The sequence below is a fragment of the Eubacterium sp. AM05-23 genome, assembly GCF_003477535.1.
GTDB classification, from domain to species: domain Bacteria; phylum Bacillota; class Clostridia; order Eubacteriales; family Eubacteriaceae; genus Eubacterium; species Eubacterium maltosivorans.
This window is the reverse complement of record NZ_QUDF01000001.1, coordinates 230687-288357: the sequence shown is the minus strand read 5'-3', so window position 1 is coordinate 288357 and position 57671 is coordinate 230687. Positions and strand designations below refer to the sequence as shown.

General features: G+C 48.2%; 49 protein-coding genes, 1 pseudogene and 1 riboswitch (2 of these 51 running past the window's edge). Of the genes and pseudogenes, 6 read left to right on the top strand and 44 right to left on the bottom strand.

The window, feature by feature from the left end; translation table 11 throughout:
* The 31 genes and pseudogenes from DW091_RS01210 to DW091_RS01070 all read right to left on the bottom strand — a co-directional run.
* Positions 1 to 448, bottom strand: partial view of a D-alanine--D-alanine ligase family protein gene (locus tag DW091_RS01210; RefSeq protein WP_058696326.1) — the 5' end (the start) only. The gene continues 602 nt to the left of window position 1, outside the view; the window shows 448 of its 1050 coding nt (coding positions 1–448); the start codon lies at positions 446 to 448; its stop codon lies beyond the left edge, outside the window.
* A 48-nt stretch (positions 449 to 496) separates the two neighbouring features.
* Positions 497 to 931: pseudogene (locus DW091_RS20435) on the bottom strand (DUF523 domain-containing protein); the annotation flags it as partial.
* A gap of 78 nt (positions 932 to 1009) precedes the next feature.
* Positions 1010 to 1639, bottom strand: a complete 630-nt coding sequence (locus tag DW091_RS01205; RefSeq protein WP_118517208.1) for a hypothetical protein — start codon at positions 1637 to 1639, stop codon at positions 1010 to 1012.
* A 231-nt stretch (positions 1640 to 1870) separates the two neighbouring features.
* The gene (locus tag DW091_RS01200; protein ID WP_058693353.1) at positions 1871 to 2557 is read right to left on the bottom strand and encodes a TIGR00266 family protein; all 687 of its coding nucleotides are present in this window, start codon (positions 2555 to 2557) and stop codon (positions 1871 to 1873) included.
* A 101-nt stretch (positions 2558 to 2658) separates the two neighbouring features.
* Entirely contained in the window at positions 2659 to 4362 is a 1704-nt protein-coding gene (locus DW091_RS01195; RefSeq protein WP_118517207.1) for a phospho-sugar mutase, read from the bottom strand.
* A 255-nt stretch (positions 4363 to 4617) separates the two neighbouring features.
* Complete coding sequence (gene galU / locus DW091_RS01190) at positions 4618 to 5493, bottom strand: UTP--glucose-1-phosphate uridylyltransferase GalU (RefSeq protein WP_058693351.1); 876 nt, start codon at positions 5491 to 5493, stop codon at positions 4618 to 4620.
* 17 nt (positions 5494 to 5510) lie between these two features.
* The gene (locus DW091_RS01185) at positions 5511 to 6833 is read right to left on the bottom strand and encodes a nucleotide sugar dehydrogenase (RefSeq protein WP_158577800.1); all 1323 of its coding nucleotides are present in this window, start codon (positions 6831 to 6833) and stop codon (positions 5511 to 5513) included.
* A gap of 180 nt (positions 6834 to 7013) precedes the next feature.
* Positions 7014 to 7463: a ribose 5-phosphate isomerase B gene (gene rpiB / locus DW091_RS01180; RefSeq protein WP_058693349.1), complete on the bottom strand. Its 450-nt coding sequence runs from the start codon at positions 7461 to 7463 to the stop codon at positions 7014 to 7016.
* Positions 7464 to 7599: 136 nt separating this feature from the next.
* Positions 7600 to 8637 (bottom strand): L-threonylcarbamoyladenylate synthase, encoded by a 1038-nt coding sequence (locus DW091_RS01175; RefSeq protein WP_118517205.1) that lies wholly within the window; start codon positions 8635 to 8637, stop codon positions 7600 to 7602.
* Positions 8638 to 8653: 16 nt separating this feature from the next.
* Positions 8654 to 10087 carry a nicotinate phosphoribosyltransferase gene (locus tag DW091_RS01170; protein WP_118517204.1) on the bottom strand — a complete coding sequence of 478 codons (1434 nt, stop codon included), beginning with the start codon at positions 10085 to 10087 and terminating at the stop codon, positions 8654 to 8656.
* Between the two features lie 249 nt (positions 10088 to 10336).
* Complete coding sequence (locus tag DW091_RS01165; RefSeq protein WP_118517203.1) at positions 10337 to 12178, bottom strand: diguanylate cyclase; 1842 nt, start codon at positions 12176 to 12178, stop codon at positions 10337 to 10339.
* Between the two features lie 390 nt (positions 12179 to 12568).
* Positions 12569 to 13444: a type II secretion system protein gene (locus DW091_RS01160; protein ID WP_118517202.1), complete on the bottom strand. Its 876-nt coding sequence runs from the start codon at positions 13442 to 13444 to the stop codon at positions 12569 to 12571.
* 35 nt (positions 13445 to 13479) lie between these two features.
* Positions 13480 to 14364, bottom strand: coding sequence for a type II secretion system protein (locus DW091_RS01155; RefSeq protein ID WP_118517201.1), 885 nt, complete (start codon positions 14362 to 14364; stop codon positions 13480 to 13482).
* Between the two features lie 16 nt (positions 14365 to 14380).
* A complete protein-coding gene (locus DW091_RS01150) occupies positions 14381 to 15649 on the bottom strand; it encodes a prepilin-type N-terminal cleavage/methylation domain-containing protein (RefSeq protein WP_118517200.1) in 1269 nt (422 codons plus the stop codon).
* Positions 15649 to 16881, bottom strand: a complete 1233-nt coding sequence (locus tag DW091_RS01145; protein WP_118517199.1) for a hypothetical protein — start codon at positions 16879 to 16881, stop codon at positions 15649 to 15651. Before DW091_RS01145 ends, DW091_RS01150 begins: the two co-directional genes overlap by 1 nt.
* Before the next feature lie 33 nt (positions 16882 to 16914).
* Entirely contained in the window at positions 16915 to 17811 is an 897-nt protein-coding gene (locus DW091_RS01140; protein WP_158577799.1) for a prepilin-type N-terminal cleavage/methylation domain-containing protein, read from the bottom strand.
* Positions 17783 to 17935 carry a hypothetical protein gene (locus DW091_RS20395; RefSeq protein WP_207665233.1) on the bottom strand — a complete coding sequence of 51 codons (153 nt, stop codon included), beginning with the start codon at positions 17933 to 17935 and terminating at the stop codon, positions 17783 to 17785. Before DW091_RS20395 ends, DW091_RS01140 begins: the two co-directional genes overlap by 29 nt.
* 367 nt (positions 17936 to 18302) lie before the next feature.
* On the bottom strand, positions 18303 to 19112 hold the full coding sequence (locus DW091_RS01135; RefSeq protein WP_118517197.1) for a hypothetical protein: 810 nt from the start codon (positions 19110 to 19112) through the stop codon (positions 18303 to 18305).
* Positions 19109 to 20656 (bottom strand): pilus assembly protein PilM, encoded by a 1548-nt coding sequence (locus DW091_RS01130; protein WP_118517196.1) that lies wholly within the window; start codon positions 20654 to 20656, stop codon positions 19109 to 19111. Before DW091_RS01130 ends, DW091_RS01135 begins: the two co-directional genes overlap by 4 nt.
* A 16-nt stretch (positions 20657 to 20672) precedes the next feature.
* Positions 20673 to 21833: a type II secretion system F family protein gene (locus DW091_RS01125; RefSeq protein ID WP_224168720.1), complete on the bottom strand. Its 1161-nt coding sequence runs from the start codon at positions 21831 to 21833 to the stop codon at positions 20673 to 20675.
* A gap of 115 nt (positions 21834 to 21948) precedes the next feature.
* On the bottom strand, positions 21949 to 22302 hold the full coding sequence (locus DW091_RS01120) for a four helix bundle protein (RefSeq protein WP_118517194.1): 354 nt from the start codon (positions 22300 to 22302) through the stop codon (positions 21949 to 21951).
* Positions 22303 to 22400: 98 nt separating this feature from the next.
* On the bottom strand, positions 22401 to 23174 hold the full coding sequence (locus tag DW091_RS01115) for an A24 family peptidase (RefSeq protein WP_118517193.1): 774 nt from the start codon (positions 23172 to 23174) through the stop codon (positions 22401 to 22403).
* A 155-nt stretch (positions 23175 to 23329) separates the two neighbouring features.
* The gene (locus tag DW091_RS01110) at positions 23330 to 23788 is read right to left on the bottom strand and encodes a type II secretion system protein (RefSeq protein WP_118517192.1); all 459 of its coding nucleotides are present in this window, start codon (positions 23786 to 23788) and stop codon (positions 23330 to 23332) included.
* Between the two features lie 191 nt (positions 23789 to 23979).
* A complete protein-coding gene (locus DW091_RS01105) occupies positions 23980 to 24204 on the bottom strand; it encodes a type II secretion system protein (protein ID WP_118517191.1) in 225 nt (74 codons plus the stop codon).
* Positions 24205 to 24529: 325 nt separating this feature from the next.
* Positions 24530 to 24952, bottom strand: a complete 423-nt coding sequence (locus DW091_RS01100) for a prepilin-type N-terminal cleavage/methylation domain-containing protein (protein WP_118517190.1) — start codon at positions 24950 to 24952, stop codon at positions 24530 to 24532.
* Between the two features lie 179 nt (positions 24953 to 25131).
* Positions 25132 to 25225, bottom strand: a riboswitch (cyclic di-GMP riboswitch).
* Between the two features lie 277 nt (positions 25226 to 25502).
* The gene (locus DW091_RS01095) at positions 25503 to 26771 is read right to left on the bottom strand and encodes an O-antigen ligase family protein (RefSeq protein ID WP_158577797.1); all 1269 of its coding nucleotides are present in this window, start codon (positions 26769 to 26771) and stop codon (positions 25503 to 25505) included.
* A gap of 375 nt (positions 26772 to 27146) precedes the next feature.
* A complete protein-coding gene (locus tag DW091_RS01090) occupies positions 27147 to 30263 on the bottom strand; it encodes an EAL domain-containing protein (protein WP_118517188.1) in 3117 nt (1038 codons plus the stop codon).
* Between the two features lie 17 nt (positions 30264 to 30280).
* The gene (locus DW091_RS01085) at positions 30281 to 31330 is read right to left on the bottom strand and encodes a type IV pilus twitching motility protein PilT (protein WP_118517187.1); all 1050 of its coding nucleotides are present in this window, start codon (positions 31328 to 31330) and stop codon (positions 30281 to 30283) included.
* 19 nt (positions 31331 to 31349) lie between these two features.
* On the bottom strand, positions 31350 to 33026 hold the full coding sequence (locus DW091_RS01080; RefSeq protein WP_118517186.1) for a GspE/PulE family protein: 1677 nt from the start codon (positions 33024 to 33026) through the stop codon (positions 31350 to 31352).
* 119 nt (positions 33027 to 33145) lie between these two features.
* Positions 33146 to 33661: a type 1 glutamine amidotransferase domain-containing protein gene (locus tag DW091_RS01075; RefSeq protein ID WP_118517185.1), complete on the bottom strand. Its 516-nt coding sequence runs from the start codon at positions 33659 to 33661 to the stop codon at positions 33146 to 33148.
* A 1-nt stretch (position 33662) separates the two neighbouring features.
* The gene (locus DW091_RS01070) at positions 33663 to 35513 is read right to left on the bottom strand and encodes a diguanylate cyclase (protein ID WP_118517184.1); all 1851 of its coding nucleotides are present in this window, start codon (positions 35511 to 35513) and stop codon (positions 33663 to 33665) included.
* 335 nt (positions 35514 to 35848) lie between these two features.
* Between DW091_RS01070 and DW091_RS01065 the strand changes: the two genes are divergently transcribed.
* The gene (locus DW091_RS01065) at positions 35849 to 36271 is read left to right on the top strand and encodes an Hsp20/alpha crystallin family protein (RefSeq protein ID WP_118517183.1); all 423 of its coding nucleotides are present in this window, start codon (positions 35849 to 35851) and stop codon (positions 36269 to 36271) included.
* 184 nt (positions 36272 to 36455) lie between these two features.
* Here the strand turns inward: DW091_RS01065 and DW091_RS01060 are convergent, their stop codons facing one another.
* From DW091_RS01060 to pyrB, 6 genes are all read right to left on the bottom strand, one after another.
* Complete coding sequence (locus DW091_RS01060) at positions 36456 to 37364, bottom strand: dihydroorotate dehydrogenase (protein ID WP_074618011.1); 909 nt, start codon at positions 37362 to 37364, stop codon at positions 36456 to 36458.
* Positions 37361 to 38059: a dihydroorotate dehydrogenase electron transfer subunit gene (locus DW091_RS01055; protein ID WP_058693323.1), complete on the bottom strand. Its 699-nt coding sequence runs from the start codon at positions 38057 to 38059 to the stop codon at positions 37361 to 37363. Before DW091_RS01055 ends, DW091_RS01060 begins: the two co-directional genes overlap by 4 nt.
* Complete coding sequence (gene pyrF / locus DW091_RS01050) at positions 38050 to 38916, bottom strand: orotidine-5'-phosphate decarboxylase (RefSeq protein WP_074618010.1); 867 nt, start codon at positions 38914 to 38916, stop codon at positions 38050 to 38052. The genes DW091_RS01055 and pyrF overlap by 10 nt, the downstream gene beginning before the upstream one ends.
* Entirely contained in the window at positions 38894 to 40066 is a 1173-nt protein-coding gene (locus DW091_RS01045) for a dihydroorotase (RefSeq protein ID WP_058693321.1), read from the bottom strand. Before DW091_RS01045 ends, pyrF begins: the two co-directional genes overlap by 23 nt.
* Before the next feature lie 78 nt (positions 40067 to 40144).
* Positions 40145 to 40576, bottom strand: a complete 432-nt coding sequence (locus DW091_RS01040) for an aspartate carbamoyltransferase regulatory subunit (protein ID WP_058693320.1) — start codon at positions 40574 to 40576, stop codon at positions 40145 to 40147.
* Positions 40569 to 41495, bottom strand: a complete 927-nt coding sequence (gene pyrB, locus DW091_RS01035) for an aspartate carbamoyltransferase (RefSeq protein WP_058693319.1) — start codon at positions 41493 to 41495, stop codon at positions 40569 to 40571. The genes DW091_RS01040 and pyrB overlap by 8 nt, the downstream gene beginning before the upstream one ends.
* A gap of 286 nt (positions 41496 to 41781) precedes the next feature.
* Here pyrB and DW091_RS01030 point away from each other — a divergent pair, with 286 nt between their 5' ends.
* The 5 genes from DW091_RS01030 to DW091_RS01010 all read left to right on the top strand — a co-directional run bounded on the left by DW091_RS01030 (position 41782) and on the right by DW091_RS01010 (position 47169).
* On the top strand, positions 41782 to 42675 hold the full coding sequence (locus DW091_RS01030; protein ID WP_118517182.1) for a fumarylacetoacetate hydrolase family protein: 894 nt from the start codon (positions 41782 to 41784) through the stop codon (positions 42673 to 42675).
* Positions 42676 to 43062: 387 nt separating this feature from the next.
* Positions 43063 to 43695 carry a cobalamin-dependent protein gene (locus tag DW091_RS01025; protein WP_038352545.1) on the top strand — a complete coding sequence of 211 codons (633 nt, stop codon included), beginning with the start codon at positions 43063 to 43065 and terminating at the stop codon, positions 43693 to 43695.
* Between the two features lie 244 nt (positions 43696 to 43939).
* Positions 43940 to 44581, top strand: a complete 642-nt coding sequence (locus DW091_RS01020) for a cobalamin-dependent protein (RefSeq protein WP_058693317.1) — start codon at positions 43940 to 43942, stop codon at positions 44579 to 44581.
* A 3-nt stretch (positions 44582 to 44584) separates the two neighbouring features.
* Complete coding sequence (locus tag DW091_RS01015; RefSeq protein ID WP_013382418.1) at positions 44585 to 45289, top strand: GntR family transcriptional regulator; 705 nt, start codon at positions 44585 to 44587, stop codon at positions 45287 to 45289.
* 14 nt (positions 45290 to 45303) lie between these two features.
* Positions 45304 to 47169, top strand: coding sequence for a glycerophosphodiester phosphodiesterase (locus DW091_RS01010; RefSeq protein WP_158577796.1), 1866 nt, complete (start codon positions 45304 to 45306; stop codon positions 47167 to 47169).
* 414 nt (positions 47170 to 47583) lie between these two features.
* Here the strand turns inward: DW091_RS01010 and tuf are convergent, their stop codons facing one another.
* From tuf to DW091_RS00975, 7 genes are all read right to left on the bottom strand, one after another.
* Positions 47584 to 48777 carry an elongation factor Tu gene (gene tuf, locus DW091_RS01005; RefSeq protein ID WP_058693315.1) on the bottom strand — a complete coding sequence of 398 codons (1194 nt, stop codon included), beginning with the start codon at positions 48775 to 48777 and terminating at the stop codon, positions 47584 to 47586.
* Positions 48778 to 48951: 174 nt separating this feature from the next.
* Positions 48952 to 51027, bottom strand: coding sequence for an elongation factor G (gene fusA / locus DW091_RS01000; RefSeq protein ID WP_058693314.1), 2076 nt, complete (start codon positions 51025 to 51027; stop codon positions 48952 to 48954).
* A gap of 74 nt (positions 51028 to 51101) precedes the next feature.
* Positions 51102 to 51572, bottom strand: coding sequence for a 30S ribosomal protein S7 (rpsG, locus tag DW091_RS00995; protein WP_013382422.1), 471 nt, complete (start codon positions 51570 to 51572; stop codon positions 51102 to 51104).
* 111 nt (positions 51573 to 51683) lie between these two features.
* Complete coding sequence (gene rpsL, locus DW091_RS00990) at positions 51684 to 52058, bottom strand: 30S ribosomal protein S12 (RefSeq protein ID WP_013382423.1); 375 nt, start codon at positions 52056 to 52058, stop codon at positions 51684 to 51686.
* Positions 52059 to 52190: 132 nt separating this feature from the next.
* Complete coding sequence (locus tag DW091_RS00985) at positions 52191 to 52430, bottom strand: ribosomal L7Ae/L30e/S12e/Gadd45 family protein (RefSeq protein ID WP_118517180.1); 240 nt, start codon at positions 52428 to 52430, stop codon at positions 52191 to 52193.
* 138 nt (positions 52431 to 52568) lie between these two features.
* Complete coding sequence (rpoC, locus tag DW091_RS00980; RefSeq protein WP_074618147.1) at positions 52569 to 56321, bottom strand: DNA-directed RNA polymerase subunit beta'; 3753 nt, start codon at positions 56319 to 56321, stop codon at positions 52569 to 52571.
* Positions 56322 to 56395: 74 nt separating this feature from the next.
* Positions 56396 to 57671, bottom strand: the 3' end of a protein-coding gene (locus tag DW091_RS00975) for a DNA-directed RNA polymerase subunit beta (protein ID WP_058696323.1). Its footprint extends 2408 nt past the window's final position; only the last 1276 of its 3684 coding nucleotides appear in the window; its start codon lies beyond the right edge, outside the window — the gene reads right to left on this strand; it ends in the stop codon at positions 56396 to 56398.

The following is a 57671-nucleotide window of genomic DNA, read 5'->3' as shown; positions in this document are numbered from 1 at the left end:
TGAAGTAAACATACGGACCGACCGGGATACCAGCGCTCTCGAAGAGCATTTTGGAAGCCACCTTGTCCATGCCGGCAGCAGAAGCCAGCACGCCGCAGCCCACATAGGGCTTGTTCATCAGCTCAAAAAGGCCCTGAATGGTGCCGTCCTCGCCCATGGGTCCGTGAAGTACCGGGAAGAACACATCCACATCCTGGATAATGGGATCGTGGAAAATGGAAAAATCGGCGTGGATTTTGTCCGTATCCTGCTCCCAGGAGCCGTCTTTAATATTTTTATAGTCCCCGGTGTAGACCTTCCAGTCACCGTCTTTGGTGATGCCGATCAGGGTAATATCATATTTTTCTTTGTCAATCACTTCAATGACATTGCAGGCTGAGGCGCGTGACACCTCATGTTCACCAGACTGTCCACCAAATACAATGCCTAAATTAATTTTTTTCTCCATAATGGATTCCTCCTTAAATTTTTGCGTGAGCCACGCCTGCTCTGTCATGACTGACAGGCCATTTTGCAGGAAAAGCTCCGCTGTTATGCCGTTTCCAGGCACCAGTTTTTTATGGAAACTGCCGTCATAGACGCAGCCGCACCCGCAGGAAGGGCTCTTTGCCTTGAGCACCGCCAGCCGCGCGCCCGCCTTCCTGGCAAGGGATAACGCTTTTTGTGCCCCTTTTTCAAAGGCGTTCGTTAAATCTTCATTTTTTACATTATACACTTTCCTTTCCCCTTTGACTACCCTAATTTCACAGGGTTTTCGGGGAATTTCCAGCCCGCCCAGGCATTCCGGGCAAATGGTCACTGCTTTTCCGTCCTCCACCAGCGCTTTAAGCTCCGGCACCAGGTTATCCCGTCCGTCATACCGGCAAGGAACACCGGCGAGACAGGCACTGATGACGAGCTTAACTGCCTTTTTTTCTTTTGTTTTTTTCATAATACCATCCACAATTTCGCTGGGTGGAAAGTTGAAAACCCTCTCCCTGATGTCTCGCCTCAGTCTCTCAGCTTTCCTCTACCGCTCCCCCGGCCCATTCTCCTTATAAATCCAAGCCCCACGTTTGTAGACCATTTTCATCACCATATCTTTTACCACAATCTCACCGGTTTGAATCACCGTGCCCGCGGCAATGGTAATGCTGTCTTTAAGGGTGGCACTGTGGCCGATAAAGGTGTGGTCCTTCACCGTAACCTCACGTCCGATATTGACCCGGGCCAGCAGCTCACAGTAGGGCTCGATCCGGCTCATGGCCCCAACGATACTGCCCTCCCCGATGACGGTGTGGGTGCCGATCGACGCGCCAGCCCCCACAATGGCGCCGGCTCCGATATAGGCGCCGGGCTCCACCACCGCGTCCGCTGCCACATAGGCCGCCGGATGGATGACCGCCTGGTAGCAGAGCTCCGGAAAAGCCCTGACCACAGCCTCGCGATTCCTCAGGCTGTCTGCTGCCACGATAAAGCCCCGGCCTCGTCCGCTAAAGCGTTCCGCCTCCTCAAAGCTTCCCAGTACCGGATAGGGAAAATCCTCCGGCGGCGTGTCACCAGTATACAAAAAACCTGTCAGGCTATAATCCGGCCCGCTCAGGGCCTCGGCGATCACCCGGCCGGCAAGGCCTGTTCCGATAACAACCATTCCTCTCATTTCCGCACACTTTTCCTTTCCTTCATTTACTTCATTTTACCACACTGGCCGGATAAAAACAAAAGAATCCACCCCCGCAAAGGGATGGATTCTCAAAGTTTAAACAAATATTATCACAAAGCGGCGAAGGGTTAAAGATAGGACTTACTCAGTTGAAAGTTGATAGTGGAAAGTTCAGGTACAAATCTGCCGAGCACTCTGCATCTTTCGTAAAAATTCTATCGGATTCCTCTAGCTGCTGGTGCTGGTTGGCATATAGGGGATCAGGGCCTTGGCCAGCTTATCTACCGGCATACTCTGGAGCACGACCCTGCCAGGGCCGGTCAGTGTTGCGAAGAACAGGCCCTCGCCGCTGAACAAAATGTTTTTAGCGCCCTTTACCTGGGTGACGTCAAAATGCACCTTTTCCTGGAACACAGCGATGTGCCCCTGATCCACGTTGATGGTCTGCCCTTCCTCAAGGTTGTACTCGATGGTGCTGCCATTGAGCTCAAGGAAAACCAGTCCGGGCCCTGTGAGCTTCTGGAGAATGAAGCCCGCGCCGCCAAAAACGCCAGTCTTGACACTCTTCTTAAAGAAAATGGAAAAATCCACAGATTCCTCAGCCGCCAGAAACGCCGTCTTGGCACAGATAATGGACTGTCCCGCCTCCAGGCGCACTGCCCGGATATTGCCCGGGAAGGACGACGCAAAGGCGATCTTTCCCTTGTCGCCCGTACAGGTGTAGGTGGTCAGAAAAAGCGAGTTGCCGCTGAAGCTTCGCTTGATAGCCTTTAAAGCTCCGCCTCTGGTGGTGGTTTCCATGTCAAAGCAGGGGTCCATCCAGGACATGCCGCCGGATTCGGTATAGATCTGCTCGCCCCGGTCCAGCTCAAGCTCTACGACTGGCAGGGTATCGCCGATAATTTCATACTTCATTTTTTACTCCTCTCTTGTAAAGAGCCTCCCAAAATCCCGAAAACAGTCTTTTCGGGATTTCTCAGCTCGTTTTATCCTCAAACTTTGTACTCACCCAGGCCTTAAGCCTCAATGATTTCATTCACAGCTTTTTTCAGAATTTCCATTTTTTCCTCTGCCCGCTCACGGCTCTTGCCCGTGACCGAGTAGTAAACCTTCAGCTTCGGCTCAGTGCCCGAAGGTCTCAGGGCATACCAGGAATTTTCATTAAAGACAAATTTGAGCACGTTGGATTTAGGCAGGTCGATGGCGGATTTCTCCCCACTGGCCAGATCCAGGCTTTCTTTAGACTGGTAGTCGTTGTAGATCACCAGCTTTTCGTCCGCAAAGGCGTCAAAATGGTTGGCGCGGAATTTTTCCATGATGTTTGCAATCTGCTTCTTGCCCTCGATGCCCTCCAGCGTCATGGACTGGATACCCTCGATAAAATAGCCGAATTTCTGATACAGCCCTTCCAGAGCGTCGTACAGGGTCATGCCCTGTTTCTTATAGTAATCGGCCATCTCACAGACCAGCGCGGAAGCCAGTACCGCGTCCTTATCGCGGGCGTAGTTGCCTGCCAGGTAGCCATAGCTTTCTTCATAGCCAAAGGCAAAGCTCTTTTCGCCAGTCTTCTCATATTCGGTCATGTGTTCGCCGATGTATTTAAAGCCGGTGAGCACATCCACCACCTCAGCCCCGTTCGCTTTGGCCACAATGCCGCCCAGCTCACTGGTGACAATGGTCTTGATGACCACCTTGTTGTCCGGCAACCCGGTGCGGGTCTTGAGGAAGTAGTCCACCAGCAGCGCGCCGGTCTGGTTACCCGTAAAGACCACAAATTCACCCTCGGCGTTGCGTCCGACCACGCCCACACGGTCGCAGTCCGGGTCGGTGCCGATAATGATATCCACATCGCTGGCTTCTGGCATTTCCATGGCAATGTTAAACACCGACCGTTCCTCCGGATTCGGGTAAGAAACCGTCGGGAAATTGCCGTCCGGCTGTTCCTGCTCTGCCACCACGGTCACATTCTTATAGCCCAGGTCGTCCAGCACACGGCGCACCGGCACATTGCCGCTGCCGTGGATGGGGGTGTAGATCACCTTTAAGTCACTGCCCGGGTTGGCCTTTACCACATTTTCGACCGCAGCGGCGTAAGCGTCGTCCACTTCTTTTCCGATGATCTGGATCATGCCGTCTTCCACAGCGGTCTGCATATTGGCCAGTGGAATATCAAAATAATTGTCGATTTTTTCAATTTCAGCCACCAGTTCGTCAGCTGCCGGAGAAACCATCTGGCCGCCGTCGGGGCCATAGACCTTATAGCCGTTATACTCCTTTGGATTGTGAGAAGCGGTGATGACGATCCCGCCCGCAGCGCCCACATGGCGCACTGTGAAGGACAGCACCGGCGTCGGTCTCAGGCTCTCAAACAGGTAGGCCTGAACACCCATGGCCGCCAGCACACGCGCGGCGGTCTGAGCGAATTCAGCCGATTTATTTCTGGAGTCAAAGGCGATGGCGACACCCTTTTCAGCATTCTTAGGGTCTGTCGCCAGCAGGTATTTTCCCAGTCCATAGGTCGCCTTTGCCACAATATAAACGTTCATCCGGTTAATGCCTGCGCCGATCTTGCCGCGCATCCCGCCAGTGCCAAACTCCAGGTCCTGATAAAAACGGTCCTCGATTTCACCCTCGTCAGTCATTGCTTCAAGCTCGGCGCGTAAATCCGCGTTCAGCTCCGGATAATCTTTCCATAATTGATATACTTCTTTGTAGCCCATTGTGTTCCTCCTTATATGATTTCGATTGATTGATTTCGGTTACATGGTCTTATTATACCCGAAATTCACTGTCTGCTCAAATAAAAAATAAATTTTTACAAAACAGACTAAAAAAATGGAGAATGCAGAATGGAGAATTGAGAATTACAGGAACAAAACGGCAAAGCCCTTTTGATTTAAATCAATTTTGTCAAAGACAAAATTGGCCCGATAATTCTCCATTCCCCATTCGCAATTCTCCATTCCATTAAGTTTCTACTTTTGATCGTCAAAGTAACTTTTTAAATACTTCATAAAGCGTTCCTCAAGCCCCGGTGTGCGCAGGCCGTACTCAACCGTGGCTTCCAGAAAGCCCAGCTTGTCACCCACATCGTAGCGGCGGCCCTTAAAGTCATAGGCCAGTATGCGCTGCTTTTCGCCCAGGGTTTTCAGACCGTCAGTCAGCTGGATTTCGCCGCCAGCGCCCTTTCCGGTATTTTCCAGAATATCGAAGATGGCCGGGGTGATGATGTAGCGGCCCAGGATCGCCAAATTGGAGGGCGCGGTGCCGATGGCCGGTTTTTCAACCATATCGTCCACCTCAAAGATGTCCCCGGTCACAGGCCTGCCAGAGACAATGCCATATTTATCCACCTGGTCGTCCGGCACAGTCTGCACGCCGATCACAGAGGCCTGGTACTCGTCAAAGACCTCGATCATCTGTTTTAAGGCAGGCTTTTCCGGGTTGTATACAATATCGTCCCCCAGCACAACGGCAAAGGGCTCGTCACCCACAAATTCTTTGGCGCAGAGCACTGCGTGGCCCAGTCCCTTGGCCTCCTTCTGGCGCACCGTAAAGATATGGGCCATATTGGTAATGTCCTCAATCATCTTGAGTTCCTCGGTTTTACCCTTCATCTGCAGGTTAAACTCAAGCTCGGGCACGTTGTCGAAATGGTTGGTAATGATGTCCTTGTTTCTGCCTGTGATAATCAACACTTCATCGATGCCAGAATCCACAATCTCCTCAATAATATACTGAATTGTCGGCTTATCCACAATGGGCAGCATTTCCTTTGGCACGGATTTGGTGACAGGCAGAAAACGGGTGCCCAGGCCCGCAGCCGGAATGACCGCTTTTTTTACTTTCATAATTCCTCCTCTGATGCTTAATGCATCCCTAATCCATAGTATTTAAAGAGCTGCTTAACCTCCTTGCGCTTCACAAAAAGGTTCTGCAAATCAATGAGTATCTCACCCTTCATTTTTTCCTTCAGCAGGTTTTCGTCCGTGGCCCGGGTGTTTGGCCATTTGGTCAGCACCACCAACGCGTCGGCGCCCTCAGCCGCCTCGTAGATATCATCGCAGAAGGTAATGGCGTCCTTTTCCTTAAACAGCCGCCACTTTGCCTGCTGGTAGCCGTCGGGATTGTAAATCCGCAGACAGGCTTCCTTTTCCACAAGGCCTCTTATAATGTCCAAAGACGGTGCCTCCCGGAGGTCATCTGTGCCGAAATCCGGGGCCAGCCCCAGAATACCAATGGTTTTTCCGCCCACGCCATCCATAATGTTTTCAATTTTCGCCACACATTTCTGCTTCTGGCATTCGTTGGCTGTGATGGCGCCCTTCAGAACCTCAGCGGTTTCGTCTGCTTCCTCGGCAATGCGCACCATGGCGCGGGCCGTCTTAGGCAGAATGCTGCCGCCGTAGCCCGGCCCCGGGTCCATGAGCTGGGGTGAAATCCGGGAATCCTTGCCCATGATCCGGGTGGTCATGTCCACATCGATATCCAGCTTTTCACACAGCATGGCCAGCTCGTTGATATAAGCGGTCTTCACCGCGACCAGGCCGCTGATGGCATAATCGGCCATCTCCACCTCTGCCGGGGAGGCGTCAATGATTTTATTCATCACAATGCCCGTCTCACGGTACAGGTTCCGCACCTTTTCGCGGGCTTCCTCATTATCCGCCCCGATGGCCACAAACCGCGGACGCTCAATATCCTTCAAAAAGCTGCCGGCCTTGGCAAAGGACGGGGAGGACACCACGTCAAAATGGATATCCACCTCGCGCGCATCAAGGGCTTTCTGAATCGTCTCCTCAATGACCACTGACGAGCCCGGCGGCACACTGGATTTTAACACCACAATCTTGGGCTCCTCCATCTGGCTGCCGATGCTCTGGGCAATGGCCTTTACAAACCGCAGGCTTGGCATGTGCGCGTCATCCTCAGGAACCTCACAGGTAATGAAAATGACCTCTGCCTCCTTGATAACCTTGCGCAGATGGCCGGTAAACTCCAGATTGTCGGTGGCCTCAGCCTCAGCCACCACCCGTTCCAGTCCGGATTCATAGCCGGGAAATTCGCCTTCTTTCACGGCATTGACAATTTCTTCATCCATGTCGGTGCAGTAAACCTGATGGCCGCCGCGGGCAAAGGAAGCCGCGTACGCCAGTCCCAGAACCCCTGCGCCTATTACACTAATGATCAATTTACTCTCCTTCAAAAATAAACACCGCTCTTTTCAGCAGTATTTAGTGCTTTATAAATGATATACTTAATATCAAATTATAACATAAACACCGTTAGTTTTCCATTAGAAATTCTGATTCACAGGCATAGAAAAAGCCTCCCAAAATCCTGAAAAGGTATTTTAAGAGGCCTTATGGTTTTATTTATCGTATTTTTTCTCAATATCACTGATCATATCGATCCGGCGCTGGTGGCGGCCACCTTCAAACTCAGTGTGCAGCCAGGTCTTGACAATGTTCTTTGCCAGGTCGTCTCCCAGAACACGCCCGCCTAACACAAGCACATTGGAGTCGTTGTGGCGTCTTGTCATCTCAGCCATGTACTCGTTGGTGCAGAGCGAACCGCGGATGCCGGGAACCTTATTTACCGCAATGGAGATGCCTACGCCCGTACCGCAGATGGCAATACCCCGGTCATATTCGCCGCTGGCCACCGCCTCGGCAACCTTCTGCCCATATACCGGATAATCCACCGATTCCGCTGTTTCAGGCCCCATGTCTGTATAGTCAACACCTTCTTCACGAAGCAATGCCATGACAACCTGTTTCAGGTCAAACCCGCCGTGATCCGATCCAATTGCTAATTTCATTTGAGTTCCCTCCGATTCGTTTTTGTTTATTATATCATACTTTCTTTATTTTAACGATAGTAAGGATAGAGAAACTTTGTAAAAGTAATAGGGACAAAACCAACCCGTATCGTGGCGATACGGGTTGGCTTTAATTTCATATAAAATGGTACCCTCCGGCCTTATACAGCCGGTTGGCAAGGGCCAGGGTGTCATTGCCGACTTCGATGTCCTCGGCGTAGATTTTCTCAATACCCAGGTCGTCAAAGGTGCGGAGTCTGGCGAAAAGGTTGTGGCTCATTTCCTCCGGGTCCTCCCGGCTGCCCAGGGAGATGATAATGCCCGAATGGTAATTGCCCATGGTCTCATCCGTTGCCAGAATGCCGATTTTCATTTCCTCGTGCTTCTTGATATGGCGGTTGATTTTCTCAACCTTTTCAGCGTCTGTGCCCTTCACAATGACCAGATCACCCTTGGGGGAATAGTGGGTGTACTTCATCCCCGGGGATTTGGCCTTTTCTGGGATCACGTTTCGGATGGCGTTTGGCGATACCTGCACCCTGCCGATGACGGATTCCAGGTCCGCCACGGTCACACCGCCCGGCCGCAGCACTGTCGGCGGCTCAGTCGTGGTGTCCACCACCGTCGATTCCAGGCCGACCTCTGTATCCTCCGACACAATAATGGCCGAAACGCGGCCCATCATATCCTCGATCACATGCTCACTTTTCGTGGGGCTTGGCCGTCCCGAAATATTGGCGCTGGGCGCCGCGATGGGCACGCCAGCCGACTTGATCAGCCCCAGGGCAATGAGGTTTGAGGGAAAGCGCACCGCTACCGTGTCCAGCCCGGCAGTCACGATCTCCGGCACGCCGCTGCTCTTGTGCATGATCAGCGTGAGAGGGCCGGGCCAGAAGGCGTCCATAAGCTTTCCGGCTTTTTCAGGCACCTCGGTCACCAGCTTCTCAAGGTCGGCCCGGTCGGCGATGTGCACGATGAGCGGATTATCCGCTGGGCGTCCCTTGGCTTCAAATATTTTTTTTACGGCGTTTTCATCCAGGGCGTTGGCCCCCAGGCCGTACACCGTCTCTGTGGGAAAGACCACCGTCTCTCCCTTGGCGATCAGTTCCCCGGCTTTGGTCAAATGGACCACCCCCAGCAGGGGGCTGTCTGTCTTAAAAAGTTCTGTTTTCATAAAAATACCTTTATTTTCACTCTGCCTCGCTCAGCAGCTGCTGCTTCATGTCCCAGAGCGGCTGGGAGAGGTCTACGTGGTAAACATGAGGGTTTACCATGCGCTTGAAGGCAGGCCACAGGGTTTGTTTTTCCTGCACGAGCCTGTCGTGAATTTCGCGGATGGACGGTTTCTCATACACGCATTTCCCATCCACAAACACCGGTTCCAGCAGCTCTTTCACGTAATAATCCGTAATGGTGCGCTTTTTCCAGGTGTGCATGGGGTGGAAGATAGTGAGCGGCTGGCTTTCGTCAATGGTCTCAGATTCCAGGGTCATCAGGTCGGCCAGAGCCATGTTGTTGCTCTTTCCGTAGATCCGGTAAATTTTCTTATAGCCTGGATTCGTGATTTTCCAGGGATCGTTGGACACCTTGAGCTTGGGCTTGCCATCGATTTCTGCCAGTTTATATACCCCGCCGAGGGCCGGGCAATCATAGGCAGTGATGAGCTTGGTGCCAATACCCCACGAATCAATCTTAGCGCCCTGAAGCTTCAAATCCTTAATCAGGTATTCGTCAAGGTCCGAGGACGCGCAGATGGCCGCATCCTGAAGGCCCGCCTCATCCAGCAGCTTGCGGGCTTCCGCGGTCAGGTAAGCCAGGTCGCCGGAATCGATGCGGATACCGTATTTTCCGGTAATGCCGCCCTCTGCCAGCGCCTTTTTAAAAACCTTGATGGCGTTGGGCACCCCTTGCTCCAGAGTGTTGTAGGTATCCACCAGCAGGATGGCATTCTGCGGATTATATTTGACAAACTTCTCAAAAGCTTCCAGCTCTGTGTCATAGCTGAGGATAAAGCTGTGAGACATGGTTCCCATGGAAGGGCGGTCCAGCATGGCTTCGGTTTCCACCACCGAGGTGCCCACACAGCCCCCGATAACGGCTGCGCGCGCACCGAAATAACCCGCCTCTGTGCCATGGGCACGCCGCAGGCCAAATTCCATGACCGCGCCGCCCCGGGCTTCCTCCACAATGCGGGAGGCCTTGGTGGCGATCAGCGTCTGGTGGTTGATGATGCTCAGAATCGTCGTCTCCACCAGCTGAGCCTGTACCAGCGGCGCCTTGACCCGGATAATGGGCTCAAAGGGGAAAAAAATCGTCCCCTCCGGCAGAGCGTAAAGCTCTCCGGTAAATTTAAAATTGCGCAGATAAGCGATAAACTTATCTGAAAATTCCGGGTGGTTTTTTTTGAGAAGCTGGACATCCGCCTCTTCAAAGGCCAGCCCCTCGATATATTCTATGACCTGCTCTAAACCCGCGGCCACAGTGTAGCCGCCGCTAAAGGGGTTGTTTCTGATAAAAACATCAAAGACAGCCATCTCGTCCTGTTTGCCGTCCTCTACATAAACGTTGCCCATACTCATCTGATACAAGTCGGTCGCGAGCTGGAGTTTCCGTTCAAACTGCATAAGTCTCTCCTTTACCACACATCGGTTTATCCGTTTTTTCGATAATGCGTGTTTCATTCTCTATTGTAGCACTTTAGCCCGTTCAAATCCAATTCTTTTTCAATGGAGAATGCAGAATTGAGAATGGAGAATTATAAGAACGTTTTAGCCTTTGGCAAAAACGAGTGAAATAACGCCAATAGGCTGTCATCCACATCAAAATGCAACTGCATTTTGTTCCTTTAATTCTCCATTCTCCATTCTCAATTTTCAATTTTTCATTGTATAGACCGCGTATTGGTTTTTACCCTTGCGCTTGGCCTCGTACATGGCCTCGTCCGCGTGGCTGTACAGACGCTCAAAATCCTTTTCGCCGCTTTCAGCCACCACTACGCCCAGGCTGCAGCTCACATACCGGTCTCCAGTCACCGGAATCTGGCGGAAATCCGCGATCAGCTCCCTGGCCCGCTTCAGGATCGCCTCACGGGTGCCGGCGTTTCTCAGAAAGACGGCAAATTCGTCGCCGCCGATACGGCCCACCACGTCCGAACTCCTGAACAGGCGCAGTAGACAGGCCGCAATGTCCCGGAGCACCTGGTCGCCCACACCGTGGCCGTAGGTATCGTTGATGCCCTTAAAATCATCGATATCCAAAAGGAAAAAGCCGTGGCAATAGGTATCCCGCTGCTCATTTTTCAAAATAAAGGTGATCTGTTCCTCGGTAGCCTTTTTATTGTAAAGATTGGTCAGTGAATCCCGGCTGGCCTGGTTCATGAGCTGGACCTCCCGCTTTTTCCGGGTATCAATATCCTCGATAAGCCCCATGATACGGCGCACATTGCCCTGCTGGTCCTTAATGCCCGTCAGGCGCACACGACACCAGAAAATCGTGTTGTCCGCGCGTTTCATGCGGTATTCCTCCTCGCCGTGGCTCAGCCCGCCCCGCACACTCTCCAGAAAGCCTGTAAAGGACAGCGATTCCGGCGCGTCCACAATGCCGCCGTTCTCAATAGCATCGAGCCCCGGCGTATAGCCCAGCTGCTCCTGCCAGCCCTGGGAGCAGGCCAGGGTATTGCCTGCCAGATCCCATTCAAAAAACAGGGCGTCCATATTTTCAAGCAGCACACGGTAGCGTGCGTTATCCATGCGGGACAGCTCCTGACGCTCTTGTTCCCTGCGCTCATTTCTCCGGTGGTTCACAGCGACATAAACACCCACAAGCGCCAGTGCCAGGCCAATCTTAGCGCAGAGGATCAGCGCCATCTGGCTGATGTAATCCGCCTGCTTCATGATCACGCGGTCCGGCACCATGGTCACCACGTACCAGTCGTTGATGGTGGTAGGCACATAGCTGAAGCGCCAGGTTTCATCCCCGTTGCCAAAGGAGGCATAACCCTGCTCGCCGCGGCGCATTTTCTCCCGGATCGTCTCCTGGGAGTCGCCGTCCATTGACCATTGCTGCACCTCGATGGCGCCTCCCTCCGGCAGCAGAATATAGCTGCCGTCCGGCTGCACCACATAGGTCATGCTCTGTCCGCCGAAGACCTCCATGTTCACCACATTGCTGAAGGTTTCTGTCAGGTACGAGCCTGAGAGCACGCCGATCACAGCGCCGTCTTTGTAAACCGGCACCGCCACAGCAAAGCCCTCTTTTCCCGAATGCTTCGAAATCAGCAGATTCGAGACCGCATCCTCGCCGCCCATGGCCTTCTTAAAGTATTCACGGCCGCTCAGGTCCTGCTCGGCACCCGTGGACGTGTAAGCCATACCGTTTGACTGGATAAAGGTCATCCGGTCAAAGGAATAATTGTCCCGGCCAAGGCCCAGGTTGCGCATGATCATCTCCGGATGGTCGACAGAACCGTCCTCTACCATAATGGCCGCCAGGCTGTGTAAAAAATCAAAATCCCGCTTAATCTGTGTTTCCAGAAGCAGAGCGCCCTCCTGGTTCATCTCACGCAGGGTCTGCTCGGCATTTTCGTGGACCGATAAGCGGATGCGCTTGGTAAAATCAACAAAGGAGGCCGCAATCAGGAAAACAATCAGAGCAGCAAACAAAACGTCCAGGACAATGCGCTTGCCCGTTCGTTTGACTTTTTTCTGATCCTTCATAAAAGCAACCCCCTTTTATCTGCCAGTGCTTTCTATAATATTCTATTACATTTTATCACAATTGCTTCTCCTTTACAAACCATACTCCCCCTGAAAAACACACAGCTGGTGTGAGCTTAAGATACCGCTGCAGGCTTCAGTGTTTTCGGGATTTCGAGATGCAGTTTTGTGACAACAGAATCCTTTTTACCCAATACTGCCTTATATAAAAGCGGATTGATCCTGTAGCGCGCAGCCATTGGCCGCATCTGTGCTAATGCCAAATCTATTAAAGAAGACTACCCAGTAGATACGGAACTTGGGGAAAGCGAGGAATAAAAAACAGGAGATATGCTAAAGGAACGTATCTCCTGTTTTTGGAAACTTGATAAAAATCAAAAAGAATACTTCTTATTCTACTTTTTCAAAACCTTTTTCTAACAACCATTTATTCAATTCGTCTTCATGGTTAAATCTTGTTCCACCGGATGGGCCTGCAACACTAGTTGTTGCCGCTTGACCATTCCACGATTTTTGAGTTGAACGATAATATACACCATTCACTTCTACAATATAAGCCGCCCAATTTCCTTTGGTCCCATCATTTTTATCATTCGCAAAATTAATATAGGTTGGTTTCCCACCAACTTCTACAGTAAGAGGTCTCCAGTATAGTTCCGAAGGATTTTTATAAAGCTTTTCCTGCCAGTCCTCTCCAAAAATTGCCTTTAAGTCAATTTCATCAACTGATAATAATGCGTTATTATTTTCTTTATAAAATTCACTAATAAATTTTTCCTGCTCACTAGGTTTAAGGCCTAATGCTTCCAAAAGCTTGTCCGCCAAACTTTTTGTTTTATCCAAATTCGGCCGTGATGAATTCTTATCATGATGCACACTACATGGCACTTCTTTCAAACGATAATATCCGTTTTCAAATTCAAACCTACATTCTGCCAGATTATACTCTCCACCTGCCGGACAAACACCTTTAGCGACATTATTTTCTATTGTTGCATCACCATAGCTGTTTTGAATTGCCTTTGCTAAAATAGGAATCGCTTCTTCTCTGGTTATTGGCAATTTTTCTGTCGCCTGGGTCTGATAATAACGCAGGCAGTCGCTCCTAGCTGATTCACACAGCTTTTCTTTTGAGTTTCCGACAAAGCCTAACATGGCCGGGATCGTAAAGGCTGCAAGGATAGCGAGGATCACGAGGACGATAATGAGTTCTATGAGGGTAAAACCATTTGTTTTTTTATATACATGAATTCTTTTGTTTTTCATTCTATTCCCCCCTCAATAGATAACATAGTATTTATTCAATAACTTACTTCCGTCCATTTAGTATTAGAAACGTTAATTACATTCATTTGTACTGGTGGATTAGTGCCAGGCATTATATCCGTTCTTACTTGCGCTGTTCCATAATAGTATTTTTTTGTTCCTGTATTATATTTTAAAACTTGAAATTCTGTTTTTTCTGGTAAATCATCAATTTTTGTTTCAGTCCAAAAAATATTGAATCCCCATTCTCCATTGTTGTCAGCTTTATCGCCTAGTTTGTATATTCTCCAGCTAGATGTTTCTGTAATATCAATGCCGATTTCCGCCAACATTTTTTGAACCTCGGGAGCATAAACAGTCCCTGTTGAATCAATATGTGATGTTGGCCCTCTGTCTTTAAAATATGTATATATTTTATTTGTCTTATCTTCTAAAGCCTGTGACAAAGTGTGAATTCCAATTAAAGATACATTTTTTTCACTTTGAGAATGGTCCTTGTATGTGCAAGCAACAGAAATTTTAGTTTCCCCTTCATGGGCTCCCTTTTTAAAATATATTATATATTCGCCCCCTCTAGGACAAATTCCTTTATAATACTTTATTTTTTCAGTACCTGTTTCATCTTCATCACCAGTTATAATGTCACTTCCATCGCTGTTAACTGCACCGTAATTTTTCATTATATTATCGACAATTGTAAAGCTCTCGTATTTTTGAGGTTCTTCTATCCCTTTATCAATAACCGCATCTACATACAACCGCTCAACATCCGATATTTTACTTCGGCAGTCTTTTGTATATGAATCTTCAATAAAACCCAAAAGAGAAGGAATCGTTAAGGCTGCAAGAATGCCAATGATTGTCAGAACAACAATTAATTCAATCATTGTAAATCCATTACTACACTTTTTCCTCAACATTATCGTCCTCCTTTAGTTATTCTTCTATCCTTATCCAAGCTTCTCCATTTGGTACTTCCACCATTGTAGAAATTTCATGTTCTTCAATAAAATTCCAAACTCCTTCATATTCCTTTTCTTCTGTTGTCACTGTTCTCCATGGTTTATTTGCTATTCCCAATTGGCTACCTTTTGCTCTAAAACCATAATACCATGTATCTGTCTCAAAATTATGAACAAGACTTACATTTTGCCAACCATACTTTTCTGAAACATATACGTAACATGATCCATCATTAGGCCCTGCTCCGCCAAGACAAATAAAAGCTTGCATCTTCAACCCTTTAATTGATAAAAAATCTTCTAATGTCCTATAAGATACTCCCATTTTTTTTGAATATTCTTCTATTTTTCTATCTGTTTTTTCTATAACCTCTTTTGGAAATCCTTCAAAATCAGGAAAAGATTGTGTGCTTTGCTCATGAGTCGGATTGATTATATATGGTTCACCATGATAATAATACTGACCAACATATCCTCTTACATTATCATTTCCTTTCGAATTACTCGTTGGATAAATTTTTCTATAATTTTCAGGAAATTCATCAAGTTTATTTTTTTTAAACATATCATATGTATAGAGCATTTGTTCCCTTAATTCAATTGGCGAATAAACTGTTGATAACTTTGTCTCTGTATCAAAAGAAATAATAGGGTCCACAAATCCATCCTCTGCAATTTGGTTATTAGAACCAGTCTGTATTATTTTGCTACTATTATTAGCTAAATTTATATTTTTAATAACTTCACTTACAGAATAAAGAATATCGTTTTCGCCTGAATGTTTAACGGTTATAGTTAGGCTTAATCGCATATCATCCAGTACTTTTACATTATATGATACAATATATAAGCCATAATAATCTTGCCCAAACAAATTTGTTTCCTGATAATTTTTATCGGTATCCTCTTTCTTAGCTAACATTAAATCCCCATTATCATCTCCTGTCCCAATATACATTTTTTGATTGTATTTTGGTGTTGGCTGCGGATTTAAATTTTTGTTGATTATCTCCAATTTTGTGGCATATACAATTTTACGTTTCATATATTTAAAAGTATTATCTCCAATTGACTTTTCGGTATTTTTTACTTCCGTTTCTGTAAACATCCTGTTACCAAAAAGCAGATAATTACTAGCCACTACTAAGACAATCGAAAAGATGGCAAGAGTGACAATAATCTCCACCAAAGTAAATCCATTGCTATCACTCTGCAATTTTTTAAAAAAGCGATAAAAAGACATTAACTTCCATCCCTTTCGTATTTATAAATATCCCATTGATCAACCATCAAGCCATTTTCGGAAGGTTTTCCCATCTGTTTATAACCACTTAGTGGCAATCTTGAAGGTTCAGAACTGCTTCCATCTTTGCTATATATGATACTTTTAGGAATATAATTTTCATTATTAATATAATAGACTTCTACATCTTTCCCACTGCTATTTTTTACAATAGCAGCTTTTGTATTTCCTTCGTTGGAAGCAGCACTTGCAGCGTAAACATAAAAAGGATAAGGTGCTGTTTCAGGTTTATTAGTAGTATCTGGACTGCTTAATGCCTTTTCAAATTCTATTTCTCCTCCACCTTCTATGTAGATGAAAATATCGGGGCCATAATAATAATTCCAGTTTTCCCAATTAACCGAGTTTTTGCTGGTACGTTCTGTATTTGCCTCCATAGCTGGCAGAAAGATATAACCCTCAGGATGTTCAAACCACTTATCAGCAGCGTTCTCATTAGTATAGCTTAAATCTTCTATTGCTAATTTTGCGCCATCTTCTATATAAATAAAAATTGCTTTTTTCTCGGTATTTTCATCCTTTGCAACTTGTATAGTTCCTTTTAAATCTTGCCCTTTTTTTACTTGATAAACAGCAACATCAATATCAGGATACTTTAAACTATCATTTTTTCCTAAAATATAATATTTGCCTTTTTTCTTTTCAGGCATATCACTTGCCCAAGCCTTTGATGGCCAATTTGTTCCATTATTTCCAATTTTCCGGTATGCCCATAACGTTACCGTTTCGCTATCTTCTAGCTTTGTTTTATCATTTCCCTTATCATCTTTATATGTTACTTCATTTCCAGCTTTTGCTGTTAGCTTGGCCATTCCTTTGCTCATGGTTCCTGTCACGTTACAGGTTTTCATCGCAGGAACCTCTGAAAATATGTTTTTAAATTCAATGCTCTTCTTTCCATTCACCAAATTAGCATTTAAATATCCGTATAAAGATCCTTTTTCATCGCTGTCTTTTGGATATCCATTCAACTGAGAATAAACAGCATCAACACCAGACCGTGCTGTAAAGTATGCTTGATTAAAATTGTTATTTTTAATACTACGATTGTTCATAGATAAGGCCACCCAACCGATTGCCATGCCGAGGATGCCAAAGATTAGGCAGATTACCAAAACCCAAACAAGGGCCGAACCTTGATTATAACCTTGATTATTTATTTTATGTTTCATAGCAATACTACTCTTTCGTTTAATGTCCCATTTCTATAGCTTTCCGATGCTATCCCAAACATACTTAGGAATTTCTGGCTGATCTATCTTCTCACTAATTATTACTTCATTTGTGTTATATCTGACATTGGTAATATTCCCTTTTAAATTCACTGGTTCTTTCTTTTCAATAGTGATTTCCCCCAATGAATTTTTATTCCGACCCAACACAAAGAAGCTATAGTTTTTATCAAACTTTCCTAACTCTACCTTTGAAGTATTATTTTCTAAAATAATAAATATATTTGGTGGATACGCTGGTTCTTCTTGTTTATTCAAACTCAAAGTAGAGTTTGCTTTGACATAAATATATACATCCCCTTTTGTATTATTTTTTATTTTCAAACCATGGTTTCCAGGATTCGTTTTTCCATCTATATAGGAATAGAACGGTTTATCATCACCGCTACCAGCCTCTCCCAACTTGCCTCCGCTCTCACCATTTAAATGTATCCAATCATCAGGATTAATTGGTGGCGGCGTTGGTGTCGTCGGTTCTGGCGTTGGCACAGTTGGTGTCACAAGAGCCTCCGTATCTGGCTCAAACATCTTTAACGACATATCGATTTTATCATTTGCTTTTGCCGTCGTTGCCGTAATCAAAGTTCCTGAAATTTTATAGCCATCAAATGTCAATACTGTATTTTCATCCTTAGTGACACTGGTTATATCCTTTAATCCTTCCATCTGCTCAAAGGTCGTACCGGAAACATCCAATCCACTTGCATTCTTCTGACTCGCATCCTTGATCGCCTCACTATTCCCCATAACCTTCAGCGCCCCATTAAACCCGGTAATCAAAATCGTAGCCGCGATCGCAAAAATCGCGAAGGCCACGATCACTTCCAGCAGGGTCATGCCTTTATTGTCGAGCTTCCATTGTTTCTTCATCCATCCGCGCTCCTTTCCGGGCTTTGGCTGTGTTGCCAGTGGTGCTGGACCGGTAAATTTTACCGGCCGTCGTCTCATCGCTTCCCAGGACGTAACGTTTCGTTACCGCCCCGGACTTTTTCATTTCCTGATCACAAAACGGGAAAGCAGTTGATAGTTGGTAGTTGGTAGTTGACAGTTGAAGTACAAATTTTCCTGTGGAAAATTTGATTAAAATCAAAATGCCAAAGGCATTTTGTTCCAAAACTATCCACTATCCACTGTCAACTATCCACTAAATCCCTTCCGTTCTCTGATCAAAAAACAAAAACAATCCCAAAATCCCCTCCCGAAATCCCGAAAACTACCTGGCGCAGTAAGTTTTCGGGTTTTCGGGAGGTTTTATCAATAGAGAATACAGAATGTAAAATTGAGTATTAAAATCAAATGCGCTGGACGCATTTGTTCCGATAATTCTCCATTATCCATTCTCAATTCTCAATTAATCTTTTTTACTCTTCCACATTGGCCGCAGCGGCGCCTTTATCGACCATATACACGTTAAAAGTCACACTGACCGTGTTGGCGCCGGAGCGCAAATTGGCGATGGTATCGGCGCTCCCTGAGCCCGATGAGCTGCCTGAGCCGCTGGTGCCTGGGCTCACGTCAAAGGCGGTGATCTGCATATCGGAGCGGCCATTGACGGTGTCTAACAGGTTTTCAAACTGGCCGATGTTTCCCTGGATGGTCATGGTGACGGTTCCGATATAGATACCCTTGATGGTGGGCTCGGTGGTGGTGGTCGTGCTGTTTTCGTCGGCGGTGGTATTGCCCTCCATTTCGGCCAGATCCTTCATCGCCTGAGCCTCGGTGGTAGTATCGGAGGACTCGGTCGTTCCGGTATCCTCATTCTTAAAGGTGTCGATTGTATCGATCTTATTGGCGGTAATGGCGAGATCCTGAGCCTTAAATCCCTCGTCCACCACCAGGTTGGTGATGAGGTTATCCAGCTCGTCGTTGGTCATACGCTTTTCATAGCCTTCTTTTTTGGCCGAGAGATCTGCCGCCGCGGCCTCCTTGATCTTGCGGTTGGCAGGCAGGCTGGCAATGGCCATCTCCATTTCCTGCTGCTTAAACTCGGCCTCGCTCCGCTTCTCGGACAGGGTCTGATATTTATTGATCCCCGGAAAAAACACCAGGTACAGAGCGGCCATAATGAGCAGGGCCATGCCTAAAATATAGAGCAGTCCCTTTTCACGCTTGGTGAACTCATAGTTGATGTTCAGCTTGATATTGGGCTTTTTAAATTCTGGCTTTTTCATTGCTGGGTCACCCCCGGTTTCAGGTAAGCCACCACAGAGAAGCCGTAGCTGTCTGGCGTGGTGACGGTTTCGGTTTTGGGTGTGGTCACAGTCTGTCCATTTGGCAGCGTGGTCGTGGTGGAGCCGTTGGTCACCGTGGAGGTGCTGCCCTCATTCAGGCTGTACCCCTCATACTCGATTTTGCTGAACAGACCCGTGCCGTTCAGCTCGCTGACATAGGCCGCCGCTGCAAACTCGTTGGGGGCAGTGGCCGTAATGCTCAGCCCGCCGTTCGTCCAGTCATAGCTCAGAGCGCCCACAGTGATGTTATTGCCCAGGTTAAGAGCCTGGTAGACCTTATCGCTGTTAATCACCGGGTAGGTCTCCATGGCCTTGCGGTTAGTGTCCAGGATACTGGTCTGGCTCTGGATGATCTTCAGGGCACTGTCAAGCTGCTGCGCCTCGGTGTACTCCGACACGTTGGCAGGGTCGTTGATATATTTATCGGCCTTTTTAAGCGCCTTGTCCACGTTGTAGTTCATGATAGTAAAAAACGTAAAGCCAATGACCATGACCGCCACCACCACCAAAGGCGGAATGGCCCATTTGTTCTTGATGGAAAAGGACCGCTGGGGCTTGAGGGCTGTCTTATAGCTGGTCAGCAGGTTGACATCGTTCTTTTTCTCAAAGAAGAGAGACGCGGGATAAAAATAGTCCGACAGGAGAAAATCATCGTCAATGCTGAAATTTTCCTGAATATTCCCGGTATTCTCCACCGCATAGACCGATACCTCCGTATCGTCCACATACGCCTGCAGCCGCCGAATCTCGTCTCTGGTCAGCCCAGCGTAGTAGGCCTTGTCCAGAATATATTCGGATTTCTGGCTCTTGTTAAACTGTACCAGTGAGGACAGCTTAGAGGCCATCTCGATGGTAAAGGCCTCGGTGCCGCGCTCTGCCATGATTCTGGCCTGGCTGGAGAAAGTATACACACCATTTTCGAAAAGGGCGTACATGAGATTATTGCCGTCCAGTATGTTAATGGCAAAGGTCTGACTGTCGTATTCGCTGGTTGCCTCCACATAATTGATGGTGGCGTTCAGAGCAGTGTCGATGCGTCTGAGCTTAATGCCCGCTGTCTCAAAAAGACGGATATAGCTCTCCAGCACCTCCCGCTCCACGGCGCAGCAGAGCATGTTCGTGCCCTGTTTTCCGCGGATACCGCTGTAGTCAATGATCAGGTTCTCAAAATTGGTGGCGTCCTCAAACTCGTGGTGGGACAGCTCGGTGAGCTCCTTTGGCGTCATTTTAGGCACTGCCACATTCTTATTCACAATCAGGCTGGAATTGATGACCAGATTGGTATTGTGGAAATCAATATCGCCTTCCTCATCGGCCTGGTCGATGGCGTCAAGGAGCATATCCTCGTTGGTAATGACCCCGTTGATCATGGCCCCTGGCCCCATCTCCACGGTCAGGTGCTTTGAAATGGACAGCTTGCCGTTGCGCACATCCCCCTGGAGTATCTGAATGGCATCGCTGCCTAAATAGATGGTTGTCTGCATACTCTCTTATATCCCCCTAACCGATGCTCTGATAAAGTGTGACAATCGGTACCATAACGGACAGCATCACTGTCCCCACGATCACAGCCATGATAATAATCATTACTGGCTCGATGATCGTAACCATTCGCTGTATGGCCATCTCGGAGTCATAATCATAGGAATCCGCAATGGAATCCAGCATGGTGTCAAGATTCCCGGTCTCCTCACCGATAAAGATGGTGGAAACCAGCTTCTTATCCATGCCGTCAATGCTGCCGATGGCCTCGGACAGCGTGTTCCCGCTGCGCACCATCTGGGTGGCCGGGCCAAACTGTCCCTCGATATACTTATTGCCCACAATGCTGGCGCTGATGTCCATGGCATTGATCATGGACAGGCCGCTAGAATACAGCGAGCTCAGCGTCCTGGCAAAGCGCGCGGTGTAAACAATCTTAATGAGCTTGCCCGCCCAGGGCAGATGTACCTTCATTTTATCGAAGCGCAGCCGGAAGGACGGCACCCCGAGAAGTGTCTTGAAGGCCCCAATGGCGATGGCCACCCCCAGGAGCAGCCAGTACCAGTTGGTGGTCATAAAATTGGAAATCCCAATGACCATGACCGTGATCCCCGGCAGCTGGGCGTCCATACCCTCGAACAAGTCAAAAAACTGGGGCAGGATAAAGGTAAACAGCCCAATCACCACCACCACTGTAGCCACTAACAGCACAATGGGGTAGATCATGGCGTTTCGGATCTTGGTGTGCAGGCGGTGCTCCTTCTCATAATACAGCGCCATCTTGTGCGCCGTCTCGGCCATCTGGCCGCTGGACTCACCCGCCCGAAACATGTTGATGATAAGCCGAGGAAAGGAGCCGTGGCTGTTTTCCATGGCCTCTGACAGCGTGATCCCCTGCTGTACTTCACGGTAAAGGGCCTTATACACCTTGGCCACATTGGGCTTGATGTTACGCTCCATCATAATGGAAAGCGCCCGGATCACTGTAATCCCCGAGGCCAGCATGTTCTCAATCTCCCTCGAGAAATCCGAAAGCTCCATGTTCTTCATCTTGTAGGCTTTCTTTTCCGTATCCACCTCACGGCACTCAAGCAGAAATTCATCCTTTTCCCGCAAAGCCTTACGCAGCGTGCTCTCGTCAATGGCGTCCGCCATTCCATTTACTATTTTTGAGTTCATGTTTTTTGCTTTATACTTAAACTTTGGCAAAGTTCGCTACGCTCCTTTTCCTGAGGTTGAAGGTGGAAGGTGGAAAGTGGAAGGTTCAGGAACAAATTCGCTTTGCGAATTTGATTTATATTTTTTCCTTAGTGGTCTTAACAATATTGGAGAGTGTTTTTTCAATGATAACACACTCTTTATAGATACCTTCACTCTTTTCTTCAGTTAAATAACCTGTTGCTATTAATAATTTAATCCAATATTTTGTCTCAGAAGCTTCCTTCAAAGCAATGCTCATTTTGGCTAAAAAGTCTTTCTTACTCTGCGCCTGCTGCGCTTCTGTAACATTTGCGCCAATGCTTGTACCACTTCGCAAAAGCTGTTTTGACAATACAAATTCTTTATGCGTTGACGATAAAAACTGATAACACCGTATAATACGAACGGCAAACTGAAAGCTCCGATCCACTATTTTTTCATCCGCCATGCAGGCCTCCCGCATCTTTAGCGGCCAAAGGCCGCAATCCAATCAAATTTTCTTTTGAAAATTTGTTCCAAAACCTTCCACCTTCAACTTTCCACCTATTAAAGTCCAAAAAAATCCAAATACCAAAAGATAATCTGCATTCCCCACAGCATGGATACCAAAATCCCCCCCGAAAGGTATGGGCCAAAGGGCATGTGCTTTTCCCCGCTCTTGCGGATAAGCTTGATGGCGCCGGCGATGCCGCCCAGCACCAGGCCGATAAAGGTGGCCAGCAGGGTGCAGGGCCAGCCGAGGAGAAACCCGGCCACAGCCATCAGCTTGACGTCGCCGCCGCCAAAGCCGCCGGGGATAACCAGGGATAACACCAGCATGGGGACCGATATGACAAACACACCGATTACCCGGGAAATAAGGCTGGGCTCCAGAAATACAAAATAGCTTGCCGCCGCGGGAATGATCAAAGCGATGACCAGACCGTTCGGAATGGTCATGGTATCGAAATCAATGAGGGTAACCGCCAATAAAATGGCCGCCACCGCAAACCCAACCACAGCCTGAAAGCCAAAATCGTAGTGCCAGGCCATGAGCAGGGCCAGCAGCCCGCCGCACAACTCCGTGAAAAAATACCGCGGCGCAATCTTCGCCCCGCATTTCCGGCATTTTCCCCGCAGCCAAAGATAGCTGAGCAGCGGGATATTATCATAAAACGCAATGGGCTTGCCGCAGTTTGGGCAAAAGGACCGGCCCCTGGCAATGGAAATACCAATGGGCACCCGGTAGACCACCACATTCAAAAAGCTGCCAATCATACAGCCAAAGATAAAGACAAAGGCATACAATACAAAATAGATTAAGGTTAAAGAATCTTCCAAAGATGAACCTCCAGGCTTTTTAGTGAATAGTTGATAATGGATAGTTGATAGTTACGGAACAAATTTGCTTTGCAAATTTGATTTGAATTCAAAATCACAGAGTGATTTTGTTCCTTAACTACTCACTATCAACTATCCACTGCTATTATCATTCGCTACTTGACGTCTGTTTCTCCTTTGTAGGCTGAAACTTCCTTCCCGTCAACCACAACGCGCTTTCCTGGTTCAATTATAACATTGATGTTATTTTTAATCATCTCAATTTTATCAATGGTACCGTCCCGGTTGTCGTCCACAATGGTCAGCTTTGTAACCCCTTCGTAGATGTTGTCCGGCCCCACCAGATCCCGAAGGTCGTTCGCGTCTGGTATGCGGTAGGGGTTTTCCGCTGTTTCGGCGGATTTAAACTCTGTGGCCCGTATCTGAGCCGCCAGGTAGATGGTTCTGGCCTCGGCAATAGCAGCGTCCTTTTTGGCGTCATCGATAAAATGGAGGTACCCCGGAATGATGAGCACTGCCAGCAGGGCAATGACCACAATAACGGTGATGAGCTCCATCATGGTGAAGCCAGAGGGGCTTTTGATGAGAATTTTAAGTTTGCGGCGAAGGGTCATGGGGGCACCTCTTTTTTCAATGGAGAATTGAGAATGCAGAATTGAGAATTAAATGTGCAAATCCGCATTGCGGATTTAATTCTAATCAGTTTTGCCTTTAGCAAAATTGTTCCTGTAATTCTCCATTTTCAATTCTCCATTCTCCATTGATTAACTTTTCGGGTTTTCGGGATACGGGTTGGAGGGTTATTTTATTTTTGTGACTTCGGCGGAGCTACCGCTTGCGCTGCCACATAAACCTCTCTGGCTTCTACAATGGCGGCTTTTCCTTTGGCGTCCTCCACAAACCCCAGCATGGCAGGGATGGTAAAGGCGGCTAAGATGGCCAGAATCACCAGTACCACAATCAGTTCGACCAGGGTAAAGCCCGAACGGGACTGCGCGCTGTTCTTTAATCTTTGCTTTAGAAAATTCATTTTCCTGCCCCCTGTTCAGAAAATCGGAATCCTGCTGTGCCATTCTTTATTCTTCATTTTCCACTGAAAAACCCCTCCCGAAATCCTGAAAAGCAGTTGATCGTTGATAATGGACAGTTGATCGTTACAGAACAAATTTGTTCCATAACTATCCACTATCAACGATCAACTGTCCACTATATTTAGTTTTTTCTTTCGGCAATAAAAAAAGCGCCTGAGAAAATGGGAGAAAAGGCCGGCTGCGGCGCTGCAAGCTCGGCCTTGATTATTTACTTTTTTAAAAAGCAACAGGTATATCTTTATTTTTTACTAAACATTTATCGTTTTAATCTTTTTTAATTACTGCATTGCCCCCGGATACTGTTTCATCAATCGTAACTGTGAATCCACCGTCTTTATATTCTACTTTTGCTATTCTCGAGCCATCACCTACTGTAATAGTCCACGTAGCACTTGCGGGGATATCGCTGTTTAATTTATCTTTTACAGCAGTAGCCGCTGTACTAGTGTCACTGCTTTTAATCACGAAAGTATCCGCAAGTGTTTGTTCTGTAGCTACAGTCTGTCCTGCCAAATATACTTCTCTTGCTTGTGAAACATAAGCTTTACCTTTTGCATCTTCAATAAACCCCAACATCGCCGGAATCGTGAATGCCGCTAAAATCGCCAAAATAACCAATACTACAATCAATTCTACCAAAGTAAAACCTTTACGGTTTTTCTTCAGCTTGTTAATCATCTGAATCATTTACATCTCTCCTTTTATGTTCTCTTGTTTACCTTTAAATATAAACCTTTATTTTAACCGTCCGCGCCATGACGGTTATAAACATTGTCATTACCTGCCCCAGATGTCCTTTTTGTTAAAGGCTGCTCAAAAAATAAAAACAGCCGGAAACCAAACAGGGGTTTTCGGCCATCCACCGTTTTGGCAGCTGGCTGTCATATCGGCCTGGAGCTGCCGACGTAGACCCTGTAGTTTTGCGCCACGGGCTTTCGCGCCGCTTTGCCTTTTGAACAATTCTATTCTACAACTGATTCGGACATTTGTCAAGAACTATAAAAACCAGTTACTTTTAAATATTCTAAAAGGTTCATGTCATTCACCATTAATACAGGTTTGTACACTTTTAAAACCATACAAATCTGCATTTTTCGCTTTTCTTATAGCTATAAGTTATTATAAATGCTGTTTCATTTACCACCAACATTAAACTAATGGTAAAAACAGCACAATTTGAGTAAAACACTCAATCTTTTTCAAAATTTTTTCAATTTTTTATTTCCTTAAATCATATTCAAATTTGATGGATTTTATTGCTCAACCGCACCATTATTCCGCAAAATATCCAGAAAACAGGCGCCACGGTCACCACAGAGATGTTGAAACAGGAAGCGGCCATATAAGCGGCCACGCTGCAGACAAGCGGTATAAGCATGGGAGACTGCCGCCAGCTTTTAAAGCCCTGGTACAGCGTCGTCCCCTCAAAGGCCAGATAAATGAAAGCCGCAGGGATTCCGCTGCTCACAGCAATGTGCAGGTACTCGTTATGGGCACGGTCGATGACCAGGTGGTGTCCGGTCACCCTTACAATATCACGCTCAAAATACTGGCCCATCACCTTGCCCAGGGTCTCAATGCCAAAGCCAGTCAGGGGACGCAGCTTGATAAGCTCTAGGGTTTTTGACCAGATAAAAAGCCGGTATGATCCGCCCTTTTCCCAGTCGTTTCCCTTGATGATCTTCGACAAATCCGTAAAAACACTGAGAAACCGCGCGCCAAAACCTGTATTCACAAACAGGAAAATAAAGGTTAAAAGCACAAACACACCGCTCGCCACTGCGAAACGGCAGCGGTTTTCTTTTTCTCTCAGCAGAAACATGCCCAGCAGCACATACCCCAGAAAGCTGCCAATCCAAGCGCCGCGGGTATTGGTGCACAGCAGGCAGAAATAGACCAGCCCGCAGGGCAGAAGGTAAGCCCTTGGCCCTTTGATAAAGGCGTATAAGAGAATTGGCAGCGCCAATGTCAAAAATGAGCCCAGAAAATTAGGGTTGCCGATGGTAGCATAGGATGCGCCTGGGCCGCCGTACATTAAAGGGTCCTGTGGCTGAAAATCCAGCCCAAATTTCTGAAAGATGCCATAAACAGCCACACAGGATACGCCCACGGCGTATAACCGTACATGCCAGCGCTTAAAGGTATAGAAAAAAGCCCCCAGCATCATTAAAATACCATAAAACAAAATAGCGGAGTAGCTCTCCAGCCGAAAGGATCGCCCCTTAAGCGACAGCATGATATCCGTCGAAAAGGGAAGCGTGACGGTTACGCACAACAGGTACAGCAGCACCAGCTTTACCGGCAGCGGTATTTTAGGCTTCTCGCTAAAATATGCGGTAATGGGCCGCACATATAAAAGCAGCAGACCAAAAACCAGTACCTCAATGGTCATCAGCTTTGGCATATACAGGGTATCGCCAAAGGGCGGCACAATGATCAGCGGCACTGCCCCGGCAATAATGGCCAGTACTGTGGAGACTGCTGTTTGAAGTTCGAATTTTCTCATTGTTTTCCTCAACATCTGTTTTTTAAATTGTAGCATATTTTATTCATAAGCACCTCTTGAATTGTCAATTTTATATCTCTGCTTGCTACACCCCGCTAAAGGCGGATCTTTCTCAAGCTTTATTTGCTCAATTTACGGGTATTTCTAAAGAACCGTAGAAGCCTGGAAAGCTGGGCCCAACACACCAAAAGGCGCCGGCGGTTATTGCCGGCGCCTTTTCGGGATTTCGGGATGTGTTTTAAAGGATTTATTTAATCAAATGTGCAAGGCACATTTGCACCTGAACTTTCCACTTTCAACCTTCAACTTTCAACTAAACAGTCCTCTTTTTAACCCTTTATCTCTGGATAACCTATTTTATCTACATCCTCATCCCTACCATTCCCCATCCAGCTTCCTGAAAAACTCGTCCATTGGCATGGGTTTCGCAAACAGAAAGCCCTGGGCGCTGTCGCACTGGATGCTTTTCAGGAATTCGGCCTGTCCGGTGGTCTCGATGCCCTCGGCCAGCACCTGGAGGTCGAGTTCCTTGGCCATAGCAGCAATATTCTTGAGGATAACCCGTTCCTTGGGGGAGAGGTTTTCCTCCCGGCAGAGGGAACGGTCAAGCTTGAGCACATCCACATCGATCTCGGACAAAAGGTTCAGGGAGGAATAGCCTGAGCCAAAATCGTCGATGGAAACCTTGAAGCCGCCGCTTCTCAGCTCGCTCACCAGCCGTTTGACATAGCCGCTGTTTTCAATAAAGATGGTCTCAGTCACCTCAACCTCGATGAGGCTGGGATCGACCTGGTAATTTTCGGCCAGCGCCCTGAGGCGTTCGACGTAATTGCCGGATTTCAGGTGGAATCTGGACATGTTCATAGAGATGGGAAGGCTTTTGAGTCCTCTGGCCTTGCGGTAGCTGTGGGCCTTAAAGACTTCCTCATACACATAAAAGTCCAGCTCTACAATAAAACCGTTGCTCTCAAACACAGGGATAAATTCTCCGGGCAGTACGATATTGCCACGGTCGTCCACCCAGCGGGCCAGCGCCTCGGCGCCTACCACCCGGCCGCTTTCCAGATCGATTTTGGGCTGCAGGTAAACGAGGAACTCCTTGTCTTTAAGGGCTCTCTCCATCCGCGCCTCGATCTGGCGGGTTTTCAGGATTTTTTCTCCCATGGATTTATTGTAAAAGGCAATGCCGGTTTTGCGGGCACCCTTGATGGATTTTCTGGCAATGTCGGCGTTGTCCATCATTTTCCCGATATCGCGCTCGCCTGGTCTGGCATGGTACACCCCGATCTGGAAATTGAGGCGGATACCGGGAATCACGTAGTCCAGACGCTTGTTGATGCCCTCGACCATTTTCTTGAGCCGTTTGAACATAAGTCCCTCGCCGGTCCACTCCATCAAGGCCACAAAAACGTCCCCAGTCACACGGGCACAGACCTCTGCGCCGCTCATGGCTCCCACCAGGCCGCCTGAGATATAGCGCAGCAGCTGATTGCCCATGCTGTAGCCGTGAAGCTCGTTGATATAGCGGAACTCGTCGATATCAAAGGTGACCATGGCGTATTCTTTGCCCGTCTCATGGTCAAAGATTTCGGAGGTGTCCAGCTCAAAACGGCTGAAGGTGGAAATGCCTGTGAGCTTATCCACATACAGGATATTATCCACAAAATTGGAGATGTCATCCATGGCGACAAGCGCCGCATCGCCGGTGCTCCGCCATTGCAGGCTGTGGCACTGGAAATTGAACCAGCGGTTCCAACCACTCACGTAGCGCTGCCAGTTCAGATCTGGCTTTTCGCGGGAAAGCTCCTTTATCTGGCAGAAGGGGCAGGGTGCGTCCAGACCCATGATGGCCTGGTAGCAAAGACTGCCCACGCGCGCGCCTGGCCGCTCAGCTTTAAGCGAAGCGCTGACAAACAGAAGCTCATAGGTTTCGGGATTGACCACGTGGCTCTTAATGCTCTGGGAATCCACAATGGCGCGGGCCACCTGGCTTTCGTAAGCGTTCTCCCGCTGAAGATGGTTTTTATAGAGATTTGCGCTGATAATTTTTGACACCAGGCACACAAATTCCTTTTCACGCTCACTCCAGCTGCGGTTATTCTGGCTGCCGGACAATCCAATACACCCCAGGTAACGGCCGTTTTCCACCAGGGTTTTATAGATTCCGGAAAAAATCCCTTTTCTTCGGAGGATGGCTCGCTCCCGCGCTGGCAGCGTATCGGCAGTGTACAGTGTGTACAGACCTTTTTCATCAAACAGGGCGCTGTACTGTCTGTGCTCTTCTGGGCCAATCCGCTCTGTTTTTGGGCAGACGGCAGTGCCGGAATACCAGCTGTACCGGTTCACCAGCCCCTGTCCTTCCTGATCTTCCTCAAAAACGCAGACGCGCTCCACTCCGATAAAGCGGCCGATAATACCCAGTATCAGAGTCATGGAGGAGGTAATATCCTTAGAGTCGGCCAAAATTTCAAAAATATTGATCAGCACCCGGTTTTCCGCTGATATGCCCTTTCTCTGGAAAACAGTGCCGTCGATATTGGTGGCGTGGCCGTTAAGGTAGGACATGCCGCTCATCTTTTTATCGTAGCGGCACCAGCGGTCTCGCCCTTCCATTTTCGCCATGCTCAGGGCCTGATCGGCACATTGGAACAAGGCCTCAAAGGTTTGTCCGTCTTTTGGACAGACGGCCACTCCCAGGCTGCACGTGATGCGGTAAGCCTGGCTTTTTCCCTCAAAGGTATGGTCAAATATGCGGCGGATACGGGCCACCCATTCGGCGATCTGGTTTTCTGGCATATCTGGGCTGTAGACCACAAACTCGTCCCCGCCGATACGGCCGATGACATCGCCGGGCGCCGCGTGGGCAGTGAGTTTCTCGGCGGTTTCTACCAAAACGGCGTCGCCGAAAATATGGCCTAAATTGTCGTTGACCGCACGAAAGCCGTCGATATCCACCAGCATCATGGCTCCCTGGTCCATCTCTGCGCCCGCGGCCAGGGCTTCTGTAATTTTTTCGCGGGTCCATTTTTTGTCATAAAGCCCTGTGAGCTTGTCACGCCGGGATTCCTCAATCAGACGGTCCTCCCTGCGTTTCTGCTCATCGATGTCCCGCATGATGCCCACTGTCTCCGTGATCCTGCCCTCGCTGTCTTTAACTGCGGCGGCCCGGACAAGGGTCCAGTAGTAACGCCCGCTCTTTTCGTCCGGGCGTGTGACGCGGATAACGATGTCCTGCGTAATAAAGCCGCTGACAAGGCGGATGGCTTCCTCCATATCATCGGGATGCACCAGATTGCCCCGGTGCAGGGTCTCGATATAGCGCTCCACCACCAGTGGGTAATGGACATACTGCCCGTTTTCCAGCTTTGCTTCATCAAACAGCATTCGATCTTCATTGATATGGTACTCAAACAGGATATCCCCGGTGGTTTCCAGGATCATACCATAGCGTTCTATTTTCTTCTCCAAGACAGACAGCTGCTCATCGCTCATGGCAATTTCTCCCTTACTTAAAAGTATTGGTTAAACTCGTTTTTGTCTGACGACCATTGAAGGCCTGTATCGAAGCCGATCTTTCCTTCCTTTACCAGCTTGGCCAGGTGGCTGTTCAGGGTGTTCATGCCGTCCCGGCTGCCGGTCTGCATGGCTGAGGACAGCTGATGGGTTTTGTTCTCACGGATAAGGTTGAGCACCGCGTCGGTGCCTGTCATCACCTCGAGGGCAGCCATGCGGCCCTCGCCAGAGGCCAGCGGCACAAGCTGCTGGGTCACGACCCCCTTCAGGGTGCTGGCCAGCTGTGTCCTTATCTGCTGCTGGCTGTGGGGCGGAAACACGTCGATGATACGGTCCACTGTGTTGGCAGCTCCGATGGTGTGCAGGGTAGACAGGACAAGATGCCCGGTTTCGGCCGCTGTCACCGCAGCTGAAATGGTTTCATAGTCGCGCATTTCCCCAACCAGAATGACGTCGGGGTCCTCACGCAGGGAGGAGCGCAGCGCCCCTGAAAAGGACGACACATCCACGCCCACCTCACGCTGATGGATCATGCTCAGCTTGTGGTAATGGCGGTATTCCACCGGGTCCTCGATGGTGATAATATGCTTGGCAAAATTGATATTGATGTAGTCAATCATGGCGGCCAGTGTGGTGGACTTTCCGCTCCCGGTGGGCCCGGTGATCAGGATCAGCCCTCTCGGCTCAGCGGCCAGCTTGCGGATAATGGGCGGCAGCCCCAGCTCCTCAAAGGTGGGAATGGTGTCGTTGAGCAGGCGCACGGCAGCGCAGAGCTCATTTTGCTGCCGGTACACATTCACCCTCTGGCGCAGCCCCTCGGGGGTGACAAAGGTAAAGTCGGCGTCCTCCCCGCGTTTTATTTTCTCGCGGTTCATCTCGCTGAGCATTCCAATGATCATTTCCCCGATTTCCTGTCTGCTCATTTCAAAGGGGCCCTTGACAAGTACCCCGTTACTTCTGAACACCGACGGCAGATCCGCCGTCAAATGAATATCCGAACAGCCTGTCTGGCGGCCGTAGGCTATTAGGTCTAAGATGGTTGGCATATGTTTACCTCACTTTTATTTATTCAACGTAATACGTAACCTTCAGCAGTTCTTCCATGCTTGTCACGCCCTGTTCTACCAGCTCGACCAGGCTCTGCCGGAGGCTGGTGGTCTTGTGATTTACGGCCACATATTCATAGACATCCTCGATGGGGGACTGGCTTGAGATCATATTACGGATGGTTTTGTCGATGGCTAAAATTTCATGGACAGCGATACGGCCCTTATAACCGGTATGGTTGCACTGGTGGCAGCCCCGTCCGCGGTACAGCACAGGTATGTCTTTGCCCAGCAGCTCTCGCTCTGCCTCGCTGGGCGTGTAGGCTTCCTTGCACTCTGGACAGATTTTCTTGACAAGACGCTGGGCCACTACCCCGGTCAGTGAGTTGGCGACCATGTAAGGCTCGACCCCCATATCCACCAGGCGCACAATGGTGGAAACAGCGTCGTTGGTATGCAGGGTGGAGAGTACCTGATGCCCGGTGATGGCGGCGCGCACGGCAATGTTGGCCGTCTCGGAGTCACGGGTCTCACCGACCATGATGATATCTGGGTCCTGGCGCAAAAGGGAGCGCAGGCCGCTCTCAAAGGTGAGGCCTGCCACATTGTTGACCTGTGTCTGGTTAATGCTGTCGAGGTTTCTTTCCACTGGGTCCTCAATGGTACAGATATTAACGTTTTTGCTTGAGAGCATTTCCAGCACCATATACAGCGTGGTGGTTTTACCACTCCCGGTCGGCCCGGTAATATAGATGATACCGTGGGGGCTCTGCAGAATCTGGCGCATACGGGCGTAGTTGTCATCGTTCATGCCAAAGGTGCCGGAATGGTCGAGCTTGGTGTTCTGATTCAAAAAACGCAGTACAGCTTTTTCGCCGTAGACGGTTGGAATCACCGAGGTACGGATATTCATCTCAATGCCCTTGATCCGCGCGCGGAAATGGCCGTCCTGGGGCAGTCGCCGCTCAGCGATGTCCAGGTTTGAGAGTATCTTAATACGGGCGATGACAGACTGGTGCAGGGCGCTGGCCAGTGTCAGGTAATCGACAATGAGACCGTCGATACGCAGACGCACGTTGGTTTTATCCTCAAAAGGCTCGATGTGGATATCGCTGGCGCCAGTATTGTAGCCCTTTATGAGCATGGTATTGATGAGATTGACAACCGGCGCGTCGTCTCCGGCGGCGTCCAGATCCTCTACAATGGAGACCGTCTCCATATCGTCGGCCATCTCGTTGGCGCTGGTGGCTGCCTGACGTGCCTCGATTTCCGAATAGCTGCTGTCAATGCCCTTGAGAATGGCTTCCTTTTCGGCCAGAATAATATCGATGGGCATATTGGTGATCAGCCGCAGGTCCTCAATAGCGTAAAAATCCAGCGGGTCATTGGTGGCGACCAGCAGGTGGCCGCTTGAAAACCCTATTGGGATAAGGGTATATTTCTGCGCAATATTTTTGGGTATTTTGGCCGCTGCCTCCAGATCTACCTCTATCTGGCTCAGATTGATAACCCGAAGGTCCAGGCGCTTTGCCAGGGCGCCCAGCAGCTGGCTTTCGGTCACGTAGCCGTAATCGACCAGAATCGCGCCAAGCCGCTTGCTTTTATCCACCTTCTGGTAGGCCAGGGCTTCCTGAAGCTGTCCCTCTGTAATATAGCCGTCGCCGACCAGTATGTCCCCTATACGGATGTTCTTCATGCTTCTACTCCTTAAACGCTTTATAATGCTGTATTATACCATAATTGTGAATAATAGTAAAAAAATCCCGAAATCCTGAAAATCGTTTTTAGACTTTCGGGATTTCGGGATCTGCTTTTCTACTTCATCAAAACCTTCATGTAATCCTTCATATACTGGGGCAGATCCGGTGGACGCCTGGCAGAAATAATATGGCCGTCCACGATAGACGGGGTGTCGTGCCAGATAGCGCCTGCGTTTTCCATATCGTCGCGGATGCCCGGGGTGCTGGTGACATTTTTGCCCTTTAAGATACCGGCCGAGATAAGCACCCAGCCTGCGTGGCAGATTTCACCGATGGGCTTTCCTGCCTTATCCATGGCCCGCACCATGTCGAGGACCACCGGGAAGCGGCGCAGCTTGTCCGGCGCCCAGCCGCCAGGCACCAGAATGCCATCGTACACATCGGGATTGATTTCATCAAAGCTGTAGTCCGACACACAGGGCACACCGTATTTTCCGATGTAGGTTTTTCCCTTTTCCTCGCCGACCACATCCACAGTCACGCCATCCTCCTCGCGGAGACGGTGTACCGGATACCATAGCTCCAGATCTTCAAAGTCGTCGCTGATTAATGCGATAATTTTTTTAGACATGTTAAAATGCTCCTTTTCTGTTTGTATTTTCATTATTACCCAAAGCTTCCTCCAGAGAAGCATCATAGACAGCTACATTGTTTTTTCCGTGATCCTTCATATAATACAGGGCCTTGTCAGCCTTGCCATACAGCTCCTCAAACACACTGTCCGCCGTCGAATAGACCAGGCCAATGCTCACTGAGACCTCTGTCCGGCGTCCTTCTTTTTCGTAGCACCGGCTCATTACGCCGCAGAGCTTTCTGGCATCCCGCAGGGGCTTTTCCCTGCAATGGCCGATATTTTTTACAAAAGCCAGAAACTCATCGCCGCCCAGACGGCCCAAAACAGCGTCTGTATCAAAAATGGCGGCCATTTCCCTGGCCAGATCCTCGAGCACCTCGTCGCCGCCCTGATGGCCCAGGGTATCGTTGACCAGCTTAAAGCGGTCCAGGTCAATCACCATCAGCGCGCCCTTCTCGCCGCCGCACTGCTCCAGATAGTCACTCACGATTTCCTCAAAGGTGGTGCGGTTGTACAGCCCTGTAAGCGGGTCGTGGTGCGCCTGGTTGATAAGCGCTTCCTTCTCGCATTTTTCCTCGTTAATGTTGATAATCTTACCAATGGCCCGCAGCGGGTGGCCGTGCCGGTCAAAAATGATCACGCTGGTGCCGCGCACCCACTCGATCTCGCCGGAGCTTACCCGCACCCTGTACTCGACCTCACATCGGGCCTGCTCAGGCGGACGGCGCTTGATGAGCTCTGCAAACCAGCGGGCAGCCTCATCGGTCTCCATATTCTTTTTCAGGCTCTCTGATAAAAAATGCTCGTTTCGGGATTTGCCGCCAAAATACTGCGCATAGCGGTCAGAAACCATAATACTGTCATCTCCATAGTCATACTCAAAAATCAGCTCATTGGACATCTCTGAGAGCACCCGGTAGCGTTCATAGTCCAGCAGCAGCTGCCGGTTGCGCTGAATACGGATGTACATGGCCAGGCCCACCACGGCGGCCAGCACCAGGCCGATAACCAGCGCCGCAGCAATGCTCTCAATGGGATTCGCTTTGACAAAGCTTTCCAGCGTAACACGCTGGCTGTCCTTATTAAAGTATTTCATATAGAGATCAGTGGCGTAATTGGGGTCTTTTTCATTGATGGCCGCCGTGGCCGTGTTGATGCCGCTGATAATCTCAGAATTCCCTTTGGTTACTGCAAAATAGTAGGGCTTTCCGTCAAACCGTGCGATAATCCGCTGGTTATCAAACAGGGTGACATCTGATCCCAGCAGCGCATCCACCTCGCCGGACTCCAGAGCTTTCTGCATTTCTACCTCACTGGGATATTCGACGGTCTCAACCGTGATCCCATTAACCTTGCAGAAGTCCTCCAGGGCCTGTGCCCGCCGTTTAGCTGAAGCCCGGACCCCTACCTTCATATTGTTAAAAGTCGAATAGTTGGTCGAGTTAATATCGGTATTGCTTTTTAAGACCGCCAATGTTGAGTAGCTGTAGCCACAGTTATATTCCGGGAAATCGTATTCCTCGGCCAGCTCGTCTGAATAGAGCATGCCGCCCATAATATCGACCTCACCGTTTTTTAAGTCCTCCATCATCTGGAGCAGGGTCTCGTCACTGCTATCTCCAGCAATAAACTCGTATTCCCATCCCGTATAGGCGGCAATTTCCTGCAGAAATTCATAGGTATAACCGGAATGCTTTCCATTTGCGTCGGTGCTGCTAAAGCCCTGCAGCTCCGGAAAGGCTACCCTTACTACCTTTTTCTCCTCGGCGTGGGCCGGAGCCGCTATAAAACACATGATAAGACTTATGACCAGCCCGAAACTGCACAGAGTCTTAAAAAATCGTCTCACTTTTTTCCTCCTACCTGTTTGGCAGATTATTCTCTTTCTTATTCTGGTATTACTCCTTATTATATACTGCTCAAACCAAATATACAATTTATTTATCTTAAAAACTTCCTGAAAATCACGGATTAAAGAATCTTCAAGGTATTACAAAACAGTAGAAAGCTTAACGAAATCTAAAATGTTAGCACTCACCTCTTGACAGTGCTAACAATCCGTCCTATAATATACTCGTAAACAAAGTTAAGCGAAGTCCCTTGAAAAAGGAACCGAACTCAATGGTTATAAAGGTTTATCACTTCATAAATCATGAAAACTAAAACAAAAAGGAGGAATGCCTTATGTTGTTGATGCCTAAAGATCGTTTCGGTTTTAATTTGTTTGATGATATGTTTAATGACCCGTTTTTTAAAAAGACAGAGTCACCCGCTCTCATGAAAACGGATATTCAGGAAAAGGATGGCAAGTACATTCTGGATATGGACCTGCCGGGCTTCGGCAAGGAAAATATCAAAGCTGACCTTGAGAATGGCTACCTGACCATCACCGCTTCCAGAGATGACTCAAAGGAAGAAAAAGATGAAAAAGGCAATCTGGTTCACCAGGAACGCTACACTGGCCAGTGCTCAAGAAGCTTCTATGTTGGCGACAATGTGAAGGAAGACGACATTAAAGCCGGTTACAAGGATGGTATTCTCCATCTGGAATTCCCGAAAAACGAAACCAAGCAAGTAGAACAGAAAAAATACATTGCGATTGAATAACTCAAAGCTTACCCCTTATCGGATGATTCCGATATTCATTTTATTACTCCCCCGTAATATAAAAAGCCGCGCTCACTCCCCTGGGCGCGGCTTTTGTTTTCGGCTAAAAAAGACCTCCCGAAATCCCGAAAAGCCAATACCGCTGACTTTTCAGGATTTCGGGAGGTTCTTTTACATTTAAAAGCTAGAGTAAAATACCGCGCACCTCATCGATATTTTCCAGGCCCTCGGCCTTGCAATAGGCTTCCAGCCCTTCGATGATCTTAACCGGGGCTTTGGGATCGATGAAATTCATGGTTCCCACCTGCACACAGGCCGCGCCGACCATGATAAACTCAAGAGCGTCTTCCCAGGTGCTGATGCCGCCCATGGCCATCACCGGCACGTCCACTGCCTTACAGACCTGATGGGTCATGCGCAGGGCGATGGGCTTGACCGCCGGGCCGGACAGCCCGGCGTAGGTGTTGTCAAACACGATCTTTTTCTTTTTATAATCCACGGCCATGGCCTGGATGGTGTTAATAAGCGAGATGCCGCAGGCACCAGATTCCTCACAGGCCAGCGCAATCTCCGCGATGTTCTCCACATTCGGGGAAAGCTTGACCATCACCGGAGCCTTGGATACTGCCACCACCTTTCGGGTAATGTCAGCCGCCATCTCTGGCCGTATGCCATAGGCCATCCCGCCGGCCTTCACGTTGGGGCAGGAAATATTCAGCTCGACCAGCTGCGCGTTGATGGCGTTGATTCGCTCAATGGCTTCCAGATAAGAAGCTTCGTCCTTGCCACCCACGTTCACCACCGTCACCGTGTCAATTTCTTTAAGGTGTGGCCACTCATTTTCGATAAAGGCGTCCACACCCGGGTTTTCAAGACCGATACTGTTGATCATGCCGGCCGGGGTTTCCCACAGGCGCATACCGGTGTTGCCGGGGCGCGGCTCCAGCGTCAGGCCCTTGGTACAAAGGCCGCCCAGTGCTGCCAGGTCATAGTACTTTTCAAACTCACGCCCGAAGCCAAAGGTCCCTGACGCGGTGACTACCGGGTTTTTAAAGACAATATCGTTAAATCTTGTTTCTAACACTTTACTCATAGGGCTGCCACCTCTCTGGTAAATACCGGACCATCCTTACAGACCTTCTTATTCCCCTCACTGGTCTTGCAAGTACAACCCAGGCAGGCGCCGATACCACAGGCCATATGGGCCTCCAGCGACACGTAAACCGGGTTTTCGGCCGGGACGATATCACACAGGCTTTTCATCATGATTTCCGGACCGCAGGTAAAAAACACCTCGCCCTCACGGGCTTCCACCTTATGGGTGATGATGCCGCCGATGTCCACGATCACTTCGTCTGCCACAGCGTCAAATTCCTCCACGCAGTAGGCCGCGTCGCGGTAGCCCAGGTAAACGCGCAGGCTTTTCTCTGGGTGTTTCTTCTTAAAGTCACGGCACACATAGTACAGGGGCGCGACGCCAATGCCGCCGCCCACCACCACCAGGTCGGCGTCCACATCTGGGAAGCCCTTGCCGTATGGGCCCTGTAATTCCACAGTGTCGTCCTTTTCTAGTTTTGACAAAAGCTGGGTGCCCTTACCTACAATCTGATACAGGAAAGTGAGCACACCGTTTTCGTAATTATGAACGGAGATGGGCCGTGACAGCAGCGGGTCCTTATCCCAGGCTCTCAGCATGAAAAACTGGCCGACGCCCACTTCACCGTCGTAGGCCACGTCCATTTTGTAAATGCCTTCAGCCACAAACTGGTTATCTAAAATTAAAGCCACTTTAAAATGTCCTCCTTCATGGCCAGTGTTTTTTCACGGATCAAGGCTTCAAAGCCTTCGGTCTCACAGGGCGTCTCTGCCTTCTGATGGGCAGTGATCAGCCCTCTGGAGGAATTGATGACCGCACAGCGGGACTTTTTGAAGATGTTGGCAATATCCTTGCCGGTGCCGCCCTGGGCGCCGTAGCCAGGCACCAGGAAAAAGGTGGACGGACACTGGTCCTGCAGCGCTTCAAATTCTTCCGGGAAGGTGAGGCCCACCACAGCGCCCACTGCGGAGTAGCCGCTTTCACCAATGTAAGGCCTGCCCCATTCGGTGATCTTATCGCCAACGGCTTCGTAAAGCTTTTGTCCGCCATCTTCCAATTTTAACTCCTGAAAATCTCTTGAAGACGGATTAGAGGTGTGCAGCAGGACAAAGAGGCCCTTTTCATTATTTTCGATGTACGGGAAATAGGGGGATACAGCGTCCTCGCCCATGTAGGCGTTGACGGTCAGAATATCCACCTCAAAATCGCCCTCAAAATGTCCTTTGGCGTACTGGGCGGCGGTGGAGGTGATGTCCCCTCTTTTTGCATCGCCAATGGCGATTTTACCATTTTTACGCACATATTTAACGGTCTCAGAATAAGCCTTCATACCGTCCAGGCCCAGAGCCTCGTAGCAGGCAATCTGCATTTTGTAACAGGCGGCAATATCTGCGGTGGCGTCCACAATCTTTTTGTTAAACTCCGTTATTTTTTCACCGGTTGACCAGTCCTTGTCCTTCAGGTACTGGGGCAGAAAGTCAAGTTTTGTATCCAAGCCCACACAGACGGGGCTTTTTAATGCTTCGTTATACAAGCGATCCATTATCATATGCGATCTCTCCTCCTTTAAATGTCATGAGCACCTTGCCCTTAAGCAGTTCTCTGCCAAAGGGGGTGTTGTGGCTTTTGGAAATAAACGTCTTGGGATCAACCCGCTCCTCGGCATCCAGATCCACCAAAACCAAATCACCGGGATAGCGTTCCTTGATCAGTCCGGCTTTCAGGCCCATGCGCGCCGCCGGCGCTTCACTCAGCATCTGGCTCAGGCGTTCTACCGGAATGCCAGCGCCTTCAAAAACGGTGTAGTACATGGCAAAGGCGGTCTCAAAATTATTGATTCCCGGCGCTCCGTTTAACTTGTCCTCGTCACTGTGCGGTGCATGGTCGGTACCGCAGATATCGATGCTGCCGTCCCGCGCACCCTCGATCAAAGCCCGGCGGTCCGGATAGCTTCTGAAAGGCGGGTGCACCTTATATTCCATGGCCGAGGCGTAAAGATGGTGCGGAGTAACCTCGCAGGTAATGTCCAGACCCTCTGCTTTGGCGGCCTTGATGGCCTCCAGGGTATCCTTTTTGCTGATATGACACACGTGCAGGTGTCCCGGGGTTTCGCGCAGCAGGGCGATATCCCGCTCCACGGTTTCTGTTTCCGGCTCACAGTGCGTGGCCAGGATGAAATTGTATTCGGTTGAGGCGGCCAGCCCCCTTTTCATTGTTTCGGCGTTATCCACATTGTGTCCATCGTTGGAGTAAACATTGGTGTATTCCCGGGTGCTCTCAAAATCCACCAGCTCCGCATCGCTGAAATCCTTTGTCAGCGCGCAGACCTGTACCAGATCACAGAGGCCCAGAGCTTCCGCCTTATCCATATTGTCTTTCAGAGCCTCGGCATTATCCATAATCGGCTTGGTATTGGCCATGGCAACCAGTGTGGTAAAGCCGCCCTTCAGGGCTGCCTTCATACCGGTTTCCATGTCTTCCTTATAAGTGAGCCCAGGATCGCGCAGATGGCAGTGCATATCGATAAAGCCTGGCATCAGCACCTTACCCTGGCCGTCGATTTCCCGGTCGTGGGCTGCCTTCACCTGTCCCTTTTCCTTATAAACCTTTTTGATCTTACCGTCATCATCGATCAGCACCTTCCCCGGCCTTCGGCCAGTGGCGTCGATGATTTCAACGTTGGTGATTAAAGTTTTCATGGTAGTTCCTTCCCCTTTATTTTAAGGATCACAAATTCTTCGAAAATCTTTTTATTCTTTCAGAATTTGGACTCAGCTTCATTTCTCAATAAACGTTGTGTATGAATCGCAGTATTCGCAGCGGTATAATTTCTTTTCGGCGTCTACCAGGTAGAAGTCAATATCGCCCACGTCCTCGTACTGGGTGATGCAGCGCGGGTTTTTACACTTCATGATGCCCGTGACCCGTGTCGGCAGTGTCAGCTGTACCTTGCTCACCAGCTCACCGTTGTTGACAAAATTGATGGTGACGTTGGGGTCGATAAGCCCCAGAACGTTCATGTCCAGCTCCAGGTCCGTCTCGATTTTGATCAGATCTTTCTGACCCATTTTTTTGCTGGGGACATTTTTCATCAGTACGACGACATCGTCAATTTCGTTGAGGTGCAGCTCCTTATAGATTTCAAAGCCGTGGCCGGATTCAATGTGGTCGATAATAATTCCCTTTTTCAGTTTTGATACATTAATCATTTGCGTCTACCCCCAGTAATTTAGAAATTAAAGCCATGCGCACATACATGCCGTATTTTGCCTGCTTAAAGTATACGGCGCGCGGATCATCGTCCACTTCGACGGAAATTTCATTGACACGCGGCAGCGGGTGCATCACGATCATCTCTTCCTTGGCTTTTTTCATTTTCTTTTTGTCCAAAATGTAGTAGTCTTTTAAGCGCAGGTATTCTTCCTCACTCACAAAACGTTCACGCTGAACGCGGGACATGTAAAGAATATCCAGGTCGCCGATGACATCGTCCAGGCTGGCTGTTTCGACATAGGAGCCGGGTTCCAGCATACTCAGAAAGTATTCCGGCATTTTCAGTTCCTTTGGCGAAATAAACACAAACTTGTTGCCCTTATAACGGTTCAGGGTTTTGACTAACGAGTGGATGGTCCGTCCAAAGAGCAGGTCGCCGCAAAGACCAACCACATGGCCATCACAGCTGCCCATTTCATGACGGATGGTCAGCAGGTCGGTCAGGGTCTGGGTAGGATGCTCATGACCGCCGTCACCGGCGTTGATGATGGGCATATCACAGGCCGCCTTGGAGACCAGCTTGGCTGTCCCCTCTCTCGGGTGGCGGATCACCGCGATATCGGCGTAACAGCCGACAGTTCGGATGGTATCGGCAATGCTTTCGCCCTTGGATACTGACGAATTGGCAGGGTTGTCAAATCCAATGACCTTGCCGCCTAAGCGCAGCATGGCCGACTCAAAGCTGAACCGCGTACGGGTGGATGGTTCGTAAAAAAGGCTGGCTAATAATTTTCCCTTGCAAACGTCAATATAATCATCCTGATTTGCAATAATATTATCAGCCAGCCCAAAAATGGATTCTAATTCTTCTATGGTAAAGTCACCGGGTTCTATTAAATGTCTTCCTTTTAGCATCTCTTGCCTCCTTGGCTTAAAATTCGTCCACGACGTGCATTTTTGCAAAAAAAAACACCTTTTCAAACTGTCAAAAGGGCGTTTCACGCAATATTTATGCACTATATTACTCTAAGGTCGTGGTCATCTTTAACAGGGGTTTCCTCTGCCCTTTTGTTAAGAGTTTAATTAAATTAATGATAAAGTATAACCTCAAAAATGTCAATATCTTAAAGGTTCAAAATATTGGCCTTTACTAAGAAATTATGGTAAGATTAAGCAAATGAAATGAACGGAGGTAATTCAAATGTATTTTGTCACCTATCAATACGCATCTTTTAGCGAAGCGGGTATACTCACCGCAGATTTCAAACGTGTGGTACCTGTTACCACCATCGGCAAGGTGCTCGGCCTCAAGCTGCCTGAACAGATGACGGACTTTATCCGTTTAGCCGACGACGCCCTGATCGCTTCCACCTCAAAAGCCATGGCCGACAACCCCAATATGGGCATTAACCTGAACTCTGTCAAGCTGCTGGCTCCCATCCCCAAGCCTGAGCGCAATATTTTCTGCCTTGGCAAAAATTACACCGAGCATGTAAAGGAGATCAAAAATATTCCAGGCCTCGGCGCGGCTCCGGAAAGCCCCATCTATTTTTCCAAGCTCTCCTCATCGGTCACCGGTCCCGATTCGGTTATCCTGTCCCACGCCAATGCCACCAAACAGATTGACTACGAAGCTGAGCTGGCCGTTATCATTGGCAAAGAGGGCTCAGATATCGCCAAATCGGACGCTGAAGCCTACATTTTTGGTTACACCGTCGCCAATGACATCACCGCCAGAGACCTCCAGAAAAAGCATTCTCAGTGGTATAAAGGCAAATCCCTGGATACCTTCTGCCCGCTGGGCCCAGCCATTGTTCACAAAAGCGCGCTGCCCCTTCCTTTGAATCTCGGTATCCGCTGCCGCGTCAATGGTGAAACCCGTCAGGAATCCACCACCGGACACATGATCTTTGATATTCCCACCATCATCAATGATTTGTCCCAGGGCGTGACCCTGTACCCCGGCGACATCATCCTGACCGGAACCCCGGCCGGCGTTGGTCTTGCCCAGGACCCGCCCGCCTTCCTGAAGCACGGCGACATCGTCGAAGCCGAAATCGAAAAGATCGGCATTCTCAGAAATCATATACAGTAGAAATGACGCTGGGAGATTTTCAACAATATGCGGCAATCCCGAAAAATTCCCCGGCGCTCCCCCGCTAAACATCTTTTCCCCACCCATACGCCTCCCGAAATCCTGAAAACTTTTTTTGCCGGATTATTTAAAAGAAGTTTTCAGGATTTCGGGAGGTGTTTTTCTTAAAGAATACATGCTGTTTCTATGTAAATTAGTGTAATTCCTCCTGTACTTCCTTCGAAACAGATAAATTTTTGTTTTTTGTCATTTTCGAGCAAAAAATCGAAAGCGTTTTCTTGACAACGGATTCAAAAGGGAGTATCATATAATCACAAACAACACATGTACACACATGTGCTTACTGAAAAATTATTTATTCAAAAAATGAAGGGATGGTATTTTAAAATGGCAGATTGGAAAAATTTAACACAGGCAGTTGGAGACTTAGAAGAAGACGATGTAATGGAAATCTTAAATGATTTCGTAGCTACAAATCCTACCGAAGCAGAAGCTGAAGAAGCAGTTGCAGCTTGCCAGGCTGGTATGGCTGTTGTTGGTGATTTATTCGAAGAAGGCGAATATTTTGTTGGGGACTTAATTTTCGCAGGCGAATTATTAACCGAAGCAATCAATGTATTAAAACCAGTATTAGGCAGCGGCGACACAGCAGTTGCTGGCACAATCTTAATCGGTACCGCTCACGGCGATTTACATGACATCGGTAAAAATATCTTCAGAAGCATGGCTGAAGCAGCTGGTTTCCAGGTTACTGACTTAGGTATTGACGTAGCAATCGACACATTTGTTGAAAAAGCTAAAGAAATCAAACCGGACATCATCGGTATCAGCGGCGTTTTAACCCTGGCTATCGACTCTATGAAAGAAACTTCAGATGCTCTGAAAGCAGCTGGCGTAGACTCTAAATTAATCATTGGTGGTAACCCTGTTACTAAAGAAGCCTGCGAATATGTTGGCGCTGATGACTTCACAACAAATGCTGCTGAAGGCGTTAAGATTTGCCAGGCATGGGTTGGCTGAGACAAGTCCGTAAAGTAAGATCAAATATAAAAAGACACCAATAATGGTGTCTTTTTTAATTTCTTTTTTATCTTATGTCTAGATTTGTATATACAGGTTAGTATAAGTATGTTATAATAAAGACAAAACGATTTCAGATTGTTTGAATTTTTTAAGGTTATTAAGATAATTTTTTCACAAACAATCTTTTTATGGTATAATTTTTGAATAATTCTTTGTGTGAACACAAGTTAGGTAAAGAATCATGAAAGAGAGTATTGTAAGATCAGTAGAAGGGTTGTATGAGCAAAGGACACTAGAGCTGGTAAAAATCGCCGTGCGCAAGGGGTTCACCCCGCTCCAGATTTTAGACTGGCTGCGCATTGGCATGGAACGGGTCGGAGATCACTATGAGAAATGTGACTATTTCATCGCAGACCTTATTTTTGCCGGCATTATCTTTCAGGAGGTTATGGATCTTGACGAACTGAAAGCGCTGTATGCCATGCCGGCAGTGCCCAGAATGGGTAAAATTGTTGTCGCTTCTGTTTACGGAGACTGCCACGACATTGGAAAAAATATTTTTGCCTCCTTTGCAACCACAGCAGGCTTTGAAGTCATCGACATTGGCATCGATGTGCCTTCTCCCACTATTCTTGAGAAGGTACAGGAACACAAGCCTGATATTATCGGCCTCAGCGGCATGCAGCAGGAAACAACCATCGAAATGAAAAAAATCACCGACGGTCTCGAAGATCTCGGCATAAGAGATCAGATACGTGTGATGATCGGCGGAGCATGTGTGGATGACGGCGTAACGCATCTCAGTGTGGGCGCAGATTATGGCACAAAGGACGTAACCAAAGCGGTGGAAATATGCAAACAATGGATACAGGAGAAAAAGTAAGTCATGGGTGCACCTGAATATATTAAAATTGTCGAAGCGATAAAAAACAAAATAACCAGCCAGGAGCTTGAGCCCGGGGACGCTATCCAGTCAGAGAACCTTCTCTGTGAGGAATTTAACGTCAGCCGGATGACCGTGCGCAAGGGTCTGGCCGTACTCGTCAATGAGGGCTACATCTATTCAATTCCCGGCAAGGGCAATTATGTCTGCGAGCCAGATCTGGACCAGTACATCCTCCATTACAATGAGATGGCGCCTGGAAACGAGCGTGGCGATGAAGTCCGCCTGATTGAGGTGAATGTTGTCAAGCCAAGCTATGAGGTTGGCTTTAACCTGGAAATTCCCGAAACCAAGCACGTCATCGTGGTAAAACGTATTTTTTTAAAGGATGGTTTCCCCACCGCCTACGATATTAAATACATTCCCTACTACCGTGGGATTCCAATTGTTGAAAAGGAAATCCGCTACGCGACTTTCCCGGAAATGGTGGCCAAGAAAAATTCGATTTTTGCCATGACCAAAAAGCTTAAAATCCGGGCGGCCATCGCAGAAGACGAAACAGCCAGAAACCTTGAAATCCCTGTGGGGATGCCTCTTTTAGTTGTTGAGGAAAAGCTGCTGGATGAAAAGGACAAGCCTATCGGCTGGGGGATGATGTACCTGGCAGGTGAAGACGCTGGCCTCGAAGCGGTTGCTTCCTTTGATTAATGGGAGCGGATTTTATGAAAAAGCAAAAAATTCAATATAAACGCTTCTCAAGAGAGACCTTCGGCTTATTTCGCTTTAATTTCTGGCCCCTGGTCATTTTCGAAATTCTGTATTCTTTCTGCGGAAGCACGATTATCTTTCCTGTGACTGGGTTTATTCTAAAGCATTCACTCTCGGCCGCAGGACTTTTCTATATTACAGGCTCCAATATCAGCGAGCTGCTCAGGCATCCGGCGCTCTGGATTGTCGGGCTTGCACTTTTACTCATTCTGGCCTTTTATACCCTCATCGAATTTACCACGCTGGCTGTCTGCTTTCACGAAAGCCTCGCCGGACGAAAGGTTCAGATCATCCCTTTGATGCGAAGCGGCTTTAAACGGGCTCTGGCAATTTTTAAACCTAAGAATTTTCTGATGATTCTTTTCCTGATCCTCATTATCCCGTTTATGAATATGATGGTCACCTCCAATTTTATAGGAGAACTCACCATTCCAGGCTTTATCTCAGATTATATTGCCGACTCCCCGCTTTTATCTGTTATTTTTATGGCTTTGGTTGCCTTTTTGGCCGTCCTTGTCATCCGATGGCTTTTTGTTTTTAATATTTTTATTTTAAAGGATTCATCCTTTAAAACTGCCCGGCATCAAAGTGCAAAGCTGATTAAAGGACGTTTTTTCCACACATTGTGGCGTTTTTTCCTCTGGAATCTCTTTCTCGCGTTTATCAGCTTGCTCGCAGCACTGGTATTTTTACTGACCTGTATTATTCCGGCTGCCCTGATCATTGAGTATATCCAGGGAATGAGCGATCCTTCCTTCTGGTTTACGCTTTTGATCAGTTTGGTTTCCATCATTTTTCTTCTGGGCTCGAGTATCCTGGACGCGGTCGTCACACCGCTTAACTTTGCTTTTATCTCAAAGCTTTATGAGGCTTACTCTAAAGCCGACAATGCCGTGCCCGAAGATATACTGCTGGTTGAAAACAACCTATCCCTCGCCCCTCAGAAAAAGCATCTGGTCATCGCCGCCTGTGTGCTGCTGGTTATTTCCATCGGGATTAAGAGCGCGCAGATCATACTGGCCTTTGACGGCGATACTGCCGATATCCTGCTGAGCGGTCCCCAAATTACTGGACACCGCGGCAATTCCACCGAGGCGCCGGAAAATACCCGGGCTGCGCTGGAGGCTGCCATTGCCAACAACGCCGATTATGTGGAGATCGATATCGCAGAGACAAAAGATGGTGTTCTGGTTGTTTCACATGACAATAACATCAAGCGGATTTCTGGACAAGATATTGATATCTGGAACAGTAATTATGATGATATCAAGGACATTGACATTGGCAGCTGGTTCTCACCCGAGTTCAGCGGCGAGCGTCTCATGACTTTGGATGAGGCCATTGAGACCTGCCGGGGCAAGGTAAAAATGAACATCGAGCTCAAACCCACTTCCCACGATCACGAATTTGTGGAAAAGGCTGTAGAAGTTATTCAGAAACAGAATTTTAAGGATGAGTGTATTCTCGCTTCACTGGATTACGCCACCATTGAACGGGTAAAGCAAATTGATCCCAGCATCCGCACTGCTTATATCAGCGCCATTGCCTACGGTGACATTGATACCCTTCCGGTGGATGCCTTCAGTATTGAGGCCACCTTTGTCAACAAAACGCTTGTCAATGCGGTTCATCGGCAGAATAAAGATATTTATGTCTGGACAGTGGACAACGAGGAACTCATTGACGATATGATCGACCTCAATGTTGACAACATTATCACCGACGACGTGCCTCTGGCCAAGGAGCTGGTAAAAGAAAACGGCATTAACAGCCAGGATATTCTCAGAAAGACGCTCGAGCAAATTGTATTCGGTATGTAAATTTTTTATTAAGATATTGAGAATTAAAGATATTCTAAAGGTTGAACGATTAGAATAGTACTTGAGAGATAAACATCTCCCCTTTTTCTTTTCATTCCTAATTTATATAAAAGGCAGTGGGTATCGGAGCCCGTTGCTTTTTATTTTTTTGTTTTTAATCATAAAAAGGCCTCCCGAAATCCCGAATTCGCTGTTTGAAAACAGTTTTCGGGATTTCGGGAGGCTTTTTGCAGAATAAAATTAAAATTTCAGTTGCGGACGCTACATTGAAAAACAGATAAAAATGGCCGACGCCAAAAAAAGAAACCCGGCAAAGCCGGTGTTTCCACCAAAACTATCCACTATCAACTATCAACTAAAAAAAGGATCAGGCTCGAAAAAGCCTGATCCTCTAAATTCTATTCTAAACTAAAATTAGTCTGTAATAATCTTAGCAACGGCGCCGGAACCTACGGTACGGCCACCTTCACGGATCGCGAAACGTAAACCTTCTTCGATCGCGATTGGGGTGATCAGGGTGATTTCCATTTCAACGTTATCCCCTGGCATGACCATTTCGACGCCTTCTGGTAATTTGATATTACCGGTTACGTCGGTTGTTCTGAAGTAGAACTGTGGTCTGTAGCCATCGAAGAATGGGGTATGGCGGCCGCCTTCTTCTTTGGTCAGGACGTATACCTGGGCGGTGAAGTGGGTGTGTGGGTGGATGGAGCCTGGTTTTGCCAGTACCTGTCCACGTTCGATCATGGTACGGTCGATCCCACGTAACAATGCGCCGATGTTGTCGCCGGAGCGGCCTTCATCTAACAGCTTACGGAACATTTCAATCCCGGTTACAACGGTCTTTTTGATTTCGTGAATCCCGACGATTTCGACTTCGTCCCCGACGTGTACCACGCCACGTTCGACTCTACCGGTTGCGACGGTACCACGGCCGGTGATGGAGAAGACGTCTTCTACTGGCATTAAGAATGGTTTGTCGGTGTCGCGTTCGGGTTCTGGAATGTATGCGTCTACTTCTTTCATCAGTTCGACGATTTTGTCGCCCCATTCGCCGTCTGGATCTTCTAAGGCTTTTAAAGCGGATCCGATAACGATTGGTGTGTCGTCTCCTGGGAATTCGTATTCGTCTAACAGCTCGCGAACTTCCATTTCAACTAGTTCTAATAATTCTTCATCGTCGACCATGTCGGCTTTGTTTAAGAATACGATGATGTATGGTACGCCTACCTGACGGCTTAACAGGATGTGTTCACGGGTCTGTGGCATTGGGCCGTCTGCTGCGGATACGACTAAGATCGCGCCGTCCATCTGGGCTGCGCCGGTGATCATGTTTTTAACGTAGTCGGCATGGCCTGGGCAGTCGACGTGTGCGTAGTGGCGGGCGTCGGTTTCATATTCGACGTGGGCGGTTGAGATGGTGATCCCACGTTCTCTTTCTTCTGGTGCTTTATCGATGTTGTCGAAGGCTACCGCTTCACCGGTTCCGAAACGTTTGTTTAATACGGTGGTGATTGCTGCGGTTAATGTGGTTTTACCGTGGTCGACGTGACCGATGGTACCAATGTTAACATGTGGTTTGGATCTTTCAAATTTTTCCTTAGCCATTTTATTTCTCCTATTGTTATTTTAAATATTTAATGCGGTCTGCCGTAACGATCCGGCAGACCGTTTGTTTTTTATAAGGTTCACAGATGCTTCGTTATCGCGCGCATTCGCCTTTCGGCTCATAGCTCTGCGCCCTACCGATTTCTAAAAGAAATCGGACTCGACTTTTCAGCTTTATTTCGTGCGTCCTTCAATGATTTTTTCAGAAACGCTCTTCGGTACGGGTTCGTAGTGTGAGAACTGCATGGTGTAAACGCCACGACCCTGGGTTTTACTTCTCAGGGATGTTGCATAGCCGAACATTTCTGCCAGCGGCACCATACCATTGATAACCTGAGCGCCGTTGCGGGCTTCCATACCTTCTACACGGCCACGTCTGGAGTTAATATCCCCCATGACATCGCCCATATATTCTTCCGGAATAACGACTTCCAGTTTGAACATTGGCTCCATGATAACCGGATCTGCTTTGCGCATACCGTTTTTGAACGCCATAGAACCAGCAACCTTGAAGGCCATTTCGGAGGAGTCAACTTCATGGTAAGAACCGTCATAAACGGTTGCCTTGAAGTCGATAACCGGATAACCAGCTAAGACACCATTCTGCATTGCTTCCTGGATACCCTGATCGATTGGTCCGATATATTCTTTTGGAATCGAACCACCGACAGTTTTATTTTCAAAAATATAACCTTCGCCTGGTTCCAGCGGTTCCAGAGTAATGAGACAGTGACCATACTGCCCACGACCACCGGACTGACGGGCAAATTTGCCTTCTGCGTCAACCGTTTTGGTGATTTTTTCTCTGTAAGCTACCTGAGGCTGGCCGATGTTGGCTTCTACCTTGAATTCACGCAGCATACGGTCGATGATGATATCCAGGTGAAGCTCACCCATACCAGAGATAATGGTCTGGCCGGTTTCTTCATCGGTATGTGTACGGAAGGTAGGATCTTCTTCTGCCAGTTTCTGGAGTGCAACACTCATTTTTTCCTGGCCGGCTTTTGTCTTAGGCTCGATGGCAACATCGATAACCGGTTCAGGGAATACCATGGATTCCAGAATGATCGGATGATCCGGATCAGACAGGGTGTCCCCGGTAGTGGTATCTTTCAGGCCCACGGCAGCGACGATGTCACCAGTGTAAACCTTGGAGATTTCTTCACGGTGGTTCGCATGCATCTGCAGGATACGGCCAAAACGTTCTCTCTTACCTTTTGTGGTATTACGAACATAGGAGCCTGCTTCTGCAGTACCGGAGTAAACACGCATAAATGCCAGTTTACCAACATATGGGTCTGTCATGATTTTGAAAGCTAAAGCGGAGAATGGTTCCTCATCGCTTGGTTTTCTTTCGTCTTCTTCGTCCGTTTCCGGATTTGTACCTTTGATAGCAGGTACGTCAAGCGGTGACGGCATATAATCAACAACAGCATCCAGCATCATCTGAACACCCTTGTTTTTATAGGAAGAGCCGCAGGTTACTGCGATCAATTCTACGTTACAGGTTCCTTTACGGATGGCTGCCTTGATTTCCTCGATGGTGATTTCTTCACCTTCCAGGTATTTTTCCATCAGGTTTTCATCTACTTCAGAAAGGGCTTCAAGCATCTTATCGCGATAGCTTTCAGCTTCTTCTTTCATATTGTCAGGAATATCGGTGATTTCAATTTCTTCACCTAAATCATCCTTGTAGATTTCAGCCTTCATGGTAAGCAGGTCAATGATACCAATAAAATCACTTTCCTTACCGATTGGCAGCTGGATACATACTGGGTTTGCGCCCAGACGGTCACGGATCATGTCTACCGCATGGTAGAAGTCCGCACCGGTGATGTCCATTTTATTAATGTAAGCCATTCTCGGTACATGGTACTGGTCAGCCTGACGCCATACGGTTTCGGACTGAGGTTCAACACCGCCCTTGGCACAGAATACCGCTACAGAACCGTCAAGAACTCTTAAAGAACGTTCTACTTCAACGGTAAAGTCAACGTGGCCCGGTGTATCGATAATGTTGATACGGTTGCCTTTCCAATGACAAGTTGTAGCAGCAGAGGTAATGGTGATACCTCTTTCCTGTTCCTGTTCCATCCAGTCCATCTGCGCGCCACCATCATGGGTTTCGCCGATTTTATGGATTTTACCAGAATAGTAAAGGATTCTTTCAGTAGTAGTGGTTTTTCCTGCGTCAATATGCGCCATAATACCGATATTTCTTGTGTTCTCTAAACTATATTCTCTTGGCACAGATTTTTCCTCGCAATTTTAATTTGAATACTAAACAGTAAACATATCGTATAAAATCCAATAAGGATTTTATACTACCAACGATAATGTGCAAAAGCTTTGTTGGCTTCTGCCATCGCGTGTGTGTCTTCTTTTTTCTTAACGGCTGCACCACTGTTGTTCAGAGCATCCATGATTTCACCGGCTAAGCGGTCCTTCATGGTTTTTTCAGAACGTTTGCGTGCGTAAGTAACTAACCATCTTAAAGCCAGAGCCTGTTTACGGTCTGCACGAATTTCGATTGGAACCTGATAGGTGGCACCACCGACTCTTCTTGCTTTTACTTCTAACACAGGTGTGATGTTTGCTAATGCTTCTTCGAATGCTTCTAAAGCATCCTTACCGGTTTTTTCATTTACCTTTGAGAATGCATCATATACGATTCTCTGGGCAACGCCTTTTTTTCCGTCTAACATAACGTTGTTTACCAATTTAGTAACAACAACGCTACCATAAATCGGATCAGGCAATACTTCTCTTTTTGGAACTGGTCCTTTTCTAGGCACTTTGCTTCCCTCCTTAACAATTGATGTTCATCGGTACTCGACATCCAAAGTCGTTGTGCTTATACTTACAATCTAGATCTATTATCAGATTTGCAGTACGATGCACTACTCTTACTTCTTAGGCTTTTTAGCCCCGTATTTGGATCGAGCTTGTTTACGATTTTCTACGCCAGCGGTATCTAATGCACCACGGATGATCTTGTAACGAACCCCTGGTAAGTCCTTAACACGGCCGCCTTTTACCAGAACGATACTATGTTCCTGTAAATTATGGCCGATACCTGGGATGTAAGCAGTTACTTCCATACCGTTTACCAGTTTAACTCTGGCAATTTTTCTCAGAGCAGAGTTTGGTTTCTTTGGTGTAGATGTTCTAACTGCGGTACAAACACCTCTTTTTTGGGGGTTTGCTTTCAGTGCCGGAGTCTTTGTTTTGATTTCCGCGCTTTTTCTTCCTTGTTTAACAAGCTGATTAATGGTAGGCATTCAGTCCTGCACCTCCTTCTTAAAATTTTATATCAAAAATTCAAATGAAAACAGCCTTTCTGTTAAATCATTCGAAGTTTTAACCAGATATAAGCGTCAAATAAGCGCCCATCAGGCGCCTGCGCTTTCATACTATTTCAGCAGTGCGATCACTGCCGCTCCCCGCTCAATGCCGCTGTCCTGACCGAGCGCAACCTTACTTTCGTAGGGCTCGATGGGAACAGATGCTTCCTGACACGCGGTGACAATTTTTTCCTTAATAGAATCTTCGGTATCTTCAGCTAAAACAACCATGGTTGCTTTTCCTTCTTTTACAGCTTTCAGGGTCTGCTTTGTCCCGATGACCTTTAGGGTCTCACCAAAACTTTCCAATTTATACCTCCAGCAGTTTATAAGACTTTGCTAAACATACCTTTCTAATATACACTCTTTTTGCCAACTTGTCAAGCGGTAATTAAAACTTCCTTTATCTTGAAAGAAAACCCCGCCGTTTGGCGGGGTTTATGGGTTTTAGTCGTCAAGATCTCCAATAATCATATCGCTGGCTTCACTGCTGCTGTTGTCTAAGAAATCCATGTCGAACATATCAAAGGCCTTAGCCAGTTCATCGTCCTTTTCAAGGTTTTCGCGTTCTTCCTGAACAGCCTTGGCTAAGATGTTATCATCATCCATGACAATATCCATGTCGTCGGAAAGCTCCTTCACATTCGTGATATCGTCTTTGATCATATCATCAATCAGTTCTTCTTCCTCATCATCCTCATCCTCGCGGTCATAGTCAAGCTCGACGCGGCTGTAAGCCTTGACGCCGGTTCCGGCGGGCACCAGCTGGCCGATAATGACATTTTCCTTGAGACCGATAAGTGGATCGACCTTGCCCTTGATGGCAGCGTCGGTGAGCACTCGGGTGGTTTCCTGGAAGGATGCCGCGGACAGGAAGGAATCCGTTGCCAGAGATGCCTTAGTGATCCCAAGGAGCTCTCTGCTGGCCTGTGCCGGTTCCAGCCCCATATCCAGAGCTTCGTTGTTCTTTTCTTCCATTTCAAAAATATCGGTTAAGGCCCCGGTGATCAGGTCGGTATCTCCGGCATTTTCAATCTTAACCTTACGCAGCATCTGTCGGATGATCAGCTCGATATGCTTATCGCTGATGTGTACCCCCTGCAGACGGTATACTTTCTGCACTTCGGACAACAGATACTGCTGTACCGCGTCGATGCCCTTGATGCGCAGGATATCGTTCGGATTGATGGAACCTTCGGTGATTTCCTGACCGGCTTCGATTTTATCGCCGGTATGTACCTTTAAGCGTGAGCCGTAAGGAATCAGGTAAATTCTGGATTCACCGTCTGGCGCAGTGACAACTGCTTCGGTTTTCTTGCCTTCCAGAATTTCGACACGGCCAGCTATTTCTGAAATAATAGCCTGTCCCTTTGGCTTACGGGCTTCAAAAAGTTCTTCGACACGGGGGAGACCCTGGGTGATGTCGTCCGCGGATGCAACCCCGCCGGTATGGAAGGTACGCATGGTTAACTGGGTACCCGGTTCACCGATGGACTGAGCGGCAATGATACCAACCGCTTCACCGATTTCGACAGGTTTCCAGCTGGTCATATCGACACCGTAGCATTTTTTACAGACACCGTATTTGGAATTACAGTTGAATACAGCGCGGATAACAACTTTTTCAACACCGGCTCCCTGAATGGCTTCTGCCTGGTCGCTGGTGATGACTTCGTCTTTATGGGCCATAATTTCCCCGGTTTCAGGATGCACAACATCCTCGAAGGCGTAACGGCCTTCAATACGTTCGGCCAGATCTTCAATGACCTCGCCATGTTCATTGATGGCTGTTACCTCATAACCACGGGTGGTTCCGCAGTCTTCCTCACGGACGATAACGTCCTGGCTGACGTCGACAAGACGACGGGTCAGGTAACCGGAGTCCGCTGTTCTCAGGGCCGTATCGGCAAGACCTTTACGGGCACCATGGGTGGAGGAGAAGAACTCGAGTACGTTCAGACCTTCACGGAAGTTGGAACGGATTGGCAGTTCGATGACACGGCCGGTCGGGTTGGTCATAAGACCACGCATGCCCGCCAACTGACGAATCTGGTTCTTGGAACCACGGGCCCCGGAATCGGCCATCATGTTGATTGGGTTCAGTCGGTCCAGATGGCTTAACAGCGCGTCGGTTACTTCATCGGTAGCGTTGTTCCAGATATCGACAACGTTCTGGTAACGTTCCTCTTCAGAAATGAGACCACGGCGGAACAGCTTGAGGTTCTTGGCGATCTTTTCATCGGCACGGGCGAGAATTTCTTCCTTGTTTCCTGGCACCTGCATGTCGGCAACACCAACGGTGATAGCGGCCTGGGTAGAGTATTTATAGCCCAGACGCTTGATCTCATCGAGGGTTTCGGAAGTAATTGTGGGGCCGTGAGCCTTAAAACAGCGGTCGACAATTTTGGTCAGTACTTTTTTGTCAACCTGCATATCCACTTCCAGTTTAAAGTGATCATCAATGGTTTCACGTTTCACAAAGCCCATGTCCTGCGGCAGGATCTGGTTGAAAATGAAACGACCGACGGTGCTTTCCACCAGACGGGTATAGCTTTCACCATTAATTTCTTTGGTGGTACGGACCTTAACCTTGGCATGAAGCTCAACGTCGTGGTTGAAATACGCCATTTCCAGCTCGTTCATATCACAGAAAATGGAACCGGTTCCCTTGGCGTCTTCTTTATAAAGCGTCATATAGTAGGAACCGAGGATCATATCCTGTGAAGGAACGACAACCGGCGTACCATCCTGGGGTTTCAGAATATTGTTGCAGGCCATCATTAAGAAGCGGGCTTCTGCCTGAGCCTCTACAGACAGCGGCACGTGGACGGCCATCTGGTCACCGTCGAAGTCGGCGTTGTACGCGGTACAGGCCAAGGGATGGAGCTTGATGGCACGGCCTTCAACCAGAATCGGTTCAAAGGCTTGGATTCCCAGTCTATGGAGTGTAGGTGCACGGTTTAAGAGCACCGGATGTTCGTGAATGACATCTTCCAGAACGTCCCAGATAATCGGATCGAGTTTTTCGACCATTTTCTTGGCGCTCTTGATGTTCTGAGACAGCTGTCTCGCAACCAGCTCACGCATAACGAAGGGCTTGAACAGCTCGATGGCCATTTCCTTCGGCAGACCGCACTGGTACATTTTGAGCTCAGGACCAACAACGATAACGGAACGGCCAGAGTAGTCGACACGTTTACCGAGAAGGTTCTGACGGAAACGCCCCTGTTTCCCCTTAAGCATATCACTCAGGGATTTGAAAGGACGGTTACCCGGGCCAGTGACCGCACGGCCGCGTCGGCCATTGTCAATCAAGGCATCGACTGCTTCCTGCAGCATACGCTTTTCATTCTGGACAATGATGTCCGGCGCATCCAGCTCCAGCAGCTTGATCAGACGGTTGTTACGGTTGATCACACGGCGGTACAGGTCGTTCAGGTCAGAGGTCGCAAAACGTCCCCCGTCCAGCTGTACCATTGGGCGCAGTTCCGGCGGAATAACCGGGATGGCTTCCATGATCATCCATTCCGGCTTATTGTGGGAATTTCTGAAAGCTTCAATGGCTTCCAGACGTCTGGCCACACGAATCTTCTTCTGGCCGGAGCTGTCCTTGAGTTCTTCCTTCAGCACAGCGGCTTCCTGATCCAGATCCACCATCTTCAGGAGCTCCTGAATGGCTTCTGCACCAATGCCGGCAGTAAAGTCCTTGCCATAGTTGGCTTTCGCTTCCTTATATTCGGTTTCGGACAGCACCTGCTTGTACTGAAGCGGGGTTTCGCCTGGGTCCGTTACCACATAAGAGGCAAAATAGATAATTTTTTCAAGATTACGGGGTGACATTTCAAGGATCAGGCCCATACGGCTTGGAATCCCCTTGAAATACCAGATATGTGATACGGGTGAGGCAAGCTCGATGTGCCCCATCCGTTCTCTTCTTACTTTTGCTTTTGTTACTTCAACACCACAGTTTTCACAGACGATGCCCTTATGGCGAATACGCTTGTATTTACCACAGTTACACTCCCAGTCTTTGGTTGGTCCGAAGATTTTTTCACAGAAAAGACCTTCTTTTTCCGGTTTCAGGGTTCTGTAATTAATGGTTTCGGGTTTTTTAACCTCACCCCGAGACCACTCTCTGATTTTTTCAGGTGATGCTAATCCAATTTGCAACGACTTAAAGGTAAATTCTTCATTTAACAATTGGTTTTGCTCCCTTCGTATATAAATGGATAATAAAACTTGTCAATTTTCAATTCAATGGAACGACGCAGCCGTTACACTAATGAATCCGGATTGTCGATATCTTCGGCGTCGACGATGGAGATCATATCTGCGCCCGCGTAATCATCCTCGGTCGCGATATTTGCATCGGGTTCACCGCCGATTTCGTTGGCCAGTTCTTCAACTGGATCGTCTGTAAAGTCACCGTCCAGAATTTCGACGACTTCGTCATCATTGAGGATCTGAACATCCAGTGCCAAGCTCTGGAATTCCTTCATAAGTACCTTGAAAGATTCCGGAATACCCGGCTTCGGAATGTTTTCACCTTTGACGATGGCTTCGTAAGCGGCAACACGGCCGACGACGTCATCGGATTTAATGGTCAGGATTTCCTGGAGGGTATGGGCTGCACCGTAGGCTTCAAGCGCCCAAACTTCCATTTCTCCAAAACGCTGTCCACCGAACTGGGCTTTACCACCCAGCGGCTGCTGGGTAACTAAGGAGTAAGGTCCTGTGGAACGGGCGTGCATTTTATCATCAACAAGGTGATGGAGTTTTAAGTAATACATATAACCAACGGTTACCGGATTATCGAAGGGTTCGCCGGTACGGCCGTCATACAGCTTGATCTTACCATCACTCGGCAGATTCGCCTTTTCCAGAAGCTCTTCAATGTCTTCTTCGTTGGCCGGGTCAAATACTGGTGTGGCAATGTGCCAGCCAAGAGCCTTCACCGCCATTCCCAGATGAACTTCCAATACCTGTCCGATGTTCATACGGGAAGGTACGCCAAGTGGGTTCAGCACGATATCCAGCGGAGTACCGTCCGGCAGGAACGGCATGTCTTCCTGAGGAAGAACGCGGGAGACAACCCCCTTGTTCCCATGACGGCCGGCCATTTTATCCCCAACGGAGATTTTACGCTTGGTCGCGATATAAACACGCACCATGGTGTTGACGCCTGGTTTTAAGTCCTCGTCCTTGTTGGCTCTTGAGAATACCTTCACGTCAACGACAATACCAGCTTCACCGTGCGGCACCTTTAACGAGGTATCACGGATTTCACGGGCCTTTTCACCAAAGATGGCGCGCAGGAGCTTTTCTTCTGCGGAAAGGTCGGTTTCACCTTTCGGTGTGACCTTACCGACTAAAATATCCTCGGATTTCACCTCGGCGCCCACAAAGACAATTCCGCGTTCGTCAAGGTTGCGCAGAGCGTCTTCCCCGACATTCGGAATATCACGGGTGATTTCCTCTGGTCCGAGCTTGGTCTCACGGGCTTCACATTCAAACTCTTCAATATGGATGGATGTGTACTTGTCCGTTTTC

What these genes read in the sequence shown, in the direction of transcription:
- pyrB (WP_058693319.1), bottom strand. Translation starts at nt 41,495, where the DNA reads ATGCTAAAAGGAAGACATTTAATAGAACCCGGTGACTTTACCATAGAA.
- DW091_RS01065 (WP_118517183.1), top strand. Translation starts at nt 35,849, where the DNA reads ATGTTGTTGATGCCTAAAGATCGTTTCGGTTTTAATTTGTTTGATGAT.
- DW091_RS01045 (WP_058693321.1), bottom strand. Translation starts at nt 40,066, where the DNA reads ATGAAAACTTTAATCACCAACGTTGAAATCATCGACGCCACTGGCCGA.
- rpsL (WP_013382423.1), bottom strand. Translation starts at nt 52,058, where the DNA reads ATGCCTACCATTAATCAGCTTGTTAAACAAGGAAGAAAAAGCGCGGAA.
- DW091_RS20395 (WP_207665233.1), bottom strand. Translation starts at nt 17,935, where the DNA reads ATGAAAAAGTCCGGGGCGGTAACGAAACGTTACGTCCTGGGAAGCGAT.
- DW091_RS01060 (WP_074618011.1), bottom strand. Translation starts at nt 37,364, where the DNA reads ATGAGTAAAGTGTTAGAAACAAGATTTAACGATATTGTCTTTAAAAAC.
- DW091_RS01175 (WP_118517205.1), bottom strand. Translation starts at nt 8,637, where the DNA reads ATGAAAACAGAACTTTTTAAGACAGACAGCCCCCTGCTGGGGGTGGTC.
- galU (WP_058693351.1), bottom strand. Translation starts at nt 5,493, where the DNA reads ATGAAAGTAAAAAAAGCGGTCATTCCGGCTGCGGGCCTGGGCACCCGT.
- DW091_RS01120 (WP_118517194.1), bottom strand. Translation starts at nt 22,302, where the DNA reads ATGGCGGATGAAAAAATAGTGGATCGGAGCTTTCAGTTTGCCGTTCGT.
- DW091_RS01025 (WP_038352545.1), top strand. Translation starts at nt 43,063, where the DNA reads ATGGCAGATTGGAAAAATTTAACACAGGCAGTTGGAGACTTAGAAGAA.
- rpiB (WP_058693349.1), bottom strand. Translation starts at nt 7,463, where the DNA reads ATGAAATTAGCAATTGGATCGGATCACGGCGGGTTTGACCTGAAACAG.
- DW091_RS01150 (WP_118517200.1), bottom strand. Translation starts at nt 15,649, where the DNA reads ATGTCTTTTTATCGCTTTTTTAAAAAATTGCAGAGTGATAGCAATGGA.
- DW091_RS01090 (WP_118517188.1), bottom strand. Translation starts at nt 30,263, where the DNA reads ATGAGCGATGAGCAGCTGTCTGTCTTGGAGAAGAAAATAGAACGCTAT.
- DW091_RS01135 (WP_118517197.1), bottom strand. Translation starts at nt 19,112, where the DNA reads ATGAAAAAGCCAGAATTTAAAAAGCCCAATATCAAGCTGAACATCAAC.
- pyrF (WP_074618010.1), bottom strand. Translation starts at nt 38,916, where the DNA reads ATGATAATGGATCGCTTGTATAACGAAGCATTAAAAAGCCCCGTCTGT.
- DW091_RS01165 (WP_118517203.1), bottom strand. Translation starts at nt 12,178, where the DNA reads ATGAAGGATCAGAAAAAAGTCAAACGAACGGGCAAGCGCATTGTCCTG.
- DW091_RS01200 (WP_058693353.1), bottom strand. Translation starts at nt 2,557, where the DNA reads ATGAAGTATGAAATTATCGGCGATACCCTGCCAGTCGTAGAGCTTGAG.
- DW091_RS01140 (WP_158577799.1), bottom strand. Translation starts at nt 17,811, where the DNA reads ATGAAGAAACAATGGAAGCTCGACAATAAAGGCATGACCCTGCTGGAA.
- DW091_RS01085 (WP_118517187.1), bottom strand. Translation starts at nt 31,330, where the DNA reads ATGCCAACCATCTTAGACCTAATAGCCTACGGCCGCCAGACAGGCTGT.
- tuf (WP_058693315.1), bottom strand. Translation starts at nt 48,777, where the DNA reads ATGGCTAAGGAAAAATTTGAAAGATCCAAACCACATGTTAACATTGGT.
- DW091_RS01125 (WP_224168720.1), bottom strand. Translation starts at nt 21,833, where the DNA reads ATGAACTCAAAAATAGTAAATGGAATGGCGGACGCCATTGACGAGAGC.
- DW091_RS01080 (WP_118517186.1), bottom strand. Translation starts at nt 33,026, where the DNA reads ATGAAGAACATCCGTATAGGGGACATACTGGTCGGCGACGGCTATATT.
- DW091_RS01100 (WP_118517190.1), bottom strand. Translation starts at nt 24,952, where the DNA reads ATGATTCAGATGATTAACAAGCTGAAGAAAAACCGTAAAGGTTTTACT.
- DW091_RS01040 (WP_058693320.1), bottom strand. Translation starts at nt 40,576, where the DNA reads ATGATTAATGTATCAAAACTGAAAAAGGGAATTATTATCGACCACATT.
- DW091_RS01030 (WP_118517182.1), top strand. Translation starts at nt 41,782, where the DNA reads ATGTATTTTGTCACCTATCAATACGCATCTTTTAGCGAAGCGGGTATA.
- DW091_RS01205 (WP_118517208.1), bottom strand. Translation starts at nt 1,639, where the DNA reads ATGAGAGGAATGGTTGTTATCGGAACAGGCCTTGCCGGCCGGGTGATC.
- DW091_RS01160 (WP_118517202.1), bottom strand. Translation starts at nt 13,444, where the DNA reads ATGAAAAACAAAAGAATTCATGTATATAAAAAAACAAATGGTTTTACC.
- DW091_RS01170 (WP_118517204.1), bottom strand. Translation starts at nt 10,087, where the DNA reads ATGCAGTTTGAACGGAAACTCCAGCTCGCGACCGACTTGTATCAGATG.
- DW091_RS01075 (WP_118517185.1), bottom strand. Translation starts at nt 33,661, where the DNA reads ATGTCTAAAAAAATTATCGCATTAATCAGCGACGACTTTGAAGATCTG.
- DW091_RS01145 (WP_118517199.1), bottom strand. Translation starts at nt 16,881, where the DNA reads ATGAAACATAAAATAAATAATCAAGGTTATAATCAAGGTTCGGCCCTT.
- DW091_RS01105 (WP_118517191.1), bottom strand. Translation starts at nt 24,204, where the DNA reads ATGAATTTTCTAAAGCAAAGATTAAAGAACAGCGCGCAGTCCCGTTCG.
- DW091_RS01195 (WP_118517207.1), bottom strand. Translation starts at nt 4,362, where the DNA reads ATGGGCTACAAAGAAGTATATCAATTATGGAAAGATTATCCGGAGCTG.
- DW091_RS01155 (WP_118517201.1), bottom strand. Translation starts at nt 14,364, where the DNA reads ATGTTGAGGAAAAAGTGTAGTAATGGATTTACAATGATTGAATTAATT.
- DW091_RS01015 (WP_013382418.1), top strand. Translation starts at nt 44,585, where the DNA reads ATGGGTGCACCTGAATATATTAAAATTGTCGAAGCGATAAAAAACAAA.
- DW091_RS01110 (WP_118517192.1), bottom strand. Translation starts at nt 23,788, where the DNA reads ATGACCCTTCGCCGCAAACTTAAAATTCTCATCAAAAGCCCCTCTGGC.
- DW091_RS01020 (WP_058693317.1), top strand. Translation starts at nt 43,940, where the DNA reads ATGAAAGAGAGTATTGTAAGATCAGTAGAAGGGTTGTATGAGCAAAGG.
- DW091_RS01130 (WP_118517196.1), bottom strand. Translation starts at nt 20,656, where the DNA reads ATGCAGACAACCATCTATTTAGGCAGCGATGCCATTCAGATACTCCAG.
- DW091_RS01010 (WP_158577796.1), top strand. Translation starts at nt 45,304, where the DNA reads ATGAAAAAGCAAAAAATTCAATATAAACGCTTCTCAAGAGAGACCTTC.
- DW091_RS01095 (WP_158577797.1), bottom strand. Translation starts at nt 26,771, where the DNA reads ATGAGAAAATTCGAACTTCAAACAGCAGTCTCCACAGTACTGGCCATT.